The organism is Crenothrix sp., from assembly GCF_043729335.1.
Taxonomy (GTDB): domain Bacteria; phylum Pseudomonadota; class Gammaproteobacteria; order Methylococcales; family Methylomonadaceae; genus Crenothrix.
The window spans coordinates 115,343-173,013 of record NZ_JAYTLQ010000060.1 but is presented as its reverse complement, the minus strand read 5'-3'; the positions used below and the strand labels follow the sequence as shown (position 1 = coordinate 173,013).

Below are 57,671 nucleotides of genomic sequence, written 5' to 3'. Positions count from 1 at the left end.
TCCAGAAAAATCAAAGCATAAGTGTTTATACCTATTGATAGCAGCCAACAAATTCATTAGCCTAATAGATAAAACCACCCTACTGAGCTAACTGTAAAAAATGATGACAGATATTTTGCCCTTTTAAAGCAAATAATTAAGCGGCACAACTACCCGTTAGCACGGAAAAATTTTTATTCAAGGAGGGGCAATGAAAAAAATTGGAAATTATCACAACAAGGCTTTATGCTTATACGACTTAGTGTGCGTATTTAAGATTTGAGTGATTAAATAATAACGCAGTGCTGACATGAAATCTGCTTAAAGCAGGGCTATCTGAAAAACTTATCGCGATTTTGATAAAAAATAAAAACAGTAAAATTATTTTTTTACATCATACCCCCGTTGATTCACTTAGCTTGCGTGCCCCTTTTGCCACTGATTCATGATGTTTATAGGTTTATAGCAACTTTTACTCAATAACTGTGGCTTCAATTGCGCTTGAGATGTTGCGTGAACTAGATATATTAACATCAGCTCTACACTATTTTACTTAAACTTAAAATGATAACTATAGATTTAAAACGTTACGATTACGACAAAATCGATGCCATCACACATTGCTTGAGTGCAGTTCTTGTATTTGCCGGATATGCATAATTAATAACAATGAGTTCAGAATTAGGAGTTTTTTAAATGAGTAATGAGTCAGTGCAATCTGAATCGACCAATGTGAAAAGTTTTTTTGCTACCCCTTCGACTTCCGATGGCATTAGCATCCGGCAGATTTTTGCCATAATTTGGCGTAGAAAATGGCTTATTTTAGCCATTATGCTGGGTTGTACACTATTGGCCGCAACAATTTTGTGGAGCATTGCCCCGCGTTATACCGGTGAAGCACAGATAATGATTGAAAATCGTGGGCGAGACATCGTTAAGCGAGAAAATGCCTCCACAGCATCGTTAGCGGATGCAGAAACCATTGCCGGTGAAATACAAGTGCTGCGTTCGCCAGAATTGGCCAGGGAAGTGATACGCGAACTGAATCTTGATCAAGACCCCGAATTTAATACGCTACCGGCCAATGCCGAGGATAACGCCGACGATCTCTCATCAACCACAACGGCTATCAAAGACAATGCTGGAAAATTTTTCACGCAAGAAGAAAAAAGCATTGACAATATGGTTGACTCGTCAGGCATTTCCGAAAAAGAGTATCGTTCTGAATTGCGCTGGACTCAAATTATCAATAATTTTTTGAAGAATCTGGATGTTCAACAACAAAGGGAATCACGGGTTATTACCGTTAAATTTACTTCAAAAAACCGTATTACCGCATCGCGTGTCACCAATGCAATTGTTAATCTGTATATAAAAAGACAGATGGACTCTAAATTTGAAACCACTAAAATGGCCTCCTCCTGGCTAAATCAGCAGATCATGGTAAGCCAAAAACAAGTGAAAGCCTCGGAAGATGCCGTTGAATTGTACCGCAAAAATTCCGGACTGCTGAACGGCAAAGATGGCACACTGATTCAACAACAAATTTCTGAAGTTAACTCGCAATTAATGGTCGCCAAATCAGATAGATCGCTGGCAGCGGCGCGTTTGCGTCAGGCGGAAAGTCTTCTTAATTCCCGTGGGGACATAGGATCAACCAACGAAGTGCTACAGTCCAGCTTGATTCAAGGTTTACGCACACAAGAATCTGAACTACAACGAAAAATTGCTGAACTGTCTACCGATTACGGCCCAAAGCATCCAAAATTACTGAATTTTATAGCCGAACTGAACTCACTCCAAGACAAGATCGAAGTAGAAGTCAGAAAAATTGTTAACGGCTTGTCTAACGAAGCAGAAATTACTGATTCCAGAATCGCTTCTCTGCAAGAAAACATGGAAGTTCTTAAAGGTCAATTGGCTAAAGACAACACCGACAAGGTACAACTTGATGCGTTAAATCGAGATGCTGAAGCAAACCGCACTCTGTTAAATACGTTTGTAGCACGATTCAAAGAGGTTAGCGCCCAAGAGAATATGGAAGTGCAACAACCTGATGCCACTGTCATTTCGCGCGCAGGCGCGTTGTCCGATCCAACATTCCCAAAAAAGAAACCTATTCTTGCTCTTGCAATAGTGGCTTCTGGGATTGTAGGACTAATGCTGGCCTTTTTAATGGAGTATTTAATTCCAGGCTACCGCAGCGGAGAACAAATTGAAAAAGTCACCGGCTTGCCCTCATTAGGCTTCGTGCCCTTATTGAAAGGCGCAGATAAAAGAGCGGGCATGTCTTTAGATAATTATATTCTGCAATACCCACGTTCCGCACTGGCGCACTCGATTAATGCCATACGCTGGAATCTTGATATTTCCGGCAAAGGCAAAATGCCTAAAACAATTTTAGTCACTTCCACACAACCCAAAGAAGGCAAAACCACCGCAGCGTCCTCTTTAGCAAGAATGTATGCGATGGCGGGAAAAAGAGTGCTGCTGGTTGATGCTGACTCTTATCGAGCAGGTATTTTAAAAGTCTTTCAACTTTCCGAAGCAGCTGGCTTATCAGATGTACTTCTGGAAGAACAAACGTTGGATAATGTTATCTGGACCGAAAAGGCAACGGGTTTGGATGTTCTGCGTAGCGGTAAACAAGTACCCGATTTAACCAGTATTTTAGCGTCACCGCAATTCGATGCTTTTTTAAAATCTTTGGACAAAGACTACGATACCGTGATTATTGATTCGCCGCCTATTGCCGCGAATGCAGATGCACTTATCCTATCTCAGAAAGTTGATACCACAATATTAGTCGTTCGCTGGGCGGTTACTAAGCAAGAAGCGGTTAACTGGGGCATTAAAAAACTTACCCAGGCCAACGGAAACGTGGCCGGTGTTTTACTATCTATGGTCGATGCGCAGGAGTATTCCAGCTACGGCTATGGCGATTCCGGCATGTATTTAAGACAATTTGACAGCTACTATACTGAGTAAACCTAAACACGCAGCGCCTACAGCATGCCAATCAACGCCCCGCGTATCTTCATAAATACCCAGGGCGTTTTTATTTAAACAGTATTACGCTATGGTAATGTTGTTTAAATAAAGCTACTATGCGTTTTGATAAATATGTAGTGGCTTTTTGCTATTGTTATAGTGTATTTTTACAGCTATACCGCCGTTTTTCCTATTAATTCCTTAAATTCACACGCATGCAAAAAACATCGTCTAACTCACCTGTTACTAACAAAACAGATAGCGTATCTTTAGAGCACACCGCGAGGTCTAAATTTCAGGCTGGAAATTTTAAAGAAGCAATTGAGCTGTATAAGACCTTATTAAAAACCACAGAAAATTCAGAGTGGCGACAAGCGCTGGCACAATGTTACTTACAAAGGTCATTATCATTTACCGCAAAAGGCATGGTCAAAGAAGCGGTCGTGTTATGGGAAAGCTACGCGCAAAATAGCGGTACTGGGAGGGAGTATTTTGACCATTATCTGACTTGGCTCTTAAAAACCAATGATATAGCTAAAACCAAAAAATACTTGCAACAACTCACAATCGCGCAACTGGATGAACAATACCCCCGGCTTGCCAATCTCTTAGGTTTATTAATTATCACCAGCAAACCTGAAATTCAAACGTTGTTACCGCAAGACTCGGTGTTTATAAAGCACTTAACAATTGTTCAAGCAACATTATCAGCTTATCGGGCAGGCCAATATCAAGCGGTTGACACCCAGTTACAGCAATTGCCGTTTCGTTCGGCCTTTAAAGATTTTCGGACATTGCTAAAAGCAGTCATGGCATTTTCCGAATCCAAGGAAACTGCTCAGGAACAACTTGCAAAAATTACGACAGAATCGCCCTACTATAATATGGCCAAAAGCCTATTAGCATGTACCCATGATGGCTCGACACTGATCACTGATCTATCTGATTTGTCGCACAAACAAGGGCAACTTGTCACCATAGCCAAAAAATTCAATAAAAAACAGTTGGAATTGCTTGATGTCATCATTAAACAAAAACAGCGTTTGTCCGACAAATTGAAATTTAACTTAGCCCTGCAATACCATACTATCTTTGGCGAAGAATTATCGCGGCGTTATTGCTATTTAGCACTGGCAAATTATCCTGCCGGGCAACGCGATTTCAATAAGCACTTTGGCCTCGCCGACGAATTTGAAGAATGTCGCTTAAAAGCACTTGGCTATGAACACAAAGGCAATCTTCATGATGCGCTGTATTATTGGAAACGTGGCGTTGCCTTATTGCAGAACCAAGAACCCGTAGATAATCTAAAAATAGCGCTGTTAATGCGCCATATTGCCAGCAAAGAATATCCCTTATCCGAAACTATACCCTGGCTAGAAGACAGCTTGGATCAGGATCCGGATGACCGCGACACCTATTTAAAAATTGTTAACTACTATGAGAATAGAGCGCAACAAAAAGATGACCTAAAGCTTTGGCTGAACAAGAGCATTGCAAAGTTTCCACAAGATATCGAGTTGCTATTGATTGCTATTAACGATGCCACCCGCAGACAGGCCTTTAAACAAGCCACGCAATACGCGCAGACAGTACTAAAGATTGACCCGGTTAATGTATTTGCCAAACAAGCCTTGTTCAACAGCCATTTGGCGCACATCAGAACGCTCATTAAAAGCAAAAAATTCCAGAAACTAGACCAAGAAATGCACGCTACCCAAAGTTTAGCACTGAACAAACGTGATCAATTGATAGTGACCATCATGCAAGGTTTTTGTACGTTCGCGGCAGCTAAAATCGATAAAAGCCAAGGTGCAACACAGGTTGCTGAAACCGTACAACAATTACATACGGGGCTTTTAAATGCCCACTTTTATGTCATGATGGAAGCGGCTGCCATGAATTTACAACCGGCAGCTGTTTTGAAAGCATTGCCGCCCTTGGCAAAAAACTACACCGCCTCGCCCCAGGAATTAGCACAGTTTATCGAGCTTGCTTTAAAGTATTGCAATCAAGCCGATACCCAAGTCTTACTGACTAAAATAATAGATAAACTCAAAGCGCCGCTTAAATACTCTCTTGGCAAAAACCTGCTAGACGAAGAAAAATTATTAGCCTTCTGCCAGGGTTTAGAGCGCATCGGCCACTTTGAACTGATGCGCGTATGCGTAAAAGTTCCTTCTGCTTTGTGGAAAAAACCTATCGGCATGTATTACCGTGTGTACGCTGAATCTAACGGTGATGCCAGCAAATGTTCCGAAATAAATATCGACAGATTAGAAACTAGCCTGGAAAATGCAGACCTCGAAAAAGATCAACGCGCCATTGTATTAATTGAGAAATTTCTTGACGACTATTATGAAGATGATTTCGGCCCCAAACACATCGATGTATTTGGCGCGTTAATGGGCATGGGTGGCAGCAATGCCAACCCTATGGTATTGTTCAATGACTTACCGAGCGATGTGTTTGACAAGCTCGATAGTAAGGCTGACGAGCTTATTAAGAAAATGGGCATGGATCGTTTTTTAACGGCGTTAGTAAAGCAATACTTTTCCAATAATAAAACTGCGGCCATGGATGTCATCTTGAAAAATTTTGATGCCTTGCAAGCGCTGTCTTTACTTAAAGCCGCCGAAGAATTAAATCTTGAAATTCATGTAACTGCCGCCGATATTATTAACTGTGTGAATAGTAGCCCTAATTCGATCCCATCATTTTTAAAATAGGAAACCAGTTTAGATGAAAACAGCCTACGAAATTCTTGATGTGAGTGAGCAAGCAAGCGACAACGAAATAAAACAAGCTTATTTGCAAAAAGTAAAACAATACCCGCCCGATCATCACCACAATTTGTTTCAACAAATACACGGTGCTTATCAAACCATTAAAGATCAAAAAAGCCGTTTAAATTACGAATTATTTGATTATCCCGAAGCGGACTTTAATATTTTACTAGATCAAGCCCTGGTCAGTTCAGAGGCGTTGACACTCAGTGCCGATAGTTTTGATAAGCTGTTGCGTGCCAGTATCGATGACAGCATCTTTCAGTTCAGTACGACCCACAAGATTAATAACACATGAGTGACACGCCTAAAAACCGATTGCTTGAAGAATTTCAAAGCTATCTCGAAAACGTTGATTTAAGCCAATTGGCCAGCGAACAACCCCCTGACCTTCATACGTTATTAAATGAAATAGCCGGCTTAAAAAGCGAAGTCAAAGCTGAAGCACGCCAATTTAAAAACACTCTGGAAACATTAACAGTCGCGTTAAATGCCTTACAAAGTGACAATAAAGCATTGACAGCCGAACTGGCGCTGCACGAAACCCATTTGCAACATCAGCGCCATGAGTTGTCACGCACTATACTTATGGATATGATTGATATTTATGATCGCTTATTGGTAGGGTCGGCAGTGTTACAAAACTACAAACCGGCAGCCTCATTCTTTGCCAAAAAACCAGATGACCGTTTTATTAATAGCGTAAAAGAAGGCCAAGAAATCACCCTAAAGCGTGTTGAGCAGCTATTGCAACGCAATCAGATTTCACCCATAGAATGCCTGGGCAAACCGCTAGATCCCCATACCATGAATGCCGTTGAAATTGGCCGTGATCCCAAACTCGCTAATGGCATCGTCATTGAAGAATTGCGTAAAGGCTTTTTGTTTGAAAAAAATGTCCTGCGCCTTGCAGAAGTTAAAGTTAACAAATTATAACGTTGAAGAAATAGACCATGAATGAAATAATTATCGGAATTGACTTAGGAACCACAAACTCAGAAGTCGCCATCGTTGAAAACGGGCATGTTATCGTTATTGCCGACAACGGCAAAAAAATACTGCCCTCGGTAGTGGGACTGGATGACAACGGCGGCATTTTAGTCGGCGAAACTGCCCGAAACCAATATCTGGTGTATCCAGAGCGCACCGTGAAATCCATCAAGCGCTTAATGGGTCAAGATACGCAAGTAGATTTAGGCGGACAACTGTACGCACCACAGGAAATTTCTGCGATTATTTTAAAACGCCTCAAAGCCATTGCCGAACACTATCTTAATCAGACTGTGACCAAAGCAGTGATTACTGTACCAGCTTATTTCTCTGATGCGCAGCGACAAGCCACCCATGAAGCGGGGCAAATTGCAGGCTTGGAAGTCGTCCGCATCATTAACGAACCCACGGCCGCCGCCCTGGTTTACGGTGCTGAACAAACCGAACAAAAACGTATGCTGGTGTATGACTTAGGCGGCGGTACTTTTGACGTTTCGGTGGTTAATGTGGAATCCGGCGTGGTGGAAGTATTGTCCAGCCATGGCGACAACCACTTAGGCGGTGATGACTTCGACGAACAGATTATTAACCACATTGTCGACCATCTGCAACAAAGCCAACAAATTGATGTCCGCACTCACAGCAAAGCCATGGCGCGTATTACCCGTGCTGCTGAAAATGCTAAATTTGTGTTGTCAGATCAGCCTTACGCCACCATTGAAGAAGAATATTTGCTGGAGCATGACGGCATCGCCGTACATCTGTCTCTGGAACTGTCCAGAACGGCCTATGAAGAAATGATTGCCGATTACATTGATGTCACTTTAGATGCACTGCACATTGCCTTAAAAGGCGCCAAATTAACCGCCAGCGATATTGACGAAATCGTGTTAGTGGGTGGTTCAACACGGACACCGTGTATTCGTGAACGCTTGTTCGACATTTTTGGCTTTGAGCCGCAAAGCGCTGTGGATCCTGATTTATGTGTAGCGATGGGGGCTGCTATTCAGGCCGCCATGATTAACGGCCAAGCCGTTGATGCCGTGCTGGTTGATGTTACGCCTTACACTTATGGCACCAGTGCCCTGGGCTTTTTATATGGCGAACCTTATCAATATCAGTATTGCCCCATCATTCACAAAAACACCCCGCTACCCAATCGTAAAACCGAAGCTTATATGACCGCTGTCGATGGCCAGGATGCGGTTGAGGTCACTATTTACCAAGGTGAAGATCCCGATGCCCTGAGCAACACAAAAATAGGTGAATTTTTGGTGGAAGGCTTACGGGACGTGCCTGCAGGCAATGTCATCACCTTAACCCTGGATTTGGATATTAACGGCATATTGCACGTTTCAGCAACGGAAAAAGACAGCGGATTGCAAAAATCCATCACCATAAAAAATGCCATGGCACGTTTTGAACATGATGATTTAAGTACTGCACAGCAGCGCGTAGGCCAATTATTTGGCCAGATGCCAACCCAGCATAAAGAATCTTCTGCTAGCCCAGAAGTTGCCGAAGCGCAGCGTTTAATTGCCAAAGCGGAAGCCTTGTTCGAGAAAGTATCCACTGAAGACAAAGAGGACTTGGTTGATTTAATCGAAGAAATTTACGGCGCTATTGAAGAAGCGGCTAATGATCGTATGCAAGCCGCCGTTGCTAAACTAACCGACATTCTTTACTACCTGGAGTCTTAATGGAGCGTTGTTCCTGCTGCAATGCCCGTTTAAATGGCGCGTTGATTTGTCCGCGTTGTCATACCAATTTAACGGGGGTAATCAGTAGCGAACAACGAGCGCAACATCTACTGGAACAGGCTATGCAGCTTTGGTTTACACATGAACCAAAGCTTGCAGTGCTGACCTTAACCAAAGCCATAAGTTATAAAAAAACGCCTGCCGCTGTGATATTTCGCGATTTTATGATTCGCCAGTCGTGTTCAAAAGTATTGGCATTACTGGCGCAGTATAAATACAAGGAGGCACAACAAACACTTAGCCTGTTACGATCATTACATCCCACGCATCAACTGTTAGTGCAGTTGCAGGGCTTTACGCATTATCTGAGTACCCGCCCCTATTTCAGTTAGCTTTTTGGGCTATGCCTTTAGCCGGAGCAGATGTAAGTTAACCCGTTCCTGATGGCCTTGCGCATCTACACCAAATTACTTCTTTTCGCGGAAATTGCTCCCCAAATCAATCCAAACATCACATAAAGATGCCGCCAATGGGTGCTATGTATAATCATACTTTCCATCAAGGTACCCACCAGGCAAGCAAACAAGACAATACAAATATTTTGTATTTTTGAAGGCTGCATGCACACAGTGTATGCCTCTTTTAAGGTGACGAGAATAAAACCGGAAAATGCAATAGCGCCAAGCCAGCCGGTTTCTACCAGAATATGCACAAACAAATTATGAGGGTCAAGCGCTAACACTTCCGAGGCTTGGCCAGGACCTATACCCAAAGGATGGATAATAGATTCCCTAATAGCGATCAGTATGGCATCAAAACGACCTGCCGAACCTTGATCGTAATCTTGCACTAACTGTGCACGATGCGCAAAGACTTGGCCGATATCATCAATAGAAGTTACCGCCCAGACAGCAGCCACTAAAATGACTGCCACAACCAAGCCTATAATTTTGATCAACACAGCTGTATCCGCACTAGACTTTGCGGTAATTAAGCGCAGAATCGTATATATAGCCGATGCCAATACTAAATTAAACCATGCGCCTCTAGAAAAACTCAACAAAACACCAGCGACAACAAACAATAACAGCCCCATTCTCATGAAAAAACTCAATATTCCTTTTGCACTCTCCAATTGCAAAATTAAATACACAGCCACCGGTATGAGAAAGGGCCCAAACACGTTAGGATCTTTAAAAGGCCCTTTTACCCTATCAAAAAACAAAAATTGCTCGTAATAAGGGGTTATTCTCAAAAAGCCTATAAATCCTAAAAATACAGCTAAAACAGCAGCAAAAATATAGCCATTCCAGATAATTTTGTACATACGTACTGGATTATCATGGATGATACTCGCGTAAAAAAGCCAGCTAAATATCAGAAAAAAAGTGACCACCATATGCTTGAGACACTGAATGGGATCAGGCGCAAACATAGTGGCAAAAAGGTTGGCCAAAATATAGCCACTTAAAAAAAACAGCGGCGTACTTAAATGTGGCGATACCCGTAGGCCAAACATAAAACAAAAAAAGCCCACTATCAGTAACACACCATCGTAAGGAGCAGGTTCAATAAAAACCAGCGAGCTTATCGCAAACAATAGCCAAATAGAGCAAACCTGTAACGTCAAACGCTCAGGAGGTAGTTCAACAGTATTATACGGCAACATAGCATCAACAGATTTCATGGTTTATTTAGCCCGATACGGGTAAGCTTCAACACCTGCTAAATATACAGAATTTTTGCTAAAAAACCACGAATATCATGCGCCATCTTATACCGGCCCATTTAGCTACGGCCTCTAAATTATCTACACCTTATAAACACTGCCTTTTAGCGAATAAATTTATGGTTAGGAACAGACCTGGCCGCATTGCAGGCTGTCTTTAAAATAGCGGCTGTTTTTGCTTGCAAATTTATCCATGATACCGATTGCGCATCGATATTTTTATAACCATTCCCGACACTTACCGATCTTGTTGCCGTATCGGGTTGATTTAAAAACACACTGCCACAGGCAAAATCACGGCGAATCAGATTATTCCAGGTATAACGATCATTTAAAGCTTTACCCAAATTCAAACTATAACCTTTCCACCAATTATCTGGCGTTATCCAGTTGCGCTGATCACTATTAATAAAGTCATTGCCTTGGCTGATTAAAAACCAGGTTGCAAGACCATATTCTCGTTGTGCCGGAGTGTAGCCTTCATCCATTAAAATCACCCCTGCCCCGTTTTTATGCACATAATCAATATACTTTAAAAAAGTTTCATAACCCCATTGCCCTGTTCCCCCCACTAAACCACCGTCACTGGCTCCGCGCTCAAGATTAATATAATTTGCTGCTTTAATTTGCTGGGTAATGTACGGATTTTTTGCCTTCATAGAATCGGCATACCAAATGGCATTATGCGAAATTTCAATAGTTTTGGGTAATGCAGCACGGACTTCTCGCAAATACCGGGAAAAGTAATGCCGCCAGTCATTTAGCGTCATTGCCTTGCCCGTGTTGCTGTCAATGGGGGTGATATGGACATTAACATCGTTGCTATTACCGACCCGCCAAGTCAAATTAACATCATCTAACCACAAACCCTTATAGCCACTTTTCACGGTTGCCTGCATTTTTTTGATCATATAACGGCGAAAGGCAGGATTACTAAAATCGCCCGCAAACTGTGAACACCGTCCATTACCACAACTCCATGGAATATAAAGCTTATTGCCGCGCGCATCCTTCATGATCCATTCCGGATGCGCTTTTGCCAAAGAATCATTGGCGTAAATCGCATAACTGTCGACATAGGCTAGTCCGCCTTTATACCAGGCATTTTTTTTATCAAAACTGGGTGGATAAGTCAGCATTCTGGAGTAATGGTCGCGCAGCCATTTTTTCTGAACTGCATTCGGATTGTTAACGTAACCGTTGAATGCAGTGTCGGCATTATTAAAAAATCTAACCTGGCCTGCTACTGTCTTTGCGGCCTGGGCATTCAAGCCCAACGTAAAAAATACCACAAAAACCATAAACTTTATGACTTGACTCATGCCAATATATTTTTTTGAACTGCTGGGTGTAAAACACATAAGTATTCGCCGTAGTAAGATTTTATTGAAGGATACATCCGGCTATTAAAGTAAAATACATTTCTTAAGTTAGAATTAACCCGCCCCATAAGCCAAGCCGCATAGCTTTACAAAAAACCTAGAAATCGCTTGTAATACACTATTAATACAGGCATCATTGCGCAAGTTAACGCCCTAAAAGACCGCATAAGCTGGCAATAGTTAAACAAATTACGCGCCATTATCGTAAAAAATTCTGACAGAAATTGAATCAAAAACTAGCAAAAGTGAAAACCAACTATACTTAGTAATATTTAACTTCTGTCATAATTATATTTAACACATAAAAAGAAGCTTAGTGAATCACAAAGAATTTTTGAAATTATTTGGCGGGGCTATTTTTGTCTTTGTCAATCGAGTTATTGGTGCAGGGGCGGTTTTTGGCACACAAATTTTGCTGGCTCGCTGGATGGGAGCTACCGAAGTTGGGATTTATGTCTACGCATTTTCCCTGTGTAACTTATTAGCTATTGTAGCCGGATTAGGCCTTGGGTCTTCCGCGATGAAATTTATTGGCCATGGCATTGCTTTTGGAGAACATAATTCAATAGTGGGATTTGCCAAAATTGGCATGCAAATTGTTTTATTTTCAGGATTATGTGTAGCTGTTGCGGGCGAAATCTTTGTTTATCAAACTAACGGCATCCTCTCGCCTTTATATATTAAAGCCTTAACTTTCGCCATGGTTGCTGTACCGGCGATGTGCTTACTCAATTGGCAAAGTACCATTGCACAATGTTTAAACTGGTTTGCAGCGGCATTTGTTCCTAGTAATGTAACCCGTCCATTATTGCTCATAGCCGCCGTTATCCTAGCCCAAAAACTAGGTGAGCAGCTTGATGCGGGCAAAGTGATGCGGCTGCATATTTTAGTCATGGGTTTTGTCTGGCTGACTTCAGCTATCTACATGAAACAACGCCTAGCGCGTCGTTTTATGAATGTGAAGCCCCGTTATCAAACACAACTTTGGTTACGCACCGGATTTCCTTTATTATTTGTAGCGTTGTTCAGCAATTTTTTCTTGGATATCAACATTGTTACCGTCGGTTTTTTTTTAAATCCCGATCAACTGGCACTTTTTAATGCAAGCTTTAGAATAGCGGTATTAATTGCCTTTGGCATGCAATCTATAGATACCATTTTGTTACCCCGCTTCTCCCAGCTGTATGCTGCTAAAGACAGGGTTAACTTACAACGTCTCATTGCTTTAACAACTCAGTTAAAATTTTGGGCATCACTAGCTGGGCTCATTATTTTTTCAGTATTTGGTAAAAACATCCTGGCTCATTTTGGTGAAGAATTCATCCAGGGCTACGATGCGTTAAAACTGCTTTCCCTCGCCCAGGTTATTCGGGCAGCTGTCGGGCCGCTTTCACAGATACTCAGTTTAACCGGCCATCATGCTTACTGCTTGTTTGTATCTATTTTATCGACACTTGTTATGCTTATTCTGAATTATTACTTAATTAGCCCATTCGGACTGGAGGGTGCTGCATTTACGGTAGTTGTCGTAATATCTCTGGAATCTATTTTGCTGTCTTATGCCAGCATAACCCGATTGGGTATAGATTCATCAGTATTTGGAGTTTTTTACGTCATAAAATCGGCCTTATCGCCGTTAAAAAAAACCCATACTCTCCTTTAATCATTCCTATACCAAATAATGCCCAGGGTATATTTCGTAGTAACAAAAATGAGAGTAAGACTGTTGCACATAAAAAATATCTAAAAAACCAAGTAAAAATCACAGCATAGTGAATTTTTTTTAATTTAAAAAGTCAGAAGCATTAGGTTTGTACAGTTGAAAAGCATATTTAAATTAGGTTTGGGGTAGTGTTGAATGCTATGGATATGAATTCAGCAGACAGAAAAAAATACAATGCATTGATAAAGACAGGTGAGCTAACGTGCTGAATTACGGAAAATGTACCAATATTGGCCTCTGCAATAAAGCCAATACGAGTGAATTGATACCGATAGCTGACCCGAAATTTAAATGCCCGGAATGCGAAGATGACCTCTATTTTGCTGCCCCAAAGGAATCTTCATACTTACAGAAAGCACTGCCTATTGCCTTAATAATCTGCATAATGGGATTGGGCGGGTTTTGGATGCTTAATAGTAAAAAAATCACTCCTGACTTCGCCAAAGCAGTTGCGACAACCGCTTTAAAAACCCAAAGAATTGAAAAATACAAAGATTACACTAAAACCGCTGAAATTGATGTCTTTGAAAAGACAAATTAACGCAGTGCGCTAATTCGGAAAACGTAATTGCCTCTACAACACCCTCAGATTGTCATTCAACAACATTAGCCTTTTGCAATTGTGAGCGCAATGTTTCAATACGCTTGCGATTGACACCAAAATCACTGTGGCCTACCCGCGATGCAGAACGAATATGGATTAATCCAGCATCGGCATCTAAAATAATATCCACATCATCAACAAAGCTAAACACCAGACTGACCGCTTCAGCATGCAGAGTCGTCGCTGTTTCATGGGTAATAACCGTTCGATCGTGCTTTTTTAGTGTGGTTCTCAACATTAACCATGCCGCTTCTGGCGTTCCCTTAATTATAAACGGCGCAATATAATGGCGCTCATCTAACGGGCTTGCCTGACTCGACACACAATTGGGGCTATTTAAACAAGGCGCTAACTTAGTAGCTACTGGAGTTGCGTTTGCTTGACTTGACATAACAAGCACCATAAAAAAAATAGATTTAAATTTCATAAACACTTAAATACACATATTATTTTCATTCCACTGAAAATCCAGGAGCCGCCGCCGTTTTTAAACGCCAGCAACGACTAACAAGGAAACAACATTACTTTAACCTGACCTTAATTTAGCCGGTAGGTTCATTGCAATCGTCAGCAAGACATTATTTAATTAAGGCGCCGACAAAATCGTGTTGACGCCATGCCTCGTATAAAACAATAGCCACCGTGTTAGATAAATTCAGGCTCCGGCTCTTTGCCTGCATCGGCAAATACAAACAATTTTCAGCACCGACATCCGTTAATACATCCGCAGGTAAACCACGCGTTTCTGGACCAAACAAAAAAGCATCCTGCGCCTGAAAACAAACATCACTCACAATTGCCTGAGCTTTGGTCGTTAAGGCGAACAAACGTTTAGGCGTTTCACTGGCCATAAACTGCGCCAGTGAATCATGCTGTTTGACAGAAACCCATTCGTGATAATCAAGGCCTGCACGGCGCAATCGTTTATCATCCAGCTCAAACCCCAGAGGTTTAATGAGATGTAATTGCGCCCCGGCATTGGCACAAAGCCGAATAATATTGCCCGTATTCGCTGGAATTTCCGGCTCATACAACACAATATGAAACATCAGTTAACAGTAACCGGTGTCAACTTCCAAATCTCATTGTTATATTCACTAATAGTCCGGTCAGTGGAAAACTTGCCGCTAGCTGCACAATTTAAAATACTCATGCGCGTCCAGCGCTCTTTGTCCTGGTAAGCCGTTTCTACACGTTTTTGAGCATCGACAAAACTACGGAAATCGGCAATCGTCATCCAAGGATCATGGGGGTTTTTCAACGAACTTAAAATGACATCAAATATACCCGGTTCAAACTGGTTAAAATGTCCACATTCAATAAGATTAATCACGCGTTGTAAATCGTCATCCTGATTGACAATGGCTACAGGATCATAATGTTGGCTCATGTCTTGAACCTGATCTTCTGTTAAACCAAACAAAAAGAAATTATCATCACCCACTTCTTCACGGATTTCAATATTGGCACCGTCCAATGTGCCTATGGTTAAAGCGCCATTCATCATAAACTTCATGTTGCCGGTACCTGAGGCTTCTTTACCAGCGGTTGAAATCTGTTCTGACAAATCAGCCCCAGGACAAATTTTTTCCATGGCTGTTACCCGATAATTAGACAGAAAAATCAGTTTTAATTTACTGCCGACATCGGGATCAGTGTTGATAACATGCGCAACATTATTGATGAACTTGATAATGCGTTTTGCCATAAAATAACCAGGCGCAGCCTTGCCACCAATCAACACACAGCGATCAGTTAAATTAGCCGTATCACCGCGCTTAATGCGATCATACAGATGTATAACATGCAGCACATTCAGCAATTGACGCTTGTATTCATGAATACGCTTAACCTGCACATCAAACAAGGCATTAACGTCCAAATCAATACCGTGCTCGGTTTTTTTGTAATCTACCAAACGTTGCTTGGCGCTTTGCTGTACTTGCTGCCAACGCTTATGGAACGCTTTGTCATCCGCAAAAGCTTCCAGTTTTTTCAATAACGATAAATCAGTAATCCAACCATCGCCAATAGTTTCGGTAATCAACTCAGCCAATTCCGGATTACAGGCGGCAAGCCAACGCCTTGGCGTGACACCATTGGTTTTATTATTGAATTTTCCTGGCCACAACTCGTAAAAATCACGGAACAAGCCTTGCTGTAACAACTTAGAGTGCAGTGCCGCAACGCCATTAACAGAATAACTGCCCACAATGGCCAAATACGCCATTCTAAAATGCTGCTCACCGCCCTCTTCAACCAAAGACATCCGCGCCAATCGCTCATGATCGCCGGGCCAATGTGCCGACACCTCCCCCATGAAATGGGCATTAATCTCAAAGATAATTTCCATGAGACGGGGCAGCAATTGCCTGAACAAATTAACCGACCAGCGCTCCAGGGCTTCCGGCAGCAAAGTATGGTTGGTATAGGCCATCGTATTGCGGGTAATCGCCCAGGCATCATCCCAATTTAAACCTTGTATATCTACCAGCAAGCGCATTAATTCTGCAACGGCAATACTGGGATGGGTATCGTTTAACTGAAAACAATTTTTTTCGGCAAACTTGGAAAAATCGTGACCGTGCCGACTTACCCAGTGCGCAATCACATCTTGCAAACTGGCAGAAGCCAATAAATATTGCTGCCGTAACCGCAACGCCTTGCCGTTTTCGTTGGCATCATTGGGATACAGCACCATGGTAATGTTTTCAGCCATATTTTTGGCGGCGACGGCTTCGGCGTAATCTCCGGCATTAAATTCGTCCAGATTAAACTCTTCAGTGGCCTCTGCCTTCCATAAACGCAAGGTATTAACGGTACCATTACGATAACCTGGGATAGGCGTATCATAAGGTACTGCCAGTACGTCGCGGGTATCTAGCCAACACACGCGTGTTTGCCCGTGTTCATCGGTGTGTAGCTCTGTGCGACCGCCAAATCTAATTCTATGGGTATATTCAGGGCGTTCAATTTCCCACACGTTACCGTTACGCAACCAATGATCTGCTTTTTCGACTTGCTCACCATTAATAATAAGCTGAGAGAACATGCCGTATTCATAACGCAAGCCATAACCGGTTACTGGCAAACGCAAAGTTGCACAGCTATCAATAAAACAAGCGGCCAAACGTCCTAAGCCGCCGTTACCTAAACCCGCGTCCGGCTCGTTTTCTACCAGCTCTTCAATTTCCAGTCCGACGTTATACATCGCTTTTTTCGCCACGTCATCAACACCCAGATTAAGCATGGCATTACTTAGAGTGCGGCCCATTAAAAATTCCATTGATAAATAGTAAGCGCGTTTACAGTCTTCTCTACCGTAGGCATTGTGGGTTTTTTTCCAGCGCTCTATCAATCGGTCGTTAATCGCAAAAGATAGGGCTTCGTAAGCATACAAAGGTGATTGACTTTGCTCATCCCTGCCTAATCGATAATTGTAATTTCTTTTAAAATCACTGACTAAATGTTTAGGCTCCATACCCAATGGCGTAAATATGGTAATTTTAGCTTTGGGTGTCGTTTTTTTAAGCGGTTTATCTGCCATGTTTTTATTCCTATAAAAATTTGTTAATGGCGCTATTTTACCGATTTGCATAGATGTGTTGTAATTAATCGTCAACTATTAACACATACAGCCCGCCAATAGCTGACTTTTAAAACACCCGTTTGAGTATTTACGCTATAATTGCCGCCAATTATTCGCCAAACCTATGTGATTGCCGTGCCGAGTGCTAACAACGATTCATCTACTTTTCAAGGACTTATTCTAGCTTTGCAGGAATACTGGTCAAACCAGGGCTGTATTTTGTTACAACCTTTAGATCAAGAAGTAGGCGCAGGGACTTTTCATCCCGCCACTTTTTTACGCGCCATTGGCCCCGAACCCTGGAATACCGCTTACGTACAGCCATCACGTCGCCCGACCGATGGCCGGTTTGGTGAAAATCCAAATCGCCTACAGCATTATTATCAGTATCAAGTCATGCTCAAGCCTTCCCCGGGCGATATTCAAGAATTGTATTTAGGTTCGCTACGGCATTTAGGTTTTGATTTACTGGAGCATGACATCCGTTTTGTAGAAGACAATTGGGAATCCCCTACCCTGGGGGCTTGGGGTTTAGGCTGGGAAGTCTGGCTTAATGGCATGGAAGTCACGCAGTTTACTTATTTTCAGCAAGTGGGGGGATTAGAATGCCGTCCCGTTACCGGTGAAATCACTTATGGTCTGGAACGTCTGGCCATGTACCTGCAAGGCGTTAAAAGCGTTTTCGATTTAGTGTGGACTAAAACCCGCCACGGTGTTGTAACTTACGGCGACGTTTTCCACCAGAACGAAGTGGAAATGTCGGCTTACAATTTTGACCATGCCAATGTAGATTTTCTGTTCCAATGTTTTAATACTTATGAACAAGAATGCCAGAAGCTTATCGAACTTAATCTGCCTTTACCGGCTTACGAAATGGTGTTAAAAGCCTCGCACACGTTTAATTTACTGGATGCGCGTCATGCTATTTCCGTTACTGAGCGCCAGCGTTATATTTTAAGGGTTAGGACGCTGTCAAGGGCTGTGGCTGAGGCTTATTATACTCGGCGGGAGTCGTTGGGTTTTCCAATGTGCCAAACTAGTTAAATATTAACTATTATGTTAAAAAGACTGTATGTCCATAATTACAAATGTTTAGTTAATTTTGAAATTAACTTTGATAAAGATATTAGCCTTTTTTTGGGGGCAAATGGATCGGGAAAGTCTACAGTTTTTGAGGTTTTAAAAAAAGTAATTGACTTGGTTTTAGACGAGAAAAAAATAGTAAATGTATTTAAAAACTCAGATAAAACTCGCTGGCTACAGCGTGAATCAGAAAACTTAAAGTTTGAAATGGATATTCAAATAAAAGGAGAGGTTTATAAGTATGCACTTACTTTAGATTTAGGCGCTTACCCTAATCAAGATGTTAAAATTGTAGAAGAAACTTTATACTACAAAAACCAAAAATTGTACGATGCCGCCCAAGAAATTGGTTTCGACAATGGCCGTTCTTGTATATACCGCTCTGGTGTAGCTGGTGATTCAGAAATTATTCATAAAGCAAGGTCTTTTTGGGGATACTTACAGACAATATTTATAGTAAGAATTAACCCATATAGCATGGTTTCAATGATTGATAAACCTAGCCCAAATATTAAAAACGATTTTTCAAATTTTACTGATTGGTTTGCTCATTTAAACGAAAACTACCGAAAACAATTATCAATACTTGAAAAAAGCTTACCTACGATTTTGCCAGGATTTGACTATTTCAGAATTGAGCCAGTAGGTCGATCGAAAGTATTAGTTGTTGATTTTAAAAACCTATCTAACGAAAAAGAAATAATCAGCTACGATTTCGATGAGCTTTCAGAAGGCCAAAAAGTATTAATTGCTTTATATACTTCGATTTATTGTACACCTAATAATTCAATTATTTGTATTGATGAGCCTGAAAACTTTTTAGCCTTACCTGAAATTCAGCCTTGGTTTGACACACTCTATGACCAATGTGCGGAACGAAATTTACAAGTGCTGCTAATTTCACATCATCCAAAAATTATCAACTTATTGGCAAATGATTCTGGCTATTGGTTTAGTAAAGAGAATAACTTAACCAGAATACAAAAAATTAATCCAGAGAATGAAAGCGGGCTTTCTATCGCTGAACTTATAGAGCGCGGTTGGATTTATGAATAGTGCAGCACAAGTATTTATATTGTGCGAGGATACCGTTCATTATCATTTCGCTAGAAAATATCTTGAATTACTAGGGTTTAATAATAGAAAAATAAGAGGGAAATATAATCCTAAAGGTCGCAGTGTAGGTTCTGGAGCGAAATACGTAATAGAAAATTATGAAACAGAAGTCAAAGCTTTCCATAGTAAAGTAAATCATTTAGATTATATTTTGGTAGTTATTATAGATGATGACACTACCAATAATGCTAGAAGTTTATATCAAAAATACGCACCTTTGGCCAATGAAACTATTTTAATATTTTCTCCTGTTCGAAACATTGAATCATGGTTTTTTTATATTGACACAGGTAATGCCAGCGTTGAGAAACCAAACGAACAATGCCAAATTACCGATTACAAAAATCAGTATAGAAATACTAAGCCTACAGAATTTGCCAAAAGACTAAAAGAAGAAATCTGTATTAATGGCTTGCCAGAAAATGCGCCATCATCTTTACACCATGCTTGCAACGAACTAAACCGTCTTAAATATTAAAGAGATTCCCGTGTCAGATAAAAAACATTTACTTTTTGAATTAGGTTCGGAAGAATTACCCCCCAAGACCTTACTGAAATTAAGCAATACATTGTTATATAACATTGTACAGAGCCTAACTTCCGCCGAACTTACTTTTACTGCCAGCAAAGCCTATGCCACTCCCAGAAGACTGGCTGTGTTTATTGAAAACCTGTCTGCCAACCAACCCGATAAGACTGTAGAAAAGCGCGGCCCCGCCATACAAGCCGCCTTTGCACCCGATGGCACACCCAGCAAAGCCGCCCTTGGTTTTGCGTTAAGTTGCGGCACAACCTTTGAGCAACTGGGACGCTTAAAAACCGACAAAGGCGAATGGCTAAGCTTTACTGAAGTTGTCAAAGGCCAAGCCACCGAAAACCTGGTTACCGGGATAATCCGCAAAAGCATTGCAGAATTACCCATTGCCAAGCGTATGCGCTGGGGTAGCTCGCACATAGAATTTGTAAGGCCGGTACACTGGGCATTTTTGTCGTATGGAGATAAATTAATCAATGCTGAGATTCTGGGATTAAAAGCCGGCATGACCTCGCAAGGCCACCGTTTCCATGCACCGCAACACATTACCATCAGCAATTCCGCACTGTACGCAGATACTTTGTACCAACAAGGCAAAGTCATTGCTGATGTCGAACAGCGCAAAGCCATCATCCGTAGTGCTGCCGAACAAGCCGCAGCGGCTGTCAAAGGCATCGCGCATATTGAAGAAGATTTACTGGAAGAAATTGCCGCCTTAAACGAATGGCCAGTGCCCATCACCGGCACGTTTGATCCACGCTTTTTGGCATTACCCGCAGAAGTACTGATTACCACCATGCAAACTAACCAGAAATACTTTCCGGTTAAAAATGCTGACGGGTGCTTGTTGCCTTACTTCATTACCTTCAGCAATATCGAAAGCACCCGCCCCGAATCCATCCAACAAGGTAACGAGCGTGTGATTACCCCGCGCCTGACTGATGCTGAATTTTTCTGGAATCAAGACCGTAAATCAAGCTTGGCAGATCACGTTTCTAGCCTGTCTAGCGTGGTATTTCAGGAAAAATTGGGCACGGTAGCTGAAAAAACTGAACGTGTTAGCAAGCTGGCTGAATTTATCGCCACTAAACTTAATGCCGATGTAACGCTGGCCAAACGTGCAGCATTTTTGGCTAAAGCAGATTTAATGACCAATATGGTCGGTGAATTCGGCAACCTGCAAGGCATTATGGGACGTTATTACGCCTTGGCAGACAACGAACCCAAAGAGGTCGCCTGGGCAATTGAGGAACATTATTTCCCTAAGCAATCCGGCAGCCCAACCGCTAGCAGTCAAATTGGCCAAATTGTGGCTATTGCCGAAAAAATCGATACCTTAACCGGTATTTTTAGTGCGGGATTAATTCCAACCGGCGATAAAGACCCGTATGCGTTAAGGCGTGCCGCTTTGGGTGTATTAAGAACGATTATTGAAAACCAGCTAGTACTGAATATTCCTGAGCTGTGCGATTTTTCACTGGGTTTGTACACACATAGCTTTACGCTGGCAGAAACTCAAAGCGCAATCATTACTTTCATATTTGATCGCTTAAAAGGCTATTGTTTGGATCAAGGTTACACCGCCGATGAATTCGAGGCGGTAAACGCAGTCAATCCTGCCGAACCTTTAGATTTCATGCAGCGTTTACAAGCGGTACAAGCCTTCCGGCAACGCCCTGAAGCGGAAAGCTTGGCTGCTGCCAACAAGCGTATCCGTAATATGCTGAAAAAATCCGACGCACCGATAACCGATAATCTTGCTGGTTTACCAGAAGCTATAGAACAACAATTACTGGCTGCCGCGCAACGGGCCGCCAGCGATATCGCACCATTATTGGCCAGGCATGATTATCAAGCCACATTGGATCGTTTATCGCACTTAAAAAATGATGTCGATGCGTTTTTTGATCAAGTGATGGTCATGACCGACGATCTGGATTTACGCGCCAAACGTCTAGGCTTGCTCTCGCTATTATCTGAACAGTTTTTAACCTGTGCTGATATTGCCAAATTGCAATCTTAAGCTCCTGCATGGATCGGCAACGCTATGTCTTATTAGATAGAGACGGTGTTATCAACCACGATTCTGAACACTTTATAAAATCACCGGACGAATGGCTACCTATAACCGGTAGCCTGGAAGCCATTGCTTTACTTAATCGGCACGGTTACAAAGTGGCGGTCATTACTAATCAATCCGGCATCGCGCGGGGATTATTGGATAGTGATACGCTACAAAATATTCATGCCAAAATGCAGCGTATGGTAGCTGAGCAAGGGGGCAGCATCGATGCTATTTATAGCTGTCCACATGGCCCAAACAGCGATTGCAACTGTCGCAAACCCAAACCTGGATTGCTGGAACAGTTTGCACAAGAAAAACAAATTGACCTGAAAGACACTGTTTTTATTGGCGACTCTTACCGTGACATTCAAGCGGCACAAGCGGCTGGAGCAACACCCATTTTGGTAAAAACCGGCAAGGGCTTAAAAACCCTGGCGCATCATCCTGACCTTAACATTGGAATTTTTGATAATTTATATGACGCAGCAAGACACCTCATCACAAGAAGACCCTAGACCCAAAAACCTGATTGGCTCAGCGCTGTTGTTTATTGGTATTTTCGTAACTGCCACCCTTATCGGCATTTTACTGATTACCGGCTTGATTTTTCCATTTGCCTACCGTTGGTATATTGGCAGGCTCTGGTGTTTGATTATTAGCTGGTTTACCCGCGTATTCTGTGGCCTCACTTTTAAGGTAGAAGGCTTAGAGAATATTGATCCAGCGCAGCCGGTCATCTTTTTCAGCAATCACCAATCAGCGTGGGAAACTTTGGCATTACGGATTTTTCTACCACCCCATTCGGTAGTCATTAAACGCGAACTGCTGTACTTCCCAATTTGGGGCTGGTCTTTGCTAACGCTGAAATCTATTGTCATTAACCGTAAAAATCAACGTGCCTCATTACGCTCTTTATTGGAGCAAGGTTCACGTTATTTAAATGAAGGCTTATGCGTATTGATTTTTCCGGAAGGCACCCGTTCTGCACCGGGTACGGTCAATAAATTTAATATCGGCGGCGCTATGCTGGCGCATAAAACCGGTTATCCGGTTATTCCGCTTGTTCATACTGCCGGTGATTTTTGGCCACGCTACAGTTTTTATAAATACCCAGGGGTAATAAAAGTAAAAATTGGACCGATGATTGAAACCAAAGACCGTAAAGCCCAGGATATTAATGCGGAGGCTGAAACGTGGATGCGTCAAAACTTGCAAGATTTACGTAGTGATAACGTTGCGGTTTAAAAATGTACGGTTAAACCTGCAACCTATATTTAATAGGCGCAAAGGTTTTTCGGTGTATCGGCAGATGTCCAAAGGTTTTAATTTCAATCAGATGCTGCTTGGTACCGTAACCTTTATGCAAATGAAATGAAAAATCGGGGTAGTCTTTATGATAATCCAGCATCATTCTATCCCGCGTCACCTTCGCCAATATAGAAGCGGCGCTGATGGCCGGAATTTTACTGTCACCCTTAACAATCGCCTGAGCAGGCATAGATAATTTGGGCAGTTGATTGCCATCAACCAGCACTTCGTCAGGCTGTAGAGACAAACCCGTTACCGCACGCTGCATCGCCAACAATGTCGCTTGTAAAATGTTGAGCTCATCAATTTCTTCAACACTGGCCGAGGCAATTGACCAACTTAAGGCGCAGTCGATAATAAGCCCATAAAGCGTATTACGCCGACGCTCATTAAGCACTTTAGAATCAGCCAAACCGAGTATTGGCTTAAGTGGATTTAAAATAACCGCCGCTGCCACGACACAGCCTGCTAAAGGTCCACGCCCCGCTTCATCAACACCTGCCATCAGCGTTGTAGCGGGCAGCAATACAATAGACATTAACGCAAGATGCCTCGGCTGACATTGCGCAAAAAACTAACCATATCAGACAGTTCTTTACTGTCTCCAGCTAAATCTTCCATCTGATCTATAGCATCTTCCAGGCGCAGGTTCATTTTATAAATCATTTTATAAGCTTTTCTGATCAAGCGTATATCCTCAGCTGAAATACCATTACGCTCCATTCCCACAGAATTGATGCCGTGCGGCCTAGTGGGTTTACCACCTACCATCACAAATGGCGGTATATCTTGCGTAATGGCACTGCCCATAGCGGCAAAGCTGTACTGGCCTATCTTGGTAAATTGGTGCACCAAGGTAAAGCCACCCAAAATAGCATGATTGCTCAAACGCACATGGCCTGCAAGGGATGCCCCGTTCGCCATGATGACATGATTACCAATCACGCAATCGTGGGCAACATGGGTATAGGCCATAAACAGGTTGTCGTTACCAATTTGAGTAACACTATGATCCTGTATCGTCCCTCTGTGCATAGAAGAAAATTCACGAATAATATTTCTATCACCAATCTCAAGACGGGTTATTTCATGGTCGTATTTCTTGTCTTGAGGATCTTCCCCAATGGAACTGAATTGATAGATATGATTATGCTGACCAATGGCCGTGGGACCATTGATGACAACATGCGGACCTATCACCGTGCCTGAGCCGATTTTTACATGGGCGCCTATCACCGAAAAAGCACCGATGCTAACATCAGCAGCCACTTCGGCATTGCTATCTATAATGGCTGTTGAATGAATCAAGGCTTCTGTACTACCGCTGCACATCTGATTTCAGCACTGGCGACAAATTCACCATCGACCTCTGCTCGGCATTCAAACGCCCAGATATTACGCTTGCTTTTAACAAATTTCGCTTCCAGCATGAGCTGATCCCCAGGTACTACCGGCCGTTTGAATTTCGCCTTATCAATACCTACCAAGTAATAGATCATACCCGCCAACTCATCGCCTGCTGTTTCCGATGCCAGTAAACCTGTAGCTTGTGCCAGCGCTTCCAGAATCAGTACACCCGGCATAATCGGCTTTTGTGGAAAGTGACCTTGAAAATACGGCTCGTTATAGGTAACGTTTTTTAATCCTAAAAGTCGCACCCCAGGTTCGCACTCAACTACCCTATCAATCAGTAAAAAGGGGTAGCGGTGTGATAAAAAGGCTTGAATTTGTAAAATATCCAGCTTAATAGACATATTTGTTATGGAGTGAGTAGTGTGTTCAAAAACAAAAAGGCTGTAGCGGTTATTTCGGCATAGTCGCAAGTTTTTTCTGAACTTGTGCGGTCACATCAATATCCTGATTAGAATAAATGACACCTTCTGTCAATAACAAATCAAACTTGTCATCTTTAGCAATAGCGCGTATAGCTTCCAGAATATGGCGCTGTACTTTGCCTAATTCTTCGTTGCGGCTTGCATTGAAATCTTCCATAAATTCCTGCTGCGCTCTTTTGGCATCTCTGACTTTGTTTTGAATTTCTTTTTCCATTTTACGGCGTTCTGCATCACCCATTACTGAAGCGTCTTTGGATAATTTCTCATCCATCGTTTGAATTTCGCTTTGTTGTGACTCCAGTTGTTTTTTGCGCGGTAAAAACTTTTGATCCATACGGCGTTTGGCTTCTTCAAATTGTGTGGATTTTTCAAGCACGGCATTGATATTAACAACGCCGATTTTTAATTCTGCCATACTGGCCGTTGCCGTCAGGGCCAAACCCAAAAATAAAGCAATTTTCGTTTTCATCATTAATGATTCTCCAAAGATAAATAAATTTAAATAAATAGTGACTGATACGCTTCAAAGTGTAGAAGATATAGGTTTTAAACCAAAACTATACCCACTAAAAATTTTGGCCAAAGTTAAATTGAAATATTTGCGACTGATCGCCCGCCGCCTTATCCACATTTAAAGGATAAGCTGCACTCACGGACAAGGCACCAAAAGGCGATAACCATTCCCCAGAGATACCGGCAGAATATTTTAAATGATTGACACCAAAACTATTGTCAATACGACCTGCATCAAAAAAAGTGCCTAACCGAACCGACTTGGTTTCAGAAAAAAATGGTACGGGGAAAAACAACTCCACATTGGCAATGAGTTTATTAGAACCACCCAGTGGCCTACCAGAGGCTTTAATAGGGTCGGTATCACATTTTAGATTTGGTTGGCCAGTGATACAATCTGTGGTAAGTGTTCCTCTTGCACCCAGCGTGTTATTTCTAAAGCCACGCACTGAACCGGTACCGCCGCCAAAATAATTTTCGAAAAAAGGCAAGCCATCGGTACTACCATAACCATCGCCGTGGGCAATTTCCGCTTGCATTCTTAAGGTTAAGTCTCTTGCCAGGGGCAAATACAATTGATGTTTGTAACTGACTTTATAGTATTGCAAATCACTGCCAGGAATAGTCGCCAACGCAGAAAACCGTTGTTGTCCGCCTTTAGTAGGAAAAATAGCGCGGTTAAGCGTATCGTGTGTCCAACCTATCGAAGGCGAGAAGGTCAAAAACTTGCTACCTTCTTTTTTCTTAAAGTCACTAATTTCATCGGAGGTATTGGGTGATTCAAGCCGATACTGGAATTCCTCGTCACCTTTACAGTATATCCCTGGCCCCGGACAGGAGAAATCAGTCAAAGTATCATCGGGAAGTTTAAGGGTAGTATGCTTGACATCAAACCCTAATCTTAATTGATCAAATTCATTCAACGGAATACCCAAATCGACACCAGCATTCAACACGTCAGTTGAATAATTGGCAATATTGACTTGGCCGGCATTACGCTGTGAATACCCTATGTTATAACCCAAACTAATACCGTCTGGTGTAAAGTAGGGGTTATAAAATCCAAACTGATAATTGGTCGCATAATTACTGTTATTAAACGCCAGATTAACGCGCTTACCGGAACCAAACACATTGTCTTGTGACACATTAGCATTAATGACTATGCCTTGTACCTGCGAAAAACCAATCCCTGCTGACAGATTACCTGATGCTTTTTCAACCACAGAATAATTGACATCAATCTGATCCGCTGTACCCGGAACAGGCGGTGTTTCGACATTAACCGATTCAAAATAACCCAGGCGCTCTAAACGCGTTTTAGAACGTTCTATTTTTGAACCCGATGCCCAACTGGATTCCATTTGCCGCATTTCGCGCCGCAATACTTCATCACGGGTTTTGGTATTGCCTTTCATATTAATGTGGCGTACGTAAACACGCTTGCCTGGATCGACAAAAAACGTCATATCAACTGTTCTTTTAGCTTCGTTGATTTCCGGTACCATATTGACATTGGCAAATGCGTAACCCTCATCACCCAAACGGTCTTGCAAAGCTTTTTGAGTTTCCGTGGCGCTTTTTCTGGAAAAAACTTCTTCGGGGCCAATACTCACTAACTTTACCAATTCCTCAGGTTTAACGACTAAATTACCGGCTAATTTTACTTTTTCTACTTTGAAAACATCACCTTCTTTAACATTAATGGTGACGTAAATATCTTTTTTATCTGGCGTAATCGCTACTTGCGTGGATTCAATCGCAAAATTGATATAACCACGGTCAAGATAATATGAACGCAAAGTTTCCAAATCCGCCGAAAGCTTTTGTTTGGAATATTGGTCATTCTTAGTATAAAACGACAACAAATTAGAGGTACTGAGCTCAAAATTCCTTAACAAGATTTTGTCATCATAAACCGTATTGCCAACAATATTAATCTGTTTAATCTTAGTGACGCGGCCTTCTGAAATTTTAATATGAATGCCAATGCGGTTACGGGTAAGATTGGCTACTTCGGTTTTAATTTTTAAACCGTACTTACCGTGACTTAAATACTGACGATTTAATTCCAGCTGCACTTTATCTAAAATTTGTCGGTCAAATACTTTGCCTTCTGAAAGCCCGATTTTATCTAACGCTTTTGTTAAATCTTCTTTGCTAAGGTCTTTATTACCTTCAATAATTATTTTTGCAATGGACGGACGCTCGACTACATTAACCACCAATGTAGAACCGTCCCGCTCCAAAGAAACATCCTTAAAAAAACCGGTTTTAAAAAGCGCCTTAATAGCAGGCCCTACATTATCTAAAGAAAAACGCTCGCCAACATTTACAGGTAAATAGTTAAAAACCGTGCCTTGAGAAATGCGTTGCAAGCCATTAACTTTAATATCTCGAACGACAAATTCATCTTCACTTTTAACCACTTGCGAAACAAATAAACACAGCAACAACACGCGAGCAAAGATATTTGATTTCATAGTCAGCATTTAAAAACAAGAGTTGATTTACAACCCTTAAAAGGGCGCGAGTATAACACGATAAACATTATATGCAGCTTAAGCCGTGCGCGTGGGGAAGCTTAATACATCCGCAATGGATGGACTTTCCGATAATACCATGAGCAAGCGATCCAAACCTATGGCAATGCCCGAACATTCAGGCAATCCTACCGTTAATGCGTCAATTAAGTACTGATTTTTAATACTTTCGGGCAGATTTTGTTGTTGCCTAATAGCAATTTCATCATTAAAACGCTTATCCTGTTCTTTAGCATCGGTTAATTCGCCATAACCATTACCCAGCTCTATGCCATTAATAAATAGCTCCACCCGCTCAACAACGCTCGGATTATCTGGTTTGATGCGCGCCAACGATGATTGACACGCTGGATAATCATAAACCATACACAGACGGTTTGGTCCCAGATAAGGCTGAACGTGGTGGCTAAACAAAAAATCCAGCCATAAACCATGATCTTTAGCGCATAGCGTAACCGCTTCAGGGCATTGATACTCCAACGCATAACGGCAGTAATCTTCATAGTCAAAATTTAAAGCATCCAGGCCCGTATAATACTTAAAGATAACTTGATAGCTAAAGCGCTGTGTTTCTGCCAAAGGCTTACTTTGCTGACGAAATAACTGCGCTATTAATTCGTTAATTTCAGCCATTAACATAGGCAAACTAAAACCGACCCGATACCATTCCAACAAAGTAAATTCCGGATTATGAAAACGACCGGACTCACCGTTTCTAAAGGCTTTACAAATTTGATAAATAGAACCACTGCCCGCCGCCAGCAAACGCTTCATGGCAAACTCCGGCGATGTCTGCAAAAACAAAGTTTGCTGCACAGGTACCGCACGGTATTGCGTGCTAAAAAATGCCAGCTGCGGATCAGTACCCACAGCATGAGACATCAACGGTGTTTCTACTTCCAGCACAGACCGCAGCAAAAAAAACTGCCGTATTTCCTGAAGCATCTGCGCCCTTAGTGCCAATAATTCTAAAGAACAGCTAGGGCGCCATGATTGGGACACTATTTTACCCGGGAAATATATTCACCGGTACGGGTATCCACCTTAATAACTTCATCGGTTTGTACAAATAACGGCACTCTAACCACCGCACCGGTTTCCAGTTTAGCCGGTTTACCACCACCGCCAGAGGTATCACCACGCACACCCGGATCAGTTTCGACAATTTTTAATTCAACAAAATTAACCGGAACCACTGCTAAAGGCGCATCATTCCATAAAGTAACCGTACAGGAATCCTGATCTTTTAGCCATAACGCCGCATCGCCAACAATAATTTCATTGGCCTGATATTGCTCAAAAGTATCGGGTTGCATAAAGTGCCTGTATTCTCCGTCGTTGTAGAGATACTGCATTTCCACATCAACTACATCAGCACCTTCCAGTGATTCACCGGATTTAAAAGTTCTTTCGATAACGCGGCCGGTTTTTAAATTTCTTATTTTTACCCGATTAAATGCCTGGCCTTTACCAGGCTTTACAAATTCATTTTCAATAATCGCACAGGGGTCATTATCTAACATGACTTTTAAGCCTGCCCTAAACTCATTCGTACTAAATGTGGCCATTTTATCCTCAAGACAACAAACAATTTAAAATTCGGCCATTATAATGTAGGCCTGTACCTATAGAAACTTTAAAATGAATCACTTAATGTCACCACCACCAAATATCACCGACTTTGCTAGCAAAAATTGGCAACAACAGCTAGCCCAAGCCTTTAATAACATTGCAGACTTATGCACTTTTTTGCAATTATCCCCGAGCGATTTACCGGTTTCCGAGCTAGCGATTAAGGCATTCCCTTTACGCGTGCCTTTAAGTTTTGCAGCCTGTATGGAAAAAGGCAATCCGCACGATCCCTTGCTGCGTCAGGTGTTGCCTGTTGAAGATGAGCTATTTGCCTACCCTGGTTACACTGATGATCCGGTTGGCGATTTACCGGCAACCACCCAATCCGGTGTTATCCATAAATATTATGGGCGCGTGTTATTAATCAATACCGGCAGCTGTGCCATTAACTGCCGCTATTGTTTTCGCCGCAGCTTTCCTTATGCCGATGTACAGCTGAGCAAACAAAAACAAGCCGCCGCTATTGATTACATAGCGCAAAATAGCAGCATCAGTGAAGTAATTTTAAGTGGCGGCGATCCTTTGTTGTTAAGCGATGCCAGATTGTCTGAGCTTTTTAAGCAATTTGATGACATCACCCATGTTAAACGCATACGTATACACAGCCGCTTGCCTATTGTATTGCCGGCGAGAATCACCGAAGAATTTATTGCCGTACTGGCGCAAAGCAGTAAACAAATCATCATGGTAACCCACTGTAATCATGCTAATGAACTCAGCAAAGAGACGCAAGCCGCTTGCCATGCGTTAAAAAAACAGGGAATAACGCTGTTTAATCAAGCGGTATTATTAAAAGGAGTTAATGATAATAGCCAAGCACTGTGCGCTTTAAATGAAGCACTTTTTGCACAAGGTATTATCCCGTATTATCTGCACTTATTGGATAAAGCCAATGGAACTGGGCATTTTGAAGTGTCTAAAATTGAGGCTTTAGCGCTTATGCAAGAAATTCAAGCTATTTTGCCTGGCTATTTAGTCCCTAAATTAGTTGAGGAACGCGCAGGTGCCGCATTTAAGCAGCCTATCTTTTAGCACGCGTTAAAGTTGATTTGCCAGTTTATTAAACCTATTGAACTAATATTCGCTGATTCCTATTACCGATTATTCATAAATAATCGGCGGATATTAAATAGAAAATTCACGCATTATGCTTACAAAAATTACATTATTATTCAATTGATCGTAACTGGTTAAGACTAGAACCTACCCGACTTAAAGTAGGTACAAGCGAATTTATACTGAAACTATCCAGCTTAATTGCAGCAAAATAGTTATTTTCCATGCATGTTTCGGAAATTAAATCCATCATCGCTGCAAACGTATCATCCCAAGAGTTTAATGCCAGAAACTCATCTACTTTTTTAAGCCACTCTTTACGATTTCGCCCTTCAAGAATTTTTTCGGCTTCAAGGATAAATTCTACTGCCGTTTTGGCAATGCACACCAGCTTTTGATCACCGTATGGGCTCACCACATCTTGTATAGGCGTTGAAATAACCGGTTTTCCTGCTGCAAGATATTCTGGCGTTTTAGTAGGGCTTATAAAGCGCGTGGACTCATTCATAGCAAAAGGCATCAGCGCAATGTCCCAACCTGAAAGATAATCAGGCAATTCACTATAGTCTTTTCCACCCAGATAATGGATATTGCCACGACGAGGCAAATCTTCAGGGGAAATTTTTACAACGGGGCCAATCATTACAAATTGCCAGTCTGGGCGTAAATCCGCCATTTCCGCTAATAAATGCGTATCCATTCTCTCATCAATTACACCTAAAAAACCGAGTTTAGGAGAGGGGATTCTTATTTGATCATCAGGCTCTTGTGCTCTTTTTCGTGCCTTAGAAAAATGCTTGAAATCAATGCTTGAAGGAAAGGCAGAAACGTTCGGATGGTGTCCTTTTTTAGCATTATAAAGGCTCTGCCCGCCGGTAAAAACCAAATCCGCTTTTTTAAGCAGTCGTTTTTCCATGTCAACTAATTTGGGTGGGGCAAATTTAAATGCCGTCAGCTCGTCCATACAATCAAAAACCGTAACGCTAGGGTTTAAATGACTGGCAAATTCCATTGCCATAGGTGTGTAAAACCACAGTAAATAATTTTCAATTTTATTTTTTCGAATCGTATTATTAATCATTGACCGTTGAATTTTAATAGCGTTTATTTCTTCTTTGTAGTTAATAAACGGTGTACACACAGAAAGATTACTGTCTTTTAAAGTAACGGATAAATGCGTTTCGCCATCAAAAAAAATCGGCTCTTCAAAATATAAGACTTTTGCATTGCGGGCAAAACGACTCATAAGGTGTTGTGGGCGTTGATAAACAAAATCCCATCTTAAATGCGATAGACAAATAATATACTCTAAAGCAGCAATAGCATAATCAGGAGAAATTTCTACTGTTTTTATTTTTTTTACGGTATTAGTCTTCATTGACATTGCTCCTGCGTTCATTAAAGTTAGTAGTAATAAAATATAGTGATTAATATAGTTAAACCATATAGCTTTAATTTTTTTTTATCTGTACGGTATCTAACATAAGTTAAATATAGTTATTACGTATCTCAATAAAAAATATTAGTTGATTATTTTTTATTTTTTTAATACCATTATTACAATGGCGCTTCACTATATTAATTTAGTTTACTTGTATATATTTATTAAAAAATTATCCTAAATTTACAGTCATTAATAATTAATATTAATAACAATCATGAGTTAAAAACTGATTATGTTTAAGAGTTATTTAATGGGCGGTTTTGAATGTTCGACGCACTATAACTATAAAAAATGGCGCATTGATGTCATTAAAGGCAGTCGTCATGATGAATTCGCGGAACAGGATTATCTTAGACTTTTAGATGTGGGTATAAAAACTGCCCGCGACGGCGTACGCTGGCATTTAATTGAAAAATCACCGTTTATGTATGATTTTTCAAGCCTTATTAACCAAGCAAAAGCGGTAGAAAAAACCGGCGTTCAAATCATTTGGGATGTTTTTCATTATGGCTATCCTGATGATATTAATATATTTTTACCTGAATTTATCGAGCGCTTTGTGGCGTTTTCTTTAGCCACTGCGCAATTTTTAAAAAATCAAATTAACCAACCGCTGATTATTTGTCTGGCTAATGAAATATCATTTTTCTCTTGGATTGCAGGCGACGTGGGCGGGTTCTATCCCTTTGCTAAGGGGCGCGGTTTTGAAATGAAGCGCCAACTGGTTCAAGCAACTATTTTGGCTACCCAAGCCATTCGTGAACGATACCCGGATACGCGATTTGTGCAAACAGATCCCGCAGTGCGTATTGAGCCTTCACCTAACAATAAGCGGGCTATTATTGACGCGGCACATTACCATGAAAGCCAGTTCCAGGTGTTTGATATGTTAACCGGAAAACTCGCACCTGAACTGGGCGGAATGCCCGAATATCTTGATATTATCGGTATTAATTATTATTTTAATAATCAATGGCGCCACCCTAGCGGACGTAGAATTTATCGGCATCATAAAAATTATCAGCCTTTTCACGAAATACTTGAATCTATTTATAAGCGTTACCAACGACCACTTTTTATTGCGGAAACCGGCATTGAAAATGAAGCGCGGCCTGAATGGTTTTTATATATGAGAAAACAGGCAAAAATTGCCCAATCGCATAACGTGCCTATTCAAGGACTTTGTCTTTATCCGATTGTCAATCACCCAGGTTGGGACGATAATCGGCATTGTCACAACGGTTTGTGGGATTATGCCGACGATGCCGGCAATCGCGAATTGTATCAACCGTTGGCGGATGCCTTTTTGGTGGAGGATTAATCTATGACTACTTTTAAGCTAGCGCATTAAACATGCAGCCGGATAAAACAAAAATTGTCAGTGCTGAAAAAAAATCTAAAAAGCTTTCGTTAAAAGCGCTGCTGGGTTCTGCCCAAAAAATAGCCGATGATGCTTTTGATGAAGCTGCGGCAACCGATAGCATAGAAAAATTTCCCATCGAAACGCTCCGGAAAATCACTGAGCAGCATTTATTAACGGCTGCCTTGCCAAAGCAATATAACGGCATAGGACTGGGTTTGGAATTCGGTAACAATGAGGCACTTTTGCTTATATTAAAGCAGCTTGGCCGCGGCAACTTGGTGATGGGCAGAATTTACGAAGGCCATGTAAACGCCTTGCTTTTAACAAACCTTTTTGGTTCTGATGAACACATAAAATGGCTTGCCGCTGAAGTTAGCCATGGTGGTCTATCAGGGGTTTGGAACACGCAAGCCGCTGACGGTGTTACGCTATTACCCCTTAAAAATGGGAAATATCGGTTGCAGGGCTGCAAAATCTTTGCGAGCGGGGTTAATTTTGTCACCCACCCCTTAGTTACCGCCGCGCTTCCCGACGGGGGTTGGCAGATGTGTATTGTACCGCTCACTGCCACTCAGCTTAAAACCGATGCGTCGTGGTGGAACCCAATGGGCATGCGCGCCACACGATCCTTTAAGGTAGATTTCACCGGTATTGAAATTGACCAGAAACAGCTTATCGGCTCCCCTGGCGATTATTATCGCCAGCCATGGTTTTCTGGTGGTGCGGTGCGTTTTTCTGCTGTCCAATTGGGTGCGGCGGTCGCACTTTTTGAGCAAACCCGCCAATACTTACAAATGCTTAAGCGCATAGACGATCCTTATCAAAAAATGCGCTTAGGCGAGATGGCGATATTAATTGAAACCGGCAATTTGTGGCTTAAATCAGCGGCTGAAAAAATGGATGATTTTATGGATAACCCTTCAGCTATCCAAAGCGATATTTATTTAGCCTATGCTAATATGATGCGTACCGAAATTGAAAATATTTGCATTAAGGTCATGAGCTTAACTGAAAAATCCGTGGGCGCACGAGGCTTAAACCACCCGTTTCATTTTGGGCGCATTATTCGGGATCTGACTATTTACCTAAGGCAACCCGCCCCGGATGCCGCGCTTGCAGAGGTCGGACAGTATGTTTTGCAGTCTGAACTAGGGGTTGATAGCTTATGGACGCGTTAACGTTTACTGAGCTTGACAATATCCCCCTCAAACCTGAGCATCTCGTCAATTGTTTTGGCAGCACATTAATCGTCGCCCCGCACCCGGATGATGAAAGCTTGGGATGTGGCGGCGTGATAGCACTGCTGCGCAAATATGAGCAGCCGGTGTCGATTTTAGTGTTATCCGACGGCACACAATCACATCCCAATTCCAAAAAATTTCCGCCGCAAAAACTACAGGCATTACGTGAAACTGAATTGCTTAAAGCAGCGGCTTTGCTGGGCGTAGCCCAAGAAAACGTTAGCTTTTTTCGGTTTCCAGACCGACAAGTACCCACTAGCAGTTCAGAAAACTTCTTGCAGGCAACCAAGCGAGTTAAACAGTTGCTGACATCGGTAAAGCCGCAATCTATTTTTGTGCCGTGGCGCCGCGACCCGCATCCGGATCACCGCGCGGCATTTGAACTGATCGCAGCCGCTAAAAATAAAAAGCATACTGTGTTTGAATATCCGATTTGGCTTTACCCAACTGAAAATCCTGTTGATGCTCCCTTAAAATCGGAAGTGTCTGCGTTTAGGTTGGATATTACGACAGTGTTAAAAACCAAGCAACAAGCCATCATTGCCCATGCCTCACAAATCACTGATTTAATTGACGATGATCCAGCGGGTTTCCGCATCCCGCCCAATGTGTTGCAATGTTTTGCAGTCCCTTATGAAATTTTTTTTTTGAATAACGCTTAATGACCCTAAAACACACTTTAGCTGACCATTACTTTGATGATATTTATTCGGCAAATGACGACCCATGGAATTTTACCGAAAGCCAGTATGAAGCCCAAAAATATACCACCACACTCAATGCCCTGCCCTCTGCCCATTATAATAATGCCTTTGAAATTGGCTGTTCAATTGGCGTGTTTACCGAAAAGCTGGCCGCAAAATGTGCCCGGCTTTTAGCGGTGGATGTATCGGACAAAGCCTTGGCGCAAGCCAAAAAAAGATGCAGTTATCTGCCGCAGGTGCGTTTCCAGAAAATGAACGTGCCGCAAGCGTTTCCGCTGGAAAAATTTGATTTGATAGTCATTTCCGAAGTAGGTTATTTCTTCACGGCAGAAGATTGGCAACTCACCATCGAAAAAGCCTATTTACAGTTGAAAGACCAGGGCCAGATTGCCTTGGTGCATTGGCTTCCGGTCGTGCACGACTTTCCACAAACCGGCGATGAAGTGCATGATGCCTTTGCCCAACTGATTACGGGAAAAATGCTAAACCGGCATAAAACCGAAAATGAACATTATCGGATTGATATTTGGGAGAAATATTAACCGCGCCTTTTTTTTATTGCTATTCTAAGGTCTTGTAATGCTTGGTTAAGGCATACCAAAGGCAATGGCTTTAGACCTTGCCCTTGAATAATTTCACTGTAAAAAAGACCAAAAGGTTGTTTTTTTTCAAGTTGATAGAGTATGAATTGGTCGGAAATTAAAATTTGGCTGGCAACCTTTTGTACGGCGCTTAAAGCTATCGGGTTTTCATCCCAAAACCTGCGCCATAGTGTTCTTAACTCTTTTTGAACGTTTAACCGATTGACAATGGATTGTGCCGATTCCACCAAAATCTCTTCACCGCTTTGCCTTAGGGTTTTCCATAAGTTGATCTGAAACGACAATCCAACTTCGCAGCGGCCGTTTTGCCTCGCTGAGGTATAGACCTTCACTAACGGGCTGTGGCGAACCTTGGCATCCATTTTTTGCAAACGATCAAAAAAAGCACAGTCTTCAAGGAATTTAACTTCCGGAATGCCGCCGGCTTGTTCAAAAGCTTGAGTCGTCACTGCAAAGCTGCCGTTAAAATGCTGGTGGTGACGTGGCGCATGGTCAAAAGGCAAGTCATCTATTAAGGTTTCAATCTCTGCCATTAAAAGCCGATATTCCTCATCTTTTAAATGAATTTCCCGGCACAAGCGGTTCATTTTTTTTAATTCGGCCTTATCAATAATAATACGTCCGCCGACCGCATCGGCACCGGCTTTAATTTCTGTTAAATTTGAAACTATCCAATCGTCGGCAACAACGGTATCGCTGTCGGTGGTCATCATCACGCCATCGCCAAATGGGCTGTTACGGAGGCGATGGAAAGCGGCATTCATTAACAATCGTCTTACGAAGCCTATGTTGGCGTCTTCAGCCGATAACTCCATTTCAGCCAAGTAAAGCGGCAGCGTTAGATTTTCTTGCTGAAATTTTTTGATAATATCGACAGAATCATCCGTGCAATTATTCGCCAGCATCAGTATCTCGAAGCTTTCAGGATCCAGGGGATTTTTATGCCGGTCAACTTGCCGGGCAAAGGCCGTAAGGGTTTTTAAAATATGTTCAGATTCATTCCGGACCGGAATGACAACGGACGTTTGGCAGCTTTTGGAGAGCTTAAAACTTGAAAAAACCGCGGCAGGATCATCCATATTAAAAAAGATTAATATTGCTTTGATATTAAACGGCTAGCTTACCAAAAAATTTCGGGCTATTTTTAAGCTGTTTGCCACCACTTGATGCATATCATAATAAATATACTGTCCGCATCGGCCTATAAACGTCATATGGTTTAATTTTTCGGCCTCGCCACGGTAGCGTTTGTATATTTTCTGCGGTTCGCCCGCAACGGTTTTAACCGGATAGTAGCGTTCAAAATTATTGTCTTCGTAACTGCAAGGAATTTCTTTAGTGATCAATATTTCGCTCCGTTTCCCAAGGTCACACCCCGGGTAGAGACGCCAATCCGTCTGCCGCGTATACATGCCTTCATCGGTAAAATTGACCGTCGGAACGGGCTGGTAATGCTCCTGTAGTCTTTCATGCACAAATTGTATGGAACGGTAAGGCAAGGCACCATATTTTTCATCAAAATATACATCGATAGGCATGGAATTAAAAATATGCTGGTAATTTTTTTCCATGGTTTTTTCAAAAGTACAAGAAAGGCTCACCGAAATATCAGGATGATCCAGCATGTTTTCAAATAAATGAAGGTAACCCTGTGCTGGCATGGCTTGTATGGCATCGTTAAAATAATGGGGATTGTCATCATAACGTACCGGCAGTCGCGCCAATACCTCAGTGGGTAATTCGCTTAACTTCAGCGACCACATTTTTTGGGTATAGCGCCCAAAAAACAATTGGGTTAATTCCGCACCGTAGATATTTTCAGCGATTTCCTGGGCATTTTTAGGAGCCAGATGATGACATTTAAGGGTATCAAGAAAGTTTTTAACGTCTGCCTCATCTTTTAGTTGGCAATGGTAAAGCGTGTTTAATGTCGTTCGGTTAATGGGTAAAGGCACATAGCCTGCCTTATCTATCCATGCCTCCACCTTGTGCTGGTAAGGTATCCATTGCGTAAACCGTGACAAATGGTCAAAAATACGCTGGTCATTGGTATGGAAAATATGCGGCCCGTATTGATGAACCCTTAATTTAAGCGCTTCATTGATGGGATCATAAGCATTGCCTGCAATATGATTACGCTGATCTATGATATGCACTTTATAGCGGCCGCTGTCAGCCAATTCGCGGGCAATGGTCGCGCCAGCAAAACCCGCGCCTACGATTAATATATTGTCTTTTATCTCACTTATCATGTTCAATTATTCTTTATCGATAAACTGATATAGAGAACTATGGCTAACAAAATTAAGGCCCATTTCCTATAGTTGTCTACTATTTTTTGACTGAGTCGATTGTATTTGTTCAGCAAAATTCAGTCTGTACGGTGAGGCACATAACACAACTGGAGAGATGATAACCAAATCAGCACTGATGCTCATTTAAATCAGATGAGGGGAATTTATTTTAAAAACATTAAACACGGGCTGTGCAAGTTTGAATAACAGCCATTTGAGAATGGCATGTGAATAGGTTTTGAATGTAATTTAATAGCCTAAAAGCCTAGATTGCGAAGATGCCATCTAGGCTACTTGTAATTTTTAGGGCTGAGGACAAGGCGAAAATGCACAAGATGGCGCTTTGCGGCCAACTGCAGAACCATCCGGACACAATTGGACGTCCATAGTACACACCGCTATGAGTTCTTCACTAGCGCAGCTAATCGCTGGCACAGCAGTATAAAATGTACCTACTTTTGATTTAATGGTTTTTAAATCCTGAATAAAAGCATTAAATTTTGCAGGACTTGCACTAAAACCAGCCTCAGCACACGCGCTCAAGCCACCTTCTATGGGCACAATACCTTGCTTCGGGCTGTAAACTGTAAAAGTATCTACAGCACCACTGGCGATACCATAGCCAACAACTTGGCGAATAGCGCGTAAAGCCGCACCATCTAGTGCACCGCCAATACTGCCTATATTGATATTAACAGCGCGGTTTGCAGGCTTTGCGGGTGTCACCGCCACTGCGGGTAACGTCACAACTAACAAAGCGCCCACCGCGATACTATTCACTAATTTTTTCATTACAATCTCCCTTAATAAGCACTAAATGCGTATATTTAAATGGTAAATACGTCTATAAAACGTAAGTATAGCTAATTTAAATCATTAAGAAATACAACTGAATTTTTCGAAAGCAGGCACTGGAGTAATCGATAGGGCCTTCGCAAAAGGCTCGTATGCTAAATGGTGGATTTTTTGGACGGGTAAAACAGATAGCATCACGTTTAGGCAGGATGCTATCTGTTGTCGGTTAATACTTTAAATATAACGGCCTAGTTACCTTGGCCTTAGACTTTATGATAAATATCCGCACCTTCTTCTAAAAACTGCTTGGATTTCTCATCCATGCCCAGCTTCAACGCTTCATTTTCATCAGCGATGCCTTTTGCAGTGGCGTAATCCCGTACGTCTTGGCTGATTTTCATTGAGCAAAAATGCGGCCCACACATAGAGCAAAAGTGCGCTACTTTGGCTGAATCTTTAGGCAGCGTTTCATCATGGAATTCACGGGCTTTTTCAGGGTCCAGACCGATATTAAACTGATCTTCCCAACGGAACTCAAAGCGAGCTTTGGACATCGCGTTATCACGCGCCTGTGCGCCAGGATGGCCTTTGGCCAAATCAGCGGCGTGGGCAGCAATTTTATACGTCACGATACCTTCACGGACATCTTGTTTGTTAGGCAAGCCCAAATGTTCTTTTTGGGTGACATAACACAGCATCGCGCAGCCGTACCAACCAATATTGGCCGCACCAATAGCCGAGGTAATATGATCGTAACCTGGGGCAATATCGGTGGTCAGCGGGCCTAATGTGTAAAACGGTGCTTCACCACACACTTCCAACTGCTTTTCCATGTTGACTTTAATCATGTGCAATGGCACATGGCCAGGGCCTTCAATCATGGTTTGTACGTCATGCTTCCAGGCGATTTTGGTCAATTCTCCCAGCGTTTCCAATTCACCGAATTGCGCGGCATCGTTGGCATCATAAATAGAACCCGGGCGTAAACCATCTCCTAAAGAGAACGACACGTCATAAGCTTTCATGATTTCGCAAATTTCTTCAAAATGCGTGTACAAGAAACTTTCGGTATGATGCGCCAAACACCATTTCGCCATAATAGAACCGCCACGCGACACAATACCGGTCATACGCTTTGCGGTTAATGGCACATGATGCAAGCGCACACCGGCATGGATGGTAAAGTAATCCACGCCCTGCTCAGCTTGTTCAATTAAAGTGTCGCGGTACATTTCCCAGGTCAGCTCTTCGGCTTTGCCATTCACTTTTTCCAATGCCTGATAAATTGGCACAGTACCAATCGGTACGGGAGAATTACGCAAGATCCATTCACGGGTTTCGTGGATATTTTTGCCGGTCGACAAATCCATAATGGTATCGCCGCCCCAGCGTATGCCCCAGAGCATTTTTTCCACCTCTTCATCAATGGATGACGTTACCGCAGAATTGCCCAAATTGCCGTTAATTTTCACCAAAAAATTACGGCCGATAATCATCGGTTCTAATTCAGGGTGATTGATATTGGCCGGAATAATCGCGCGGCCTCTGGCGACTTCATCGCGCACAAATTCAGCGGTGATGGCATCAGGAATCGCTGCACCAAACGATTGACCTGGATGCTGACCTTTCCATAAATCACGCATCAATTCCATATTTTGGTTTTCGCGGATAGCAATATATTCCATTTCTGGGGTAATGATGCCTTTCCGCGCGTAGTGCATTTGCGATACGTTGTGGCCAGATTTAGCACGACGCGGCTGGACGATATGCTCAAAACGCAGATGCGCTGTCGCCTTATCTTCCAAGCGCTGACGACCAAAATCAGAACTGGGGCCACTCAGCAATTCAGTGTCATTACGTTCCAAAATCCACGCGGAACGTACAGAACCCAAACCTTTTTTTAAATCGATAGCCACATTAGGGTCAGTATAGACACCGGAAGTATCGTAAACATAGAGTGGTGGGTTTTTCTCTGTGCCAAAATGCACAGGGGTATCCGACAAGGTAATTTTACGCATAGGCACCTGAATGTCAGGACGGTTGCCTTGTACATAAATTTTTTCTGATGCAGGATAAGAATCGATTTTTACACTACTGGATTCAGTAGCTTTTACTTCTTTAATGACAGCGCTCATGTTTATCTCCAACAATAAAACAATAAGGCGCAGGAACTTGTGGCTTTCCTACGCCGGTACTAACCGGGGTCAGGTTCAAAGGGTTTCTCTCAGCCTCAAAACACCTCATGAAGCACCCCTAGCCTTTACGGATATATGGCTAAATTAAAGGAAAACAACAACAATTGCAAGGCACATCAAACCTTTCCTATCCGCAATCGACGCAGCACGCTACAAAAACAAACCTAACTTCCTGTAAGCAATATAAACTTGCCGTAATGCCAATTTTCACTAAACTTAACAAAAAACTCAGCGTCTTAATCTAGAATTAAAGAAAGCAATTAGTTTTATTTACGATTTTGTTTTTTATTTTAAAAACATCATCCTAGATGGACGCTGAAATACAAAATTTAGCATATTGAACAATGCTTTTTTTAATGAGCAATGCTAGAATCCCACCCATACAAACTGAGAAGATTGAGCGAATGTCGACAGGCGATCAAACAACAGCTTACAACCCCCCTGTTTTAGAATTCAAAAGTGGATCATTTTCTGTGCCCACTTTAATTTTATCAGGTAATGATTTACATCTGATTGAGCAACAGCTCCAAGAAAAAATAAAACTGGCGCCTGAATTTTTTAAAAACTCGCCAGTAGTCATTGACTTAAAAGAAATTACCAAACAAAATATTGCTCTTGATGTCGCCGCCATTACAGAAATAACCCGAAAATATGGTTTGCTACCTATCGGTATACGGGGAGGCAGTCAACAACAAAACAAAGATTCTTTAGAATTACGCATCCCTGTTTATTCCAATAGCAACCGCACAACCGGCACAGAAGCTCAAAAACCCACACCGGCTGCAGCAGCGGATATTAGCCCCAAAAAAGACGCTCCACCCACGGCCATGGTTATTACACAGCCTATCCGTTCTGGCCAACGTATTTATTCACACGGTGATCTGGTTATTTTGGCACAAGTGAGTGCGGGCGCGGAAATTTTGGCTGAAGGCAATATTCACGTTTACGGCTCATTACGAGGCCGTGCATTGGCCGGCGTACAAGGCAATACCCATGCGCGTATCTTCTGTACTCATTTACAGGCAGAACTGATCTCTATTGCCGGAAATTACAAAATTAGCGAAGATTTAGGCAAAGGATTTTACAACAAACCCGTACATATTTACCTAAAAGACTATACTCTAGTCATTAAAGAACTTTAAAACCCATTCCGTATTACTTGGAGGAACACCCGTTGGCAAGAATTATAGTAGTAACATCAGGCAAAGGCGGTGTAGGTAAAACTACCACCAGTGCAGCAATCGCCATGGGCTTAGCCAAAAAAGGCCACAAAACTGCCGTCATCGATTTTGATGTGGGCTTGCGTAACCTAGACTTAATCATGGGCTGCGAGCGCCGTGTTGTCTATGACTTTATCAATGTCGTCAACGGGGAAGCGACCCTTAACCAAGCTTTAATTAAAGACAAAAACTGTGGCCAACTTTATATCTTGCCTGCGTCACAAACACGCGACAAAGATGCGCTCAGCAAAGAAGGCGTCGAAAAAGTTTTAGATGAATTATCCAAAACTTTCAAATATATCGTTTGTGACTCGCCAGCCGGCATTGAAAAAGGTGCTCATTTGGCGATGTATTTTGCTGATGACGCGTTTGTGGTTACCAACCCTGAAGTTTCTTCAGTACGAGACTCAGACCGTATGCTGGGATTAATGTCTAGCAAATCCCGTCGTGCCGAACAAAACCTTGAACCCATAAAAGAATATCTGTTGTTGTCCCGCTACTCCCCTGAAAGAGTCAAATTAGGCGAAATGTTGAGCGTAGATGATGTTCAGGAAATTTTGTCTTTACATCTGCTCGGTGTTATTCCGGAATCGAAATCAGTTTTAAATGCCTCAAATGCGGGCATACCCATTATTCTTGATGAGAAAAGTGACGCAGGACAAGCCTACGCCGATATAGTTGCGCGTTATTTGGGCGAAGAAAAGCCGCATCGATTTATCGAAGATAAAAAAGGATTTTTTGGAAAGCTTTTCGGAGGTAAATAATGAGTTTGCTGGATTATTTTAAAACGTCTAAGACCAGTTCAGCATCTCTAGCCAAGGAGAGGCTGCAAATTTTGGTCGCCCATGAGCGTACATCAAAACATCAACCTTCTTATCTTCCTGAGTTGCAAGACGAACTACTGAATGTTATCCGTAAATATACCAATGTAAGTCAGGATGCCATTTTTATCAACTTTGAGCAGGATGAGCACCAGGAAACTTTAGAACTTAATATCATGTTACCGGAAGATGGCGGCAAAAAATCTTAAATTTTGCTTCAAGCAATCTTTGTCAAAGGATTTAAAACTCAAGGCCAGGAAAACTTTAAAAAGCTCCCGCACCCCATTTCTCTGGGTATAAGCTAATGGACGTCTCTGTGCCGCACAATCACATTGGACGATGAGTTCTTAAACTGTTCGACCAAACTCTCTACCAGATAAACAGAGCGATGCTGCCCTCCCGTACAGCCTATGGCGACAGTAAGGTAGCTTCGCCCTTCCATTTCAAAGCGGGGAATCCAACGTGACAGGAAAGAGCTGATATCTTTAAGCAGCTCTTCTACCAGCGTCTGATCTTTAAGAAAATCGATAACGGGCTGATCTTTTCCTGAAAACATGCGCAACTCAGGAATCCAATACGGATTAGGTAAACTGCGTGCATCAAACACAAAATCCGCATCTAACGGCACACCATTCTTAAAACCAAACGATTGGAACTGCAAAGAAATATGTTGAATATTGCGCTCACCAATCTGTTCTCGGATCAGTTCACGTAATTGGTGATAGTGGGTACGACTGGTATCAATCACGACACTGGCATGCCTAGAAACAGGACTCAGCATCTCTTTTTCAATTTTTATCGCTTCTGTTAACGGTATTTTGGCATCTGTGAGCGGATGCTTTCGCCGTGTTTCACTGTATCGCTTTAAAAGCGCATACTCATCAGCCTGCATGAAAATAATTTCGCAGTGGATACCTTTGCTGCGTATCAAGTTTAAGCAGTCGGAAAAATTGGCCAAACTAGCGCTTTGATTCCTGGCATCAATACCAATAGCCGTTTTCGCATAAGTCTTGCTGTCTGCCAACATGACATCGTTGATAAAATCTTCCAGCAATAACACCGGTAAATTATCAATGCAGTAATAGCCACAGTCTTCTAAAGTATCTAAAGCAATACTTTTACCTGACCCGGAAAGACCACTAACAATTAAGAGCTTCATATTTTTTTGAAGAGGGCTCAAGACACTAAGCATCTTGAGCCCTGCACTATTTAAGAATATTAACGATGACTTCCGGTTTTTTCTTTATGCCGGGTAATCTGACGATCTAATTTATCCACCATTTCATCAATAGCGGCGTACATATCTTCTTGGTGATCTTCGGCAAATATTTTAGCGCCGCTAAGTTGCAGAGTAGCCTCTGCTTTTTGAACCAACTTTTCTACACTCAAGATAACATGCACATCAGTAACATTATCGAAATGACGCGCTAATTTTTCAAATTTCCCGTCAACATAAACTTTCAAAGATTCGGTTACTTCAAGATGATGGCCTGTAATGCTAACTTGCATGGAATATTCTCCTTTATATTAATGAATTGAGACGCATTTAAGACTACAAAATACGCTTTCTCTCGTTGGATGGAGCAATTAACATCGCCTCGCGATATTTTGCAATCGTTCTCCTAGCCACGTTAATGCCTTTTTCTTGTAATAATTTCGCCATCTTATCATCGCTTAAGGGCTTTACTGGACTTTCGTTGCTCACTAGCTCCTTAATAATAGCCCTAATAGCTGTAGATGAGCACTCTCCCCCTTCTTCAGTTGAAACATGACTGGAGAAAAAGTATTTAAATTCTACTATACCATTTGGGGTATGCATGAATTTTTGTGTCGTTACTCTGGAAATTGTCGATTCATGCAGTGCCAACTCATCAGCAATCACTTTCAATACCATCGGTTTCATGGCGATGGAACCGTTTTCAAGAAAATCCTGCTGCCTTGCCACAATGCTACGAGCAACACGCAGCAGCGTATCGTTACGGCTGTGTAAACTTTTAATAAACCACCGTGCTTCTTGCAAATGGTCTTTCATACACGTATTGTCTTTACTGTTATCGGCTCGTTTAATGAGGGTGGAATAGAAAGGATTAACCCGCAGCTTAGGGGCTATTTCAGGATTAAGGCTTACCTGCCAAACACCTTGGTGCTTAACAACATACACATCCGGAATCACATATTCAGAATCAGATTCATGTATCTTGGCGCCCGGCTTAGGATCCAGGCTTCTGATCAAGGCCACGACGACATTTAACTGGCGTTCATTCAAGCGGGTAGCCGCCATCAATTTGGTACGATCTTGGCTGGCCAATAAATTCAAGTATTGCGATACAACCAGCAATGCTTCCGTTTTATAAGGCGTTATATCGGAGCATTGCAATAGCTGCAAACGCAAGCAATCGCTCAAATCAAGTGCCGCCACACCGTTAGGATCAAATTGTTGTATCCTGTGCAAAACAGCATTGACTTCATCAAGCTCAATATCATCCATTTGGCTTTGTAAACCCTGATAAATTTCATCAGGAGAGGCCATTAAATAACCATCTTTATCAATGGAATCAATAATAGCCATTGCAATAGCATGATCGCGTTCTGAAAACCGTGTTAGCGCTAACTGCCACAACAAATGTTCATGTAAGGTGGCTGCGCAACTGCGCTGCGATTCAAACTCAATAGTTTCGGCATTATTATTGCCGGCTTCAAAAGCTTGCTCATAGGTATCTTCCCAAGAAGAATCGACTGGCAACTCATCAGGAATATCCATTTGCCCACCTTCACCGGTAAGCAGAGTGTCTGGATTCTCAGCTTTAACCTGATCCGACATTCCCATCTGAAACGTGTTGTCATCCTCTTCGATTTCCAACATCATGTTGGAATCAAGTGCTTGTTGAATTTCCTGCTGCAAATCCAAAGTCGACATCTGCAACAATTTGATCGCCTGCTGGAGTTGCGGCGTCATGGTCAGCTGTTGACCCAAGCGTAGATGTAGGGATTGTTTCATTATGTTATCAGTATGTTTAACGCTTTCAACTTAAAGACTAAAGTTATTACCCAAGTACACTTTGCGCACTTCCTCGTTAGCGACAATGGCGCTAGCCCCACCTTCAGCAATAACTTTACCATTGTTGATGATATAGGCTCTATCGCAAATAGCCAAGGTTTCTCTAACATTATGCTCAGTAATCAATACACCAATGCCGCGTTCTTTCAGATGCTGTATGATTTTTTTTATATCTTCTACCGATATGGGATCAACGCCGGCAAAAGGCTCATCCAGCAGTATAAACTGGGGATGCGTTGCCAAGGCTCTGGCGATTTCAACGCGCCGTCGCTCACCACCGGATAAACTCAATGCCAACTGATGTCGTAAGTGCGAAATATGAAATTCTTCCAGCAACTCTTCAATTGCCAATTCAATCTGACCCTCATTTAAATCAGAACGAATTTGCATTACCGCCCGTAAATTATCGGCCACCGTTAGTTTTCGAAATACCGAAGGTTCCTGCGGCAAATAACCAATGCCATTAGCTGACCTGATGTGCATCGGATAATGAGTAATTATAGTCTCATTCAGCAAAATTTCACCGGCATCTGCTTTAATTAGTCCTACCAGCATGTAAAAAGCAGTGGTTTTTCCGGCACCATTAGGACCTAATAAGCCCACCACCTCGCCGGTATCAATCTGCAAAGAAATGCCATCAACAACATTGCGCTTGTTGTAAGCCTTAACTAATTGTGTTGCAGCAAGTCTTGTCGTCACTTAGGGAGCCGGTTTCTCTTGAGCTTTATCTGGCGTTTTATCTTTATCTTTGGGCTGCAAAACAACATGTACCCGCTTGGAATCAGATGACTTTTCTCCGGCTTTAACAACGGCATTTTTGCTGTCATATTCAATGATTTTACTGGAATAAGCGCCAGTACCCTGCCAAACAGTGGCTTCATCAATTAAAACCAATAGATTTTTCTTTGGATAATATTCGCCGGTTAAAGCTTCACCGGTAATGTCTTTACTACCCACATTAGGGGTTTGTCTAAACTTTGCCCGGTTACCGGTAAATACCAGCTTTTCGGCATCGCCATCCTTAAAATAAACCACCAACTTATCAGAGTTAACGTGAATACTACCCTGTATGGAAATCACATTGCCGGTATAAATACTGGTCGCGGTCTTGTCATCATAGGTCGCAGTATTCGAGTCAATCGTTATGGGTTGATCAGAATCAGTTTCTAGGGCGTTGACATTATTACCATAAAATCCATTACATAAAATAATGCTGAAAAAAATGGCTAGCTTATTATTTTGTCTCATATTTTCCCCGCACTTTGGCGAGCAATTCCACACGTATTGGTTCAATATAACTTAGTTTCATGCCCTTACCGGTGGTACGTTGCGGCAAGCTGATTAACTCCGCCCAATCGGCTGTTTCGGCATAACTGATTTCTGGGTTTACTTTTAGATTCGACGTATTAATCGTCAAGGGAGTAACACCTTCGGCCTTGACTCTGTCAACAACTGCCTTGCCATTTAAAAACACTGTTTTGCCATCGGCAGAAACAACACCTGTTTCTGATTGAATCACCCACGGCGGCGCTTTGGCATTATAGAAAGACATCACCGGCTTATCGAGATGTATCGTCCCATCGTCCTTGTAATGCACCATCTTATCCGCCAATAACTTGGTTTTTAATTCGCCGGTTTCGGCCATTTCCCATTTTGTATAGCCGCTGCTGAAATAATCTGCGCTATGCATTACTCCTTCCTGAGGAGTGATGGAGTCAATTATCGTTAATTTAACCAACCACCAACTTAACAACGCAATGACGGCGACAATGACATAATTGTATCTGCCTTCCAAATAGCTCATTTCAAATACTGGCTCAACACATCGTCAAAACGGCCTTGCGCCTGCATGATGAAATCACACACTTCCCGCACTGCACCCAATCCGCCAGACAACGTAGTGCACCAATCCGCCCGTTGCCTAACAGCAAAATTAGCGTCATGTACCGCAATAGCCAGACCTACTCGGCTCATAATGGGCAAATCCAGTAAATCATCACCTACGTGGGCAATTTGTTCCGGCATTATGCCTGTTTTTTCAATAATTTCATCTAATGCGGCAATTTTATTTTCAAAACCCTGGTAGACATGCTCAATACCCAAACTTTGCATGCGTAAGGCGACTGAGTTGGATTTTCGGCCAGAAATCACCGCGACTTCCACGCCAGTTTGCCGTAACAGCTTAATGCCATGACCATCGCGTGCATGAAAGCATTTGTATTCATTGCCTTGATTATCAAAAAACAAGCGGCCATCGGTTAATACGCCGTCTACATCCAAAATCAGCAATTTCAGTTGTTTGGCTTTTTCAAGCACGCTGTCTGACACCTTTATCGAATCATCCATTGTCATCATCAAATAATACCTGCTCGAATTAAATCGTGCATGTTTAACGCCCCTACCGCGCGTTGCTCTTCATCCACAACAATTAACGCATTGATTTTTTTACGTTCCATAATCTGCATAGCTTCCGCCGCCAAAATATCCGCACTGATAACAGCACAATCAGCAGTCATCACTTGTGCAATCGTGGTTTGATGAATATCCAGGCTTTTTGCCAACATACGCCGTAAGTCACCGTCGGTAAAGATACCCACCATTCGATGTTCAGTATCAACAATCGCCGTCATGCCCAGCTTTTTCTCGGTCATTTCCAGCAACGCGGTACTGATCAACGCCGACACCGGCACAACTGGAATATGATGACCAACGTGCATAATATCACTAACCCTGAGCAATAGTCGCTTACCCAGGCTGCCGCCAGGATGCGACAGCGCAAAATCATCGCGGGTAAAGCCACGCGCTTCCAGCAAGGAGACGGCTAGAGCATCACCCATTACTAACGCAGCTGTGGTACTGGAGGTCGGCGCAAGCCCCAATGGACAAGCTTCTTGCGCCACACTGACATTGATATGCACAGTGGCTTCTTGAGCCAGTGTTGATAACGGATTGCCGGTCATAGCAATCAAGGGAACACCCAGGCGTTTGATAATGGGCAGAATTTTGACAATTTCTTCGGTCTCGCCGGAATTGGACAGCGCCAGCACCACATCCTGCTGAGTTATCATGCCCAGATCGCCGTGGCTGGCCTCGCCTGGATGCACAAAAAACGCCGGTGTGCCGGTGCTGGCCAAGGTAGCGGCAATTTTGCCAGCAATATGGCCAGACTTGCCCATGCCGGTCACCACCACCCGTCCTGAGCACTTGAACATCAACTTGCAAGCAGTGACAAATTCAGCATTAATACGCTCTGCCAGCGCCGCTACCGCTTGGGTTTCCACCTGGATTACCGCCAAGCCTAAGGCGCGGAGTTTATCGTCGTGTAATTTCATATCCCTGATCGATTATCCTTTAATTCGGCTGCATTAATCCCAACGGTCATCCCTAACCTGCACTTTACCCTTTTCTATGCGTACCGGAAAGCAATCGATATCTTCGTAAGCGGGGGCACACAATACCTTGCCGGTTTTGACGCAAAAACGTGCGCCGTGCCTTGGACACACAATGACATCACCTTCCAGTTCACCACTGGCAATCTCTGCCCTGTCATGGCTACACACATCTTCTATGGCATAAAATTCGCCATCAACTTTAAAGACAGCGACTTCCGTACCGTCAACATCTACAACGACATGTTCGCCATTGGCCAAGGCATTTTCAGCCACCGCATCTACCCAATCAGACATCAATCACCCTTTAAAATAAACATCATAACGTAATAATTTGCCATGATAACTTTCATTCGGCTTACCGCCTAAGGCTTCGGCATCGTCGGGGCTTTTAACCACCACCCGTTTGCCAGTTGCCTGTAACGCCCTCGCGAACAATTGTTCTTTGTCTTGGTCGTCACCCAATAAATCACGCAATACGGTCATGGATTTTTTAGCCAAGGCGGATTTTTTGCGTTTAGGGGGGAACATGGGATCAAGATAGATGCAATCTGGCGCATTGTCCAGATTTGCCAGCAAATCGATAGCATTACCAGTGAATAGCTGTGGCGGCTGTAATTGCAAGCGTTGCATCCAATCCAGCTGCGCCAAGCGGATAAAGCCATCAGTCAGTAATTCTGCCATGATGGGCGACCGCTCCATACACGTCACGTTATAACCCATGCGAAAAATATGCAGGCTATCTTGCCCCCAGCCTGTTGTCGCATCAATAACGGTTTTGGTTTTTCGCCCCACCGCTTGCGCCAACGCACCGTCTTTAGGTGCAGGCCAGGAACGTTGCTCGCCTGGGCGGGGTTCAATCTCTACGGTTAAGCCGCCTTTTTTTAGCAGCTCTTTATCGAGTAGTTTTAGGCAACTGTCGCGCCAGGTTAGGAAAAAATCTTCCGCCTTGAAAGGATCATCAGCGTATTTTAATGGCACAGCAAGACGGCCTGCCAATTGCTGGAAAACTGCCAAGTCGCCGTTACCCTCGTACAAAACCGCTAATTTACCCTGATACGGTGAGCCCTCACCCATTTATTCAGTGGAGATGGCTTGCGTTTCATTCTTTAACGCCGCATCCAAGGTGTGCCAAGCCAAGGTCGCACATTTAACCCGTGCCGGATATTCGCGTACACCGGCCAAAACGGCTAGTTTTCCCACCGCTTCCAAATTGATATGTTCTTCTTTTCCGGTAGTCATTTCGTGGAACAGCTTAAACAAAGCATCCGCTTCAGCTTCGGTTTTATCTTTAATAATCTCTGTCATCAAGGACACCGATGCAGTTGAGATGGCACAGCCAGAACCTTGAAAACTGGCATCGGTGATTTTATCGCCGTCCATTTTTAAGAATAGCGTCAGGCGGTCGCCACATAAGGGATTAAAGCCGTCCACCTTGCGGTCAGCATTGTCCATGACGCGAAAATTGCGCGGGTTACGGTTGTGGTCGAATATGACTTCCTGGTAGAGGTCGCGTAGGTCTTCAAACATTAGGAATTCTCTTTAAGTTTTAAATAGCGCTGTGATGCTTTATTGTATTAAGCTCATTACGTTAGCCAAACATCGCAATCAAATTTTCAATACCCGCCGTCAACACATCAATCTCTTGCCTAGTATTATACATGGCAAACGAAGCTCTGGCCGTCGCCGGTACGCTATAAAAATCCATGACCGGCATAGCACAATGATGCCCTGCCCTAATAGCAATCCCCAAGCTGTCCAGCATCGTACCAATATCATGCGGATGAATCCGATCTAGCACAAAAGATAAGATCGCTCCTTTTTCCGCTGCTTCACCAATAATTCTAAGGCCTTTTATCTGGCCGGCCTTTTCGGTGGCATAAGCCAGTAATTCCGCTTCATAAGCCGCAATTGCCTCCATACCGATATCATTCAGATAATCAATAGCCGCACCCAAGCCGATCACATCGGCAATACTGGGCGTACCGGCCTCAAACTTATGCGGTAAACCAGCATACTGGCTTTTTTCAAAGGTCACGGTCTTGATCATATCACCACCACCTTGGTACGGCGGCATGGCTTCCAGCAACGCCTGCTTGCCGTACATAACACCGATGCCAGACGGCCCGTACAACTTATGGCCAGAGAACACATAAAAATCGCAATCCAGCGCCTGCACATCCACGGCCATATGTGGAATTGCCTGTGCGCCATCCAGCATCACCGGAATACCTTTGGCGTGGGCGGCATCAATCATCTGCTTGACCGGATTAACCGTGCCCAACGCATTGGACATGTGGACGACAGCCACCAGCTTGGTCTTGTCATTCAATAAAGCTTCGAAAGCTTCGTAGATCAGCTCGCCTTGCAGGTTCATCGGTGCGACTTTCAGCACTGCGCCGGTTTGCTCGCACAACATTTGCCAAGGCACAATATTGGAATGATGTTCCATTGCGGTAATGACAATCTCATCACCGGCTTTAATATTAGCCCTGCCATAGGTTTGGGCAATCAGGTTGACGGCTTCGGTTGCACCGCGCACAAAGATGACTTCCTTGCTACTTGCGGCGTTGATAAAGCGCTGTACTTTTTCCCGTGCCGCCTCAAACTTGTCGGTCGCCCGTACACTTAATGTATGCACACCGCGATGGATATTGGCGTAATCGTGTCTGTACACGTTGCTGATGGCATCGATAACGGCATTGGGCTTTTGGCAGCTGGCGGCGTTGTCGAGATAGACCAAGTCTTTACCACGGATTTTTTCCGCTAAAATCGGAAAATCGGCACGAATTTTTGCTACAGGGAATGTTGTCATAGTTTGATTATTGTGTTTTTGATAGGTTGCTTATTCGTGAGCAACGCATTATATTTACCATTGATTCTAATTAGATTTGCTTACACTTATGGCTACTGTTAATCCTACCAAACACCTAACCAACCTTGATGAATGGCAAAGAATGGGCGAAGCTAATATTTTCCCCCCCAATAGCCACATTGAACTTATTGATGGAGAAATTTTAGAAATGGCACCGATAGGCTTTAATCATGCTGGACATATTAATCGCCTAGTAAAATTGTTAACCAAATTAATTCCTGATGAGGTTATTACCAGCGTGCAAAATCCGCTCCAACTCGGCGACTTGTCTGAACCAGAGCCTGATTTCATGCTGCTAAAGCCCAATGCCGATTATTATTCTTCGCGTCATCCGGTTGCCAATGATGTCCTGTTATTAATCGAAGTCGCTGACAGCTCGTTCAAATTTGACCAAACCCACAAGCTGCGCTTGTACGCATTGCATAATGTCCCCGAATACTGGTTGCTAAACCTAAACGATAGCTGTTTGGAGGTTTACCGCAAGCCACACGGTGAAGTGTATGCCGAAAAAACCACGCTCTACAGCGGCGACGTCATTACCTTGTCGCAATTGCCGAACCTCAGCATTCAGGTCGCAAATATTCTATAGGCACAAAAATTTCACCTTTAACCTTGTACCCTGAACCTAACTACAACCAATCCTTCTCTACCCCTTCCTGCGGAAACCGTACCAACACTTGCTCCAACACCTTATCATGCAGGCTTTTGATCTTGATCTTATCGACCATCTCATTAGCAAAAGCAAAAGTCAGCATATTACGGGCAGTCTCTTCATCCACACTGCGCGATTGCAGATAGAAAATCGATTTCTCATCCAACTGCCCAACCGTCACCCCATGTCCACATTTGACATCATCAGCGTATATTTCCAGTTGCGGCTTGGTATCGGCTTCTGCATCATCTGACAGCAACAGGTTTCGGTTGTTCATTTGCGAATCAGTTTTTTGCGCGTCTTCAGCCACAATCACTCGACCTTGAAACACACCTTTTGCGCGGTCATCTAACACGCCTTTATACATTTCCCGACTAATTGCATAAGGCTTTAAGTGATTGATGCGGGTGTGGTTATCAATATGCTGGCGTTTTATGCCCAGATACAAACCGTTCAACTCGCACTCGGAGGCTTGATCCAAATCGGTATGAATATCGCTACGTGCCAATAAGCCACCAAAGGCAAAGTTATGGTGGGTAAAACGGGCATCTTTGGCTTGCTTAATATACGTACCGCCAAAATGATAGGCTTTTTCAGATTCGACCTGCATTTTAGTCAGCGTTAAATGGGCATTTGAGCCAACAAACACTTCAGTCACCGCTGAGGTTAAATACGCGTTGTCTGTACCGACAAATGTCTCTATAACTTGCGCTTCTGCCATGCCATCTACAATAATGAGATTGCGCATAGTCGCCATCGCATCAGTTTCAGTGACAATATGCACTATCTGTATAGGCTTAGCTAAAATCTGTTTGGCTGGCACATGCACTAACACGCCATCGGTAAACCAGGCAGTATTGAAGGCAACCAGACTGTGTTCGTTATTTTTTACCACCTGACCCAAATGGGTTTCAAGCAGAGACGCAAGCTTTTGTGTTTCTCCCAACGCAACCGCCATGCTGGTAACGGTGACGCCAGCAGGTAATCTATCAAGCCGTGAATGCTGTGCGGAAAAATGGCCATTAATCAGTACAATTGACCAAGCATCATCCAGTTGCTGCGCTTTTAGTGCTTCAGTATCGGTTTGACTGATTGATGGGTTTAGCGATGGCGCAAATAACTTTTTTTCCAGTACAGAAACATTGGTATAACGCCATTCTTCTTCGCGTGGAGAGGGGAAGCCGTTTGCAGAAAATTTGGCCAAGGCATCTTTTCTTAACTGCTGCAACCACGACAAGGATTGCCCTGGCAAAGTCGGTGCTAGCGTGTCATATTCGGCCACATAACGGCTGGTAGTTACTGCATTCATTACGCTGCCACCTGGCCTTCTAGCCAACTGTAACCTTTTTCTTCCAGTTCCAAGGCCAATTCGGGGCCACCGGACTTAACAATCCTGCCGTTGGCCAGCACATGCACATAATCCGGCTTGATATAATCGAGCAGGCGTTGGTAATGGGTAATCATCAAAAAGCCACGGTCGTTGGAGCGCAGTGAGTTGACACCATCGGCGACCACTTTCAAAGCATCAATATCCAGACCGGAATCGGTTTCATCCAATATGCATAACTTGGGTTCCAAAATGGCCATTTGCAGGATTTCATTACGCTTTTTTTCGCCACCGGAAAAACCTTCGTTAACGGCACGATAGAGGAATTTCTCGTTCATCTCCAGCAGCTTTACCTTGTGCTTGACCAAGGTCAGAAAATCCATCGCATCCACTTCCGACAAGCCATGATGCTTACGGACGGCATTTAACGCTGCTTTCAACAAATAAATATTGCTGACACCGGGGATTTCCACCGGATACTGGAAGGCCAGGAATACGCCTTCACGGGCGCGGATTTCGGGGGGCATGTCCAGCAAATCTTTGCCTTGGTAAGTTACTGAACCACCGGTCACTTCGTAACCGGCCTTACCTGACAAGACGTGCGACAAGGTGCTTTTACCGGAACCATTCGGCCCCATGATGGCATGGATTTCGCCAGCTTTGATTTCAAGGTTGATACCTTTAAGAATTTGTTTGTCGCCAACGTTGACGGTTAAATTTTTAATACTGAGCATGTAATTTCCAATTGTTTTGTAATTGCTTAAAACGGTGTAAATTAAATATTAGACATAGATAAAAAGGTGGTATCGCATGTAAGATAGTTATTCTGTTTCCGAACGCTGCCAAGCTGATTTTCTAATCTCTTCTAAAGTTCTCGGCTCGCCTTTCCAAAGACCGTACAACTCATTTGGATCAACCGTTTTATCACCTAATTGTTATAGCTGGTGATGGCTGATTCGCGGCTTTATAACGAGCCGTTAGGAATGCCGCAAAATCGGCTATTTTTCGTTGAGCTTCCGGCGGTAATTGGGTTATTTCATTGACAAGTTGCGGATTCATTAGTATTTCCTCTTAATTCTCTGGGCTTCCTTGCGTCAGCCCAACCTACAATACTGAAATTTATCATAGTTTTTAGTGGATTTAGCTACCTGCATTTTTTAAAATATTGATTAATTGTTTTTTAAAATTGTCATGTTCCAGTACGTAAAGATTTAAGTTAACAGATGCAAGAATGGCTTCCTTTACACTCTCATTATTATTTTTCTTATACTTATCAGTTTTCATCTGATGATTTATAAAATCTTCAACATTGTTCTTATCATATATATTTTTGAATAAAAACCTATTATTTACATCATCAATAATATCTAACATATCGAAAGGTATTTCAATAGACCTTAACTTTTCAGCCTGAAATATACTAATCATTGCTGTATTTGCGCTCATCAATGCTGTTAATGCTGCTACTTTTACCTGTTTTTCTTGTGCATCAGATGATACTTTCAAAAGCTTTCTGGTTTCTTCTAATTCCCTTTTTTGCAACTCATAAGTTTTAGCTATTAAATAAAATGCAAATGCGGCAATAACAGGATTAAGTATTCCACCAAAATAATCGCCGAATGTCCCCCAAACTTCATTTTTATCTGATAAACCATAATGAAACTTAAAGAAATAAAAACTAACGACAATTAAAACTATTATGCCGACGATGATTACAACTACTTTTGTATTTACGTTATCATTTGAATCATCTTCGTTCTTTTGATTCGGGTTTTCAGGAAAATCATTGCTCATTTTTTTAACCAACCGACCCTTCCAAACTCAACCCCAACAACGCCTGCGCCTCAACTGCAAACTCCATCGGCAATTCCTTAAACACTTCCTTGCAAAAACCATTCACAATCATCGATACCGCATCTTCCGCCGATAAGCCACGTTGCTGACAAAAAAACAACTGATCTTCACTGATTTTAGAGGTGGTCGCCTCATGCTCCACCTGCGCCGACGGCTGCCTGACCTCAATATACGGAAAAGTGTGCGCCCCACATTTATCACCCACCAACAAAGAATCACACTGGGTATAATTACGGGCATTCTCCGCACTCTTTAATACCTTCACCAAACCGCGATAAGTATTCTGTGCCTTACCCGCCGAAATCCCCTTCGATACAATCGTACTGCGGGTATTTTTGCCGATATGGATCATCTTGGTGCCGGTATCGGCTTGCTGATAATTATTTGTCAGCGCCACAGAATAGAATTCACCAATCGCATTATCACCGGTCAAAATACAGCTGGGGTATTTCCAGGTAATCGCCGAACCGGTTTCCACCTGCGTCCATGACACCTTGGAATTATCGCCACGGCAATCCGCTCGCTTGGTGACAAAATTGTAAATACCGCCCAAACCGTTCTTGTCGCCGGGATACCAATTTTGCACGGTGGAATATTTAATGGTCGCATCTTTCAGCGCGATTAATTCCACCACCGCCGCATGCAGCTGATTTTCATCGCGCATCGGTGCAGTACAGC

57 protein-coding genes and 1 riboswitch (1 of these 58 cut by a window edge) are annotated in these 57,671 nt (G+C 42.7%); of the genes, 23 read left to right on the top strand and 34 right to left on the bottom strand.

Going from position 1 to position 57,671, the window contains the following annotated elements; all coding sequences use genetic code 11:
- Window positions 1–675: 675 nt before the first annotated feature.
- From ACHZC4_RS15275 to ACHZC4_RS15250, 6 genes are all read left to right on the top strand, one after another.
- The gene (locus ACHZC4_RS15275) at window positions 676–2,967 is read left to right on the top strand and encodes a GumC family protein (RefSeq protein WP_394754734.1); all 2,292 of its coding nucleotides are present in this window, start codon (window positions 676–678) and stop codon (window positions 2,965–2,967) included.
- Window positions 2,968–3,185: 218 nt separating this feature from the next.
- On the top strand, window positions 3,186–5,699 hold the full coding sequence (locus ACHZC4_RS15270; protein WP_394754733.1) for a hypothetical protein: 2,514 nt from the start codon (window positions 3,186–3,188) through the stop codon (window positions 5,697–5,699).
- A gap of 13 nt (window positions 5,700–5,712) precedes the next feature.
- Window positions 5,713–6,054 (top strand): J domain-containing protein, encoded by a 342-nt coding sequence (locus tag ACHZC4_RS15265; RefSeq protein WP_394754732.1) that lies wholly within the window; start codon window positions 5,713–5,715, stop codon window positions 6,052–6,054.
- Window positions 6,051–6,692 carry a nucleotide exchange factor GrpE gene (gene grpE, locus ACHZC4_RS15260; RefSeq protein ID WP_394754731.1) on the top strand — a complete coding sequence of 214 codons (642 nt, stop codon included), beginning with the start codon at window positions 6,051–6,053 and terminating at the stop codon, window positions 6,690–6,692. The genes ACHZC4_RS15265 and grpE overlap by 4 nt, the downstream gene beginning before the upstream one ends.
- 17 nt (window positions 6,693–6,709) lie before the next feature.
- A complete protein-coding gene (locus ACHZC4_RS15255) occupies window positions 6,710–8,446 on the top strand; it encodes an Hsp70 family protein (protein WP_394754730.1) in 1,737 nt (578 codons plus the stop codon).
- Window positions 8,446–8,838, top strand: coding sequence for a hypothetical protein (locus ACHZC4_RS15250; RefSeq protein ID WP_394754729.1), 393 nt, complete (start codon window positions 8,446–8,448; stop codon window positions 8,836–8,838). The genes ACHZC4_RS15255 and ACHZC4_RS15250 overlap by 1 nt, the downstream gene beginning before the upstream one ends.
- A gap of 65 nt (window positions 8,839–8,903) precedes the next feature.
- On the opposite strand, the gene ACHZC4_RS15245 is transcribed toward ACHZC4_RS15250, so the two are convergent.
- Together ACHZC4_RS15245 and ACHZC4_RS15240 are read right to left on the bottom strand one after the other, a co-directional pair.
- Window positions 8,904–10,133 (bottom strand): O-antigen ligase family protein, encoded by a 1,230-nt coding sequence (locus ACHZC4_RS15245; RefSeq protein WP_394754728.1) that lies wholly within the window; start codon window positions 10,131–10,133, stop codon window positions 8,904–8,906.
- A gap of 146 nt (window positions 10,134–10,279) precedes the next feature.
- A complete protein-coding gene (locus tag ACHZC4_RS15240) occupies window positions 10,280–11,497 on the bottom strand; it encodes a putative glycoside hydrolase (RefSeq protein ID WP_394754727.1) in 1,218 nt (405 codons plus the stop codon).
- Window positions 11,498–11,873: 376 nt separating this feature from the next.
- Here ACHZC4_RS15240 and ACHZC4_RS15235 point away from each other — a divergent pair, with 376 nt between their 5' ends.
- Both ACHZC4_RS15235 and ACHZC4_RS15230 read left to right on the top strand, forming a co-directional pair.
- Window positions 11,874–13,220, top strand: a complete 1,347-nt coding sequence (locus ACHZC4_RS15235) for a lipopolysaccharide biosynthesis protein (protein WP_394754726.1) — start codon at window positions 11,874–11,876, stop codon at window positions 13,218–13,220.
- Between the two features lie 322 nt (window positions 13,221–13,542).
- A complete protein-coding gene (locus ACHZC4_RS15230; RefSeq protein ID WP_394754725.1) occupies window positions 13,543–13,821 on the top strand; it encodes a hypothetical protein in 279 nt (92 codons plus the stop codon).
- 52 nt (window positions 13,822–13,873) lie between these two features.
- Here ACHZC4_RS15230 and ACHZC4_RS15225 read toward each other — a convergent pair whose 3' ends face one another.
- The 3 genes from ACHZC4_RS15225 to ACHZC4_RS15215 all read right to left on the bottom strand — a co-directional run bounded on the left by ACHZC4_RS15225 (window position 13,874) and on the right by ACHZC4_RS15215 (window position 17,431).
- The gene (locus ACHZC4_RS15225) at window positions 13,874–14,275 is read right to left on the bottom strand and encodes a DUF1499 domain-containing protein (protein WP_394754724.1); all 402 of its coding nucleotides are present in this window, start codon (window positions 14,273–14,275) and stop codon (window positions 13,874–13,876) included.
- A 187-nt stretch (window positions 14,276–14,462) separates the two neighbouring features.
- On the bottom strand, window positions 14,463–14,933 hold the full coding sequence (gene trmL, locus ACHZC4_RS15220; RefSeq protein WP_394754723.1) for a tRNA (uridine(34)/cytosine(34)/5-carboxymethylaminomethyluridine(34)-2'-O)-methyltransferase TrmL: 471 nt from the start codon (window positions 14,931–14,933) through the stop codon (window positions 14,463–14,465).
- The gene (locus ACHZC4_RS15215) at window positions 14,933–17,431 is read right to left on the bottom strand and encodes a glycogen/starch/alpha-glucan phosphorylase (protein ID WP_394754722.1); all 2,499 of its coding nucleotides are present in this window, start codon (window positions 17,429–17,431) and stop codon (window positions 14,933–14,935) included. Before ACHZC4_RS15215 ends, trmL begins: the two co-directional genes overlap by 1 nt.
- Before the next feature lie 177 nt (window positions 17,432–17,608).
- Here ACHZC4_RS15215 and glyQ point away from each other — a divergent pair, with 177 nt between their 5' ends.
- From glyQ to ACHZC4_RS15185, 6 genes are read left to right on the top strand one after another with little or no spacing between them, the layout of a single operon-like run.
- Complete coding sequence (gene glyQ / locus ACHZC4_RS15210; protein WP_394754751.1) at window positions 17,609–18,517, top strand: glycine--tRNA ligase subunit alpha; 909 nt, start codon at window positions 17,609–17,611, stop codon at window positions 18,515–18,517.
- A 12-nt stretch (window positions 18,518–18,529) separates the two neighbouring features.
- Window positions 18,530–19,612: an AAA family ATPase gene (locus tag ACHZC4_RS15205; RefSeq protein ID WP_394754721.1), complete on the top strand. Its 1,083-nt coding sequence runs from the start codon at window positions 18,530–18,532 to the stop codon at window positions 19,610–19,612.
- Entirely contained in the window at window positions 19,605–20,150 is a 546-nt protein-coding gene (locus ACHZC4_RS15200; protein WP_394754720.1) for a hypothetical protein, read from the top strand. Before ACHZC4_RS15205 ends, ACHZC4_RS15200 begins: the two co-directional genes overlap by 8 nt.
- A gap of 10 nt (window positions 20,151–20,160) precedes the next feature.
- Window positions 20,161–22,230, top strand: a complete 2,070-nt coding sequence (glyS, locus tag ACHZC4_RS15195; protein WP_394754719.1) for a glycine--tRNA ligase subunit beta — start codon at window positions 20,161–20,163, stop codon at window positions 22,228–22,230.
- An 8-nt stretch (window positions 22,231–22,238) separates the two neighbouring features.
- On the top strand, window positions 22,239–22,787 hold the full coding sequence (gene gmhB / locus ACHZC4_RS15190; protein WP_394754718.1) for a D-glycero-beta-D-manno-heptose 1,7-bisphosphate 7-phosphatase: 549 nt from the start codon (window positions 22,239–22,241) through the stop codon (window positions 22,785–22,787).
- Entirely contained in the window at window positions 22,750–23,517 is a 768-nt protein-coding gene (locus ACHZC4_RS15185) for a lysophospholipid acyltransferase family protein (RefSeq protein WP_394754717.1), read from the top strand. Before gmhB ends, ACHZC4_RS15185 begins: the two co-directional genes overlap by 38 nt.
- Before the next feature lie 10 nt (window positions 23,518–23,527).
- Here the strand turns inward: ACHZC4_RS15185 and rnhB are convergent, their stop codons facing one another.
- The 7 genes from rnhB to efp form a co-directional block, all read right to left on the bottom strand.
- Window positions 23,528–24,118, bottom strand: coding sequence for a ribonuclease HII (gene rnhB / locus ACHZC4_RS15180; protein ID WP_394754716.1), 591 nt, complete (start codon window positions 24,116–24,118; stop codon window positions 23,528–23,530).
- Window positions 24,118–24,912, bottom strand: coding sequence for an acyl-ACP--UDP-N-acetylglucosamine O-acyltransferase (gene lpxA / locus ACHZC4_RS15175; RefSeq protein ID WP_394754715.1), 795 nt, complete (start codon window positions 24,910–24,912; stop codon window positions 24,118–24,120). The genes rnhB and lpxA overlap by 1 nt, the downstream gene beginning before the upstream one ends.
- Window positions 24,885–25,334, bottom strand: a complete 450-nt coding sequence (gene fabZ / locus ACHZC4_RS15170; RefSeq protein ID WP_394754714.1) for a 3-hydroxyacyl-ACP dehydratase FabZ — start codon at window positions 25,332–25,334, stop codon at window positions 24,885–24,887. Before fabZ ends, lpxA begins: the two co-directional genes overlap by 28 nt.
- Window positions 25,335–25,383: 49 nt before the next feature.
- Window positions 25,384–25,887 (bottom strand): OmpH family outer membrane protein, encoded by a 504-nt coding sequence (locus ACHZC4_RS15165; RefSeq protein WP_394754713.1) that lies wholly within the window; start codon window positions 25,885–25,887, stop codon window positions 25,384–25,386.
- Between the two features lie 94 nt (window positions 25,888–25,981).
- Entirely contained in the window at window positions 25,982–28,411 is a 2,430-nt protein-coding gene (gene bamA / locus ACHZC4_RS15160) for an outer membrane protein assembly factor BamA (protein WP_394754712.1), read from the bottom strand.
- Window positions 28,412–28,489: 78 nt separating this feature from the next.
- Window positions 28,490–29,473, bottom strand: a complete 984-nt coding sequence (gene epmA / locus ACHZC4_RS15155) for an EF-P lysine aminoacylase EpmA (protein WP_394754711.1) — start codon at window positions 29,471–29,473, stop codon at window positions 28,490–28,492.
- A complete protein-coding gene (gene efp, locus ACHZC4_RS15150; protein WP_394754710.1) occupies window positions 29,473–30,039 on the bottom strand; it encodes an elongation factor P in 567 nt (188 codons plus the stop codon). Before efp ends, epmA begins: the two co-directional genes overlap by 1 nt.
- 85 nt (window positions 30,040–30,124) lie before the next feature.
- On the opposite strand from efp, the gene epmB reads away from it, so the two are divergent.
- Entirely contained in the window at window positions 30,125–31,135 is a 1,011-nt protein-coding gene (gene epmB / locus ACHZC4_RS15145; RefSeq protein ID WP_394754709.1) for an EF-P beta-lysylation protein EpmB, read from the top strand.
- A gap of 136 nt (window positions 31,136–31,271) precedes the next feature.
- Here the strand turns inward: epmB and ACHZC4_RS15140 are convergent, their stop codons facing one another.
- Window positions 31,272–32,537, bottom strand: coding sequence for a glycosyltransferase family 1 protein (locus ACHZC4_RS15140; protein WP_394754708.1), 1,266 nt, complete (start codon window positions 32,535–32,537; stop codon window positions 31,272–31,274).
- A 298-nt stretch (window positions 32,538–32,835) separates the two neighbouring features.
- Between ACHZC4_RS15140 and ACHZC4_RS15135 the strand changes: the two genes are divergently transcribed.
- Genes ACHZC4_RS15135 through ACHZC4_RS15120 form a run of 4 tightly spaced genes read left to right on the top strand, consistent with a single transcriptional unit; the run spans window position 32,836 to window position 36,453 of the window.
- Complete coding sequence (locus ACHZC4_RS15135) at window positions 32,836–33,924, top strand: hypothetical protein (protein WP_394754707.1); 1,089 nt, start codon at window positions 32,836–32,838, stop codon at window positions 33,922–33,924.
- Between the two features lie 32 nt (window positions 33,925–33,956).
- Complete coding sequence (locus ACHZC4_RS15130; RefSeq protein ID WP_394754706.1) at window positions 33,957–35,144, top strand: acyl-CoA dehydrogenase family protein; 1,188 nt, start codon at window positions 33,957–33,959, stop codon at window positions 35,142–35,144.
- The gene (locus tag ACHZC4_RS15125; RefSeq protein WP_394754705.1) at window positions 35,132–35,869 is read left to right on the top strand and encodes a PIG-L deacetylase family protein; all 738 of its coding nucleotides are present in this window, start codon (window positions 35,132–35,134) and stop codon (window positions 35,867–35,869) included. The genes ACHZC4_RS15130 and ACHZC4_RS15125 overlap by 13 nt, the downstream gene beginning before the upstream one ends.
- Window positions 35,869–36,453, top strand: coding sequence for a class I SAM-dependent DNA methyltransferase (locus ACHZC4_RS15120; protein WP_394754704.1), 585 nt, complete (start codon window positions 35,869–35,871; stop codon window positions 36,451–36,453). The genes ACHZC4_RS15125 and ACHZC4_RS15120 overlap by 1 nt, the downstream gene beginning before the upstream one ends.
- Here the strand turns inward: ACHZC4_RS15120 and ACHZC4_RS15115 are convergent.
- From ACHZC4_RS15115 to thiC, 4 genes are all read right to left on the bottom strand, one after another.
- Window positions 36,450–37,592, bottom strand: coding sequence for a glycosyltransferase (locus ACHZC4_RS15115; protein WP_394754703.1), 1,143 nt, complete (start codon window positions 37,590–37,592; stop codon window positions 36,450–36,452). The two genes, ACHZC4_RS15120 and ACHZC4_RS15115, sit on opposite strands and share 4 nt — an antisense overlap.
- Window positions 37,593–37,628: 36 nt before the next feature.
- Entirely contained in the window at window positions 37,629–38,765 is a 1,137-nt protein-coding gene (locus ACHZC4_RS15110; protein WP_394754702.1) for a UDP-galactopyranose mutase, read from the bottom strand.
- A gap of 345 nt (window positions 38,766–39,110) precedes the next feature.
- Window positions 39,111–39,599, bottom strand: a complete 489-nt coding sequence (locus ACHZC4_RS15105; RefSeq protein ID WP_394754701.1) for a hypothetical protein — start codon at window positions 39,597–39,599, stop codon at window positions 39,111–39,113.
- Window positions 39,600–39,865: 266 nt separating this feature from the next.
- Window positions 39,866–41,737: a phosphomethylpyrimidine synthase ThiC gene (gene thiC, locus ACHZC4_RS15100; protein WP_394754700.1), complete on the bottom strand. Its 1,872-nt coding sequence runs from the start codon at window positions 41,735–41,737 to the stop codon at window positions 39,866–39,868.
- Between the two features lie 28 nt (window positions 41,738–41,765).
- Window positions 41,766–41,867, bottom strand: a riboswitch (TPP riboswitch).
- A 334-nt stretch (window positions 41,868–42,201) separates the two neighbouring features.
- Here thiC and minC point away from each other — a divergent pair.
- From minC to minE, 3 genes are read left to right on the top strand one after another with little or no spacing between them, the layout of a single operon-like run.
- Window positions 42,202–42,939, top strand: a complete 738-nt coding sequence (gene minC / locus ACHZC4_RS15095) for a septum site-determining protein MinC (RefSeq protein ID WP_394754699.1) — start codon at window positions 42,202–42,204, stop codon at window positions 42,937–42,939.
- Window positions 42,940–42,971: 32 nt separating this feature from the next.
- Entirely contained in the window at window positions 42,972–43,781 is an 810-nt protein-coding gene (minD, locus tag ACHZC4_RS15090) for a septum site-determining protein MinD (protein ID WP_394754698.1), read from the top strand.
- Window positions 43,781–44,047, top strand: a complete 267-nt coding sequence (gene minE, locus ACHZC4_RS15085; RefSeq protein WP_394754697.1) for a cell division topological specificity factor MinE — start codon at window positions 43,781–43,783, stop codon at window positions 44,045–44,047. Before minD ends, minE begins: the two co-directional genes overlap by 1 nt.
- 92 nt (window positions 44,048–44,139) lie before the next feature.
- On the opposite strand, the gene rapZ is transcribed toward minE, so the two are convergent.
- From rapZ to ACHZC4_RS15025, 12 genes are all read right to left on the bottom strand, one after another.
- Window positions 44,140–44,997, bottom strand: coding sequence for an RNase adapter RapZ (gene rapZ, locus ACHZC4_RS15080; protein WP_394754696.1), 858 nt, complete (start codon window positions 44,995–44,997; stop codon window positions 44,140–44,142).
- A gap of 59 nt (window positions 44,998–45,056) precedes the next feature.
- On the bottom strand, window positions 45,057–45,347 hold the full coding sequence (gene hpf, locus ACHZC4_RS15075) for a ribosome hibernation-promoting factor, HPF/YfiA family (RefSeq protein WP_087147193.1): 291 nt from the start codon (window positions 45,345–45,347) through the stop codon (window positions 45,057–45,059).
- A 43-nt stretch (window positions 45,348–45,390) separates the two neighbouring features.
- Complete coding sequence (locus ACHZC4_RS15070) at window positions 45,391–46,836, bottom strand: RNA polymerase factor sigma-54 (RefSeq protein WP_394754695.1); 1,446 nt, start codon at window positions 46,834–46,836, stop codon at window positions 45,391–45,393.
- Window positions 46,837–46,866: 30 nt separating this feature from the next.
- On the bottom strand, window positions 46,867–47,595 hold the full coding sequence (gene lptB / locus ACHZC4_RS15065) for an LPS export ABC transporter ATP-binding protein (protein WP_394754694.1): 729 nt from the start codon (window positions 47,593–47,595) through the stop codon (window positions 46,867–46,869).
- The gene (gene lptA / locus ACHZC4_RS15060) at window positions 47,596–48,144 is read right to left on the bottom strand and encodes a lipopolysaccharide transport periplasmic protein LptA (protein WP_394754693.1); all 549 of its coding nucleotides are present in this window, start codon (window positions 48,142–48,144) and stop codon (window positions 47,596–47,598) included.
- Window positions 48,131–48,700, bottom strand: coding sequence for an LPS export ABC transporter periplasmic protein LptC (lptC, locus tag ACHZC4_RS15055; protein ID WP_394754692.1), 570 nt, complete (start codon window positions 48,698–48,700; stop codon window positions 48,131–48,133). The genes lptA and lptC overlap by 14 nt, the downstream gene beginning before the upstream one ends.
- Entirely contained in the window at window positions 48,697–49,251 is a 555-nt protein-coding gene (gene kdsC / locus ACHZC4_RS15050) for a 3-deoxy-manno-octulosonate-8-phosphatase KdsC (protein WP_394754691.1), read from the bottom strand. The genes lptC and kdsC overlap by 4 nt, the downstream gene beginning before the upstream one ends.
- Window positions 49,251–50,228: a KpsF/GutQ family sugar-phosphate isomerase gene (locus tag ACHZC4_RS15045; protein WP_394754690.1), complete on the bottom strand. Its 978-nt coding sequence runs from the start codon at window positions 50,226–50,228 to the stop codon at window positions 49,251–49,253. Before ACHZC4_RS15045 ends, kdsC begins: the two co-directional genes overlap by 1 nt.
- A gap of 33 nt (window positions 50,229–50,261) precedes the next feature.
- The gene (locus ACHZC4_RS15040) at window positions 50,262–50,582 is read right to left on the bottom strand and encodes a non-heme iron oxygenase ferredoxin subunit (protein ID WP_394754689.1); all 321 of its coding nucleotides are present in this window, start codon (window positions 50,580–50,582) and stop codon (window positions 50,262–50,264) included.
- 3 nt (window positions 50,583–50,585) lie between these two features.
- Window positions 50,586–51,362, bottom strand: a complete 777-nt coding sequence (locus ACHZC4_RS15035) for a class I SAM-dependent methyltransferase (protein ID WP_394754688.1) — start codon at window positions 51,360–51,362, stop codon at window positions 50,586–50,588.
- Window positions 51,363–51,815, bottom strand: coding sequence for a Fe-S cluster assembly sulfur transfer protein SufU (gene sufU, locus ACHZC4_RS15030; RefSeq protein ID WP_394754687.1), 453 nt, complete (start codon window positions 51,813–51,815; stop codon window positions 51,363–51,365). It abuts the gene before it with no gap.
- Between the two features lie 61 nt (window positions 51,816–51,876).
- Window positions 51,877–53,100 (bottom strand): SufS family cysteine desulfurase, encoded by a 1,224-nt coding sequence (locus tag ACHZC4_RS15025; RefSeq protein ID WP_394754686.1) that lies wholly within the window; start codon window positions 53,098–53,100, stop codon window positions 51,877–51,879.
- An 88-nt stretch (window positions 53,101–53,188) separates the two neighbouring features.
- Between ACHZC4_RS15025 and ACHZC4_RS15020 the strand changes: the two genes are divergently transcribed.
- Entirely contained in the window at window positions 53,189–53,749 is a 561-nt protein-coding gene (locus ACHZC4_RS15020; protein WP_394754685.1) for a Uma2 family endonuclease, read from the top strand.
- Window positions 53,750–53,789: 40 nt separating this feature from the next.
- On the opposite strand, the gene sufD is transcribed toward ACHZC4_RS15020, so the two are convergent.
- The 5 genes from sufD to sufB form a co-directional block, all read right to left on the bottom strand.
- A complete protein-coding gene (gene sufD, locus ACHZC4_RS15015; RefSeq protein ID WP_394754684.1) occupies window positions 53,790–55,121 on the bottom strand; it encodes a Fe-S cluster assembly protein SufD in 1,332 nt (443 codons plus the stop codon).
- Window positions 55,121–55,873, bottom strand: a complete 753-nt coding sequence (gene sufC / locus ACHZC4_RS15010; protein WP_394754683.1) for a Fe-S cluster assembly ATPase SufC — start codon at window positions 55,871–55,873, stop codon at window positions 55,121–55,123. The genes sufD and sufC overlap by 1 nt, the downstream gene beginning before the upstream one ends.
- A gap of 190 nt (window positions 55,874–56,063) precedes the next feature.
- Window positions 56,064–56,198, bottom strand: coding sequence for a DUF2281 domain-containing protein (locus tag ACHZC4_RS15005; RefSeq protein ID WP_394754681.1), 135 nt, complete (start codon window positions 56,196–56,198; stop codon window positions 56,064–56,066).
- A gap of 81 nt (window positions 56,199–56,279) precedes the next feature.
- Window positions 56,280–56,933, bottom strand: coding sequence for a hypothetical protein (locus tag ACHZC4_RS15000; protein ID WP_394754680.1), 654 nt, complete (start codon window positions 56,931–56,933; stop codon window positions 56,280–56,282).
- A gap of 4 nt (window positions 56,934–56,937) precedes the next feature.
- Window positions 56,938–57,671: the 3' portion of a Fe-S cluster assembly protein SufB gene (gene sufB, locus ACHZC4_RS14995; protein ID WP_394754679.1), read on the bottom strand. It continues 715 nt past the right edge of the window; only the last 734 of its 1,449 coding nucleotides appear in the window; its start codon lies off the right edge, out of view — the gene reads right to left on this strand; its stop codon occupies window positions 56,938–56,940.

Bases quoted from the DNA above. Each gene is read 5' to 3' on its own strand.
- ACHZC4_RS15275 (WP_394754734.1), top strand. From the start codon at position 676: ATGAGTAATGAGTCAGTGCAATCTGAATCGACCAATGTGAAAAGTTTT.
- ACHZC4_RS15270 (WP_394754733.1), top strand. From the start codon at position 3,186: ATGCAAAAAACATCGTCTAACTCACCTGTTACTAACAAAACAGATAGC.
- ACHZC4_RS15265 (WP_394754732.1), top strand. From the start codon at position 5,713: ATGAAAACAGCCTACGAAATTCTTGATGTGAGTGAGCAAGCAAGCGAC.
- grpE (WP_394754731.1), top strand. From the start codon at position 6,051: ATGAGTGACACGCCTAAAAACCGATTGCTTGAAGAATTTCAAAGCTAT.
- ACHZC4_RS15255 (WP_394754730.1), top strand. From the start codon at position 6,710: ATGAATGAAATAATTATCGGAATTGACTTAGGAACCACAAACTCAGAA.
- ACHZC4_RS15250 (WP_394754729.1), top strand. From the start codon at position 8,446: ATGGAGCGTTGTTCCTGCTGCAATGCCCGTTTAAATGGCGCGTTGATT.
- ACHZC4_RS15245 (WP_394754728.1), bottom strand. From the start codon at position 10,133: ATGAAATCTGTTGATGCTATGTTGCCGTATAATACTGTTGAACTACCT.
- ACHZC4_RS15240 (WP_394754727.1), bottom strand. From the start codon at position 11,497: ATGAGTCAAGTCATAAAGTTTATGGTTTTTGTGGTATTTTTTACGTTG.
- ACHZC4_RS15225 (WP_394754724.1), bottom strand. From the start codon at position 14,275: ATGTCAAGTCAAGCAAACGCAACTCCAGTAGCTACTAAGTTAGCGCCT.
- trmL (WP_394754723.1), bottom strand. From the start codon at position 14,933: ATGTTTCATATTGTGTTGTATGAGCCGGAAATTCCAGCGAATACGGGC.
- ACHZC4_RS15215 (WP_394754722.1), bottom strand. From the start codon at position 17,431: ATGGCAGATAAACCGCTTAAAAAAACGACACCCAAAGCTAAAATTACC.
- ACHZC4_RS15205 (WP_394754721.1), top strand. From the start codon at position 18,530: ATGTTAAAAAGACTGTATGTCCATAATTACAAATGTTTAGTTAATTTT.
- ACHZC4_RS15200 (WP_394754720.1), top strand. From the start codon at position 19,605: ATGAATAGTGCAGCACAAGTATTTATATTGTGCGAGGATACCGTTCAT.
- gmhB (WP_394754718.1), top strand. From the start codon at position 22,239: ATGGATCGGCAACGCTATGTCTTATTAGATAGAGACGGTGTTATCAAC.
- ACHZC4_RS15185 (WP_394754717.1), top strand. From the start codon at position 22,750: ATGACGCAGCAAGACACCTCATCACAAGAAGACCCTAGACCCAAAAAC.
- rnhB (WP_394754716.1), bottom strand. From the start codon at position 24,118: ATGTCTATTGTATTGCTGCCCGCTACAACGCTGATGGCAGGTGTTGAT.
- lpxA (WP_394754715.1), bottom strand. From the start codon at position 24,912: ATGTGCAGCGGTAGTACAGAAGCCTTGATTCATTCAACAGCCATTATA.
- fabZ (WP_394754714.1), bottom strand. From the start codon at position 25,334: ATGTCTATTAAGCTGGATATTTTACAAATTCAAGCCTTTTTATCACAC.
- ACHZC4_RS15165 (WP_394754713.1), bottom strand. From the start codon at position 25,887: ATGATGAAAACGAAAATTGCTTTATTTTTGGGTTTGGCCCTGACGGCA.
- bamA (WP_394754712.1), bottom strand. From the start codon at position 28,411: ATGAAATCAAATATCTTTGCTCGCGTGTTGTTGCTGTGTTTATTTGTT.
- efp (WP_394754710.1), bottom strand. From the start codon at position 30,039: ATGGCCACATTTAGTACGAATGAGTTTAGGGCAGGCTTAAAAGTCATG.
- epmB (WP_394754709.1), top strand. From the start codon at position 30,125: ATGTCACCACCACCAAATATCACCGACTTTGCTAGCAAAAATTGGCAA.
- ACHZC4_RS15140 (WP_394754708.1), bottom strand. From the start codon at position 32,537: ATGAAGACTAATACCGTAAAAAAAATAAAAACAGTAGAAATTTCTCCT.
- ACHZC4_RS15135 (WP_394754707.1), top strand. From the start codon at position 32,836: ATGTTTAAGAGTTATTTAATGGGCGGTTTTGAATGTTCGACGCACTAT.
- ACHZC4_RS15130 (WP_394754706.1), top strand. From the start codon at position 33,957: ATGCAGCCGGATAAAACAAAAATTGTCAGTGCTGAAAAAAAATCTAAA.
- ACHZC4_RS15125 (WP_394754705.1), top strand. From the start codon at position 35,132: ATGGACGCGTTAACGTTTACTGAGCTTGACAATATCCCCCTCAAACCT.
- ACHZC4_RS15120 (WP_394754704.1), top strand. From the start codon at position 35,869: ATGACCCTAAAACACACTTTAGCTGACCATTACTTTGATGATATTTAT.
- ACHZC4_RS15115 (WP_394754703.1), bottom strand. From the start codon at position 37,592: ATGGATGATCCTGCCGCGGTTTTTTCAAGTTTTAAGCTCTCCAAAAGC.
- ACHZC4_RS15110 (WP_394754702.1), bottom strand. From the start codon at position 38,765: ATGATAAGTGAGATAAAAGACAATATATTAATCGTAGGCGCGGGTTTT.
- ACHZC4_RS15105 (WP_394754701.1), bottom strand. From the start codon at position 39,599: ATGAAAAAATTAGTGAATAGTATCGCGGTGGGCGCTTTGTTAGTTGTG.
- thiC (WP_394754700.1), bottom strand. From the start codon at position 41,737: ATGAGCGCTGTCATTAAAGAAGTAAAAGCTACTGAATCCAGTAGTGTA.
- minC (WP_394754699.1), top strand. From the start codon at position 42,202: ATGTCGACAGGCGATCAAACAACAGCTTACAACCCCCCTGTTTTAGAA.
- minE (WP_394754697.1), top strand. From the start codon at position 43,781: ATGAGTTTGCTGGATTATTTTAAAACGTCTAAGACCAGTTCAGCATCT.
- rapZ (WP_394754696.1), bottom strand. From the start codon at position 44,997: ATGAAGCTCTTAATTGTTAGTGGTCTTTCCGGGTCAGGTAAAAGTATT.
- hpf (WP_087147193.1), bottom strand. From the start codon at position 45,347: ATGCAAGTTAGCATTACAGGCCATCATCTTGAAGTAACCGAATCTTTG.
- ACHZC4_RS15070 (WP_394754695.1), bottom strand. From the start codon at position 46,836: ATGAAACAATCCCTACATCTACGCTTGGGTCAACAGCTGACCATGACG.
- lptA (WP_394754693.1), bottom strand. From the start codon at position 48,144: ATGAGACAAAATAATAAGCTAGCCATTTTTTTCAGCATTATTTTATGT.
- lptC (WP_394754692.1), bottom strand. From the start codon at position 48,700: ATGAGCTATTTGGAAGGCAGATACAATTATGTCATTGTCGCCGTCATT.
- kdsC (WP_394754691.1), bottom strand. From the start codon at position 49,251: ATGATGACAATGGATGATTCGATAAAGGTGTCAGACAGCGTGCTTGAA.
- ACHZC4_RS15045 (WP_394754690.1), bottom strand. From the start codon at position 50,228: ATGAAATTACACGACGATAAACTCCGCGCCTTAGGCTTGGCGGTAATC.
- ACHZC4_RS15040 (WP_394754689.1), bottom strand. From the start codon at position 50,582: ATGTCTGATTGGGTAGATGCGGTGGCTGAAAATGCCTTGGCCAATGGC.
- ACHZC4_RS15035 (WP_394754688.1), bottom strand. From the start codon at position 51,362: ATGGGTGAGGGCTCACCGTATCAGGGTAAATTAGCGGTTTTGTACGAG.
- sufU (WP_394754687.1), bottom strand. From the start codon at position 51,815: ATGTTTGAAGACCTACGCGACCTCTACCAGGAAGTCATATTCGACCAC.
- ACHZC4_RS15025 (WP_394754686.1), bottom strand. From the start codon at position 53,100: ATGACAACATTCCCTGTAGCAAAAATTCGTGCCGATTTTCCGATTTTA.
- ACHZC4_RS15020 (WP_394754685.1), top strand. From the start codon at position 53,189: ATGGCTACTGTTAATCCTACCAAACACCTAACCAACCTTGATGAATGG.
- sufD (WP_394754684.1), bottom strand. From the start codon at position 55,121: ATGAATGCAGTAACTACCAGCCGTTATGTGGCCGAATATGACACGCTA.
- sufC (WP_394754683.1), bottom strand. From the start codon at position 55,873: ATGCTCAGTATTAAAAATTTAACCGTCAACGTTGGCGACAAACAAATT.
- ACHZC4_RS15005 (WP_394754681.1), bottom strand. From the start codon at position 56,198: ATGAATCCGCAACTTGTCAATGAAATAACCCAATTACCGCCGGAAGCT.
- ACHZC4_RS15000 (WP_394754680.1), bottom strand. From the start codon at position 56,933: ATGAGCAATGATTTTCCTGAAAACCCGAATCAAAAGAACGAAGATGAT.